Here is a 49,792-nt window from a genome sequence, read left to right on the forward strand (position 1 = left end):
AAGATCATGAACTCCATGTGTGAGCTAAGATATAGTGACTTTACAAATGAATTTTCATTTAAGACCATATAATCAATATATTTTAAATATAGTTACCAACATTTATCTAGGGTTAGATTAAATTAAAAAAATATTGATATGGAATCAGTAAATTTGAAACGATTGATATGGAATCAGTCGTTTTTTATTTACAGACTTGTTATAATAGAGTGAGGAGGGTATTTATGGAAGAATATATTTTAGCAATTGATCAGGGAACGACAAGTACCAGAGCTATTTTATTTGATCAACATGGACATTTATGTCATATGCAACAAAGAGAATTTAAACAATATTTTCCTCATCCAGGATGGGTAGAACATGATGCTAAAGAGATATGGAACTCGGTCGTAGAAGTGGTTCAGGCATTGTTTACGATTGATAATATTCAGTCTTCACAGATCAAAGCTATTGGAATAACCAATCAAAGAGAAACAACGGTCGTATGGGATAAAACAACAGGAGAACCTGTTTATCATGCCATTGTCTGGCAATCACGTCAATCACAGGATATTTGTGATGAATTGATTGAAAAAGGGTATAGTCCTATGATTCAAGAAAAAACGGGATTAATTATTAATCCATATTTTAGTGCCAGCAAAATCAAATGGATATTGGATCATATTGATTATGAACATAAGGATCAGTTACTATTTGGAACGATTGATACATGGCTGATCTGGAAATTGACTGGTGGAAAAGTACATGCGACAGATTATACCAATGCTTCAAGAACAATGTTATATAATATTCATGATTTAAAATGGGATGATGATTTATTAGCGTTATTTGATATTCCTAGAAGTATGTTACCAGAGGTGAAAGAATCTTCATGTATATATGGATACAGTGATGAAACGCAAATGAGTGGATTGCATTTTAGAGCACCTATCTGTGGAGTTGCAGGTGATCAACAGGCATCATTATTTGGGCATACTTGTTTTCAATCAGGAGATATCAAAAATACTTATGGAACAGGATGCTTTATTTTAATGAATACTGGTCATACGCCTGTAACATCAAATAACGGTTTATTGACAACAATTGCATGGGGACTTCATGGAGAAATCACTTATGCTTTAGAAGGGTCTGTTTTCATTGGTGGAAGTGTTATGCAATGGTTAAGAGATGGTCTTCATTTAATACAAAATGTTGGAGAAACAGAAGCTATGGCTCAATCTTTAAAGAATAATGAAGGTGTGTATCTCATCCCAGCATTTGTTGGGTTAGGCACGCCCTATTGGGAAAATGATGTCAGAGGAACAATCTTTGGCTTAACACGAGGAACTTCAAGAAATCATATTGTGCGTGCAGCTTTAGAGTCTATCGCTTTTCAAAGTTGCGATGTGATCGAAGTGATGAAACAGGAAGCACATATTTCTTTAAAAAGTCTATCAGTAGATGGTGGAGCAACAAGTAATGCATTTTTAATGCAGTTTCAAAGTGATATGCTTCATATTGATATATTACAGCCACAAGTTAAAGAAACAACAGCTCTTGGAGCAGCGTATTTAGCTGGTTTAGCTATAGGTTTTTATAAAAGTCAGGATGATATCAAGAAAAATCATCAATTTGCTCAAGTATATCATCCAGTCATGAATCAACAAGAAGCTTTACAATATTATAAGCAGTGGCAAAAAGCAATTGCAGCAACATGTGTATTTAAATAGGAGGGTTTTATGAAAGCAAAAAGAATTGTGGCTTTGACTTTATTAACATGTTTATTGATGGGATGTCAGCAAGCCGATGAAACAGCTAAAAACGATCAGTCAACTGTTGAATTGATTCAAACTGATGATAGCTGGGGAATTGCTTTGTCTTCGACAGATGTCAGCAATACAGGCTTAACATTGATTTGTAGCCAAAATGGTGGAGAGATCACAGGTGAACTTCAAACAGGTGAAAAATACTGGATTGAAGAAAAGGTAGATGGAAAGTGGCAGGAACTTTCAACACCAGAAAAACCTATTTGGCAAGATTTGTCTTATACCATTAAAATGCAAAACTTAACACAATGGGATATTCAATGGAGTGACCTTTATGGGACATTACCACAAGGAGAATATCGTATTGGTAAGGAAATTCAGGATTTTCGTGGTGGCAGTGACTATGATGAAAAAGCTTATTATGCTGAGTTTGTGATTGAATAGAAGTTTACGCTAGACGTAAACTTTTTTCTATGATACAACAATGATACAACTTGTTGATATGGTGATAAGGGGTGATGGTTTTGAAGGTATTAGTAGTAGAGGATGAATTGCCAATTAGAGATTTTATTGGAATGAATCTGACGAGAGCAGGATATCAATGTGAATATGCTCAAAATGGTATGGAAGGGGCTAATATGATTGAGAAAAATCATTATGATTTGATTCTATTGGATATTATGTTACCTTTTATTGACGGATATGAACTCATGCAATATATTGAACCGCAGCACATTCCAACAATTTTTATTAGTGCCAAAGGAACAGTTGAAGATAGAGTGAAAGGATTAAGAATGGGTGCTGATGATTATCTGGTTAAACCATTTTCTATGGATGAATTGTTAGCTAGAGTTGAAAGTGTTTTAAGACGTTATCATCAAAGCATGAATACGATTCAGGTTTTAGATATTACGATTGATGTTCAACAAAGATCAGTTATACAAAATCATCAAAAAGTCGAATTAACACATATGGAATATGAATTACTAATGTTTCTGATTCAAAATAAAAATATCGCCTTGTATCGTGATGTCTTATATCAAAAAGTCTGGAAAGATGACAGAGATCAGACAAGAACGCTAGATTTACATATTCAACGTTTAAGAAAAAAGCTAAATTGGCATGAACATATCAAAACAGTTTATAAAATTGGTTATATGTTAGAGGTTCCAGTATGAAATTTTCTGAAAAAATTATATGGAGCTGCTTTCTTGTTTTGACTTTTGTCTTTTCTTTAGGTTCTATGATTATGATATATCAAAATCATCAGGTCTTATTCAATCATACTGTTGATCAATGTCTTTCAGATTATCATATTCAAATTTATTCTTTGGAATCAAGATTATTTCAGGACGCTCAGCGATATGAAACAGAATATGGAAAAAATGAAGACAAGATGCTAGAAAGAATAGAATATTATTTAAATCAATTTCAAAAAGCTTCACTCCAGCAAATAGAAAACTATACACTTTTATCGGTAGATAATCAAAAATTAGCCAGTAATATGACCACTTTACAACAGAATTATGCTTCCACACAATATGATCAGACATATTTTATTGAGTCTCTGGAAGGGAAACAATATCTATTTGTGACTTCATCTTTTCATGCTGGAAAGGATACGTTTTATTTGTCATCTAGTTATGATATATCATCAGTTTATCAGGAACGTCAGCGTCAGCTGCAAAGTTTTTTAATCATTGCGTTGTTGCTGCTGGGAATGGCATTCTTTATTTTAAGATATGTTTCTCGTTATTTGACAAGGTCTATTTTGAAATTAAATGAAGTGTCTAAGCGTATTGCAGAAGGACAATATGATGAACGTACATGTATTGAAAGTTTAGATGAAATTGGAGAACTTTCACATAACTTTGATCGTATGGCAGAAATGAATGAACAAAAAATACATCAATTAGAACAAAGTGTCATTCAAAAAGAAGAATTTATGGGAAGTTTTTCTCATGAAATTAAAACACCCATGACAACCATTTTAGGATTTGCGGATTTATTAAGAACTTGTGATATGGATGAAGAAACACGTCAAAAAGCTGTTCAGTATATATATCAGGAAGGACAACGCTTGGAACGTTTATCTTATACGTTGATGAAACTCTTATCTTTAAGTGAAGAAAAAATAGATTTAGAAAGAGTATCTATTCATGAGTTTGTTGTAGAACTTCAAAACTATTATCTGCAACAGAAGCTTTCACAAAAGTTAATTTTTCATTATGATTCAGGAGAGGTTTTATCACATCATGAGCTGTTATTTGTTCTTATGCGAAATCTGATTGATAATGCCAGAAAAGCAAGTCAGGATAATCAAAATATTGAAATAAGTATTCATTATCAGGAGCATGGTTTTCTTTTTGTTGTGTGTGATTATGGTAGAGGTATGAGTCAGGAAGCTATTGAAAAAGCGACAGAACCTTTTTATATGGAAGATAAATCACGTTCACGTATGCAAGGAGGAGCAGGACTCGGATTGACGATTGTAAATAGAATTTTAGAATTACATCATAGTCAATTGAAAATAGAATCTCTTTTGCATCAAGGAACAACGATTTCTTTTTGGTTGGAGGAATATCATGAAGTATAAAAAAAGAATTCTTTATATATGTCTTATTGTTTTATGTTTATCTCTGCCATTTTTGGTTATCTATGTGAGTGATTATTATACTTTTCATCAACAGAGGTCAATTGAAAATCAGGCTTTAAGTCAAATTGCTCAGTCACATCCCATCATAGAAGAGCTTTATCAAAGTTACTTTGGCTATGATGCTGAAGATTCATCGCAGGAAGAAACATATGTGATTAGAGAGAAGGATTCATATACGGCTTCACAACAAGAAGATATTGAGAAATATCAAAAGATTTTTACTCAAGAAATTAAAAAGTTGGTTCAATATCATATTTTATCCGAGAGTATTCTTGAAATTGATGATATCAACCAATATCAGGTTGATTTTGGAACTTTTAATATTTCTCAAGAAGGAGTTTTAGTACAGACTTTTAGAATGGGTGAAGACTATAAAGAATTGTCTTTTTTAATGAATTTAAAAACCCAGAAAATCATTTCTGTCTCTTTATGGGATGATCAGTATCAAGCTTTAAGTAAAAAAGATATTCAAACAATGACATGGGGGATGATTCAATATTTAGAATTAGATGATATAGATGATTGGTATTATAATCAAAATGGATATGAATCTCAGTCAGTGAATTTAAGAGTTCATTATGAACAAAATGAATATGAATCTCCAGGTATGAGTATTCAAGTGAATCTCATTGGAAGAATGCGTGGATTAGGAACAGTTTTAGAATAAACTGTTCTTTTTTTACAAGTTAGATACAAGTCTTTGATAGTGTGGTGATGAGGTGATAGAAGTGAAAAAAATGATGATTTGTTTATGTTGTTTATTATTATGGGGATGTCAAGTAGCACCAGAGCAATCCGCTCAAGAATCAGTCACAGCGAAGAATGATTTAATCATTAAGGATGCTCAAGATGGCGATGGCAATGAAGAAGGGTATTACTATATCAAAAATGAAAATGAATTGAATCTGCTTTGTTATTATGATTATCAAAGCAAGCAGGAAATTTATGTGTGTCATCAGGTTGAATGTCAACATCAGGATGAAACTTGTCAGGCTGTACAAGAAGGACTTTCATTTTCAGCAGATGTTGTGGTTTATCAGGATCACTTATATATCTTTGATCTCATCGGTGGAACAACTGTAGATCTATTCAATGAAAGATCGCATTCAGGGCCACAGATTATTCAATTGGATTTAGATGGACAAAATCGTAAAGTTTTATATGAACTGGAAAAAGGTTATGAATTTGAAAGCAGTCATTGTGCCTTTGACAATCAATATTTATATGTGAGTGTACGTCATGATCAGGGATATACAATGGATGATGGAACCAATTTATTTGTTGCTGATAAGGAAACTTTAAAACGTATTGATTTACAGACGGGAGAAAGTGAAGATGTACTTAATACTTTAGATATGACACTGATGGGTGTTCAAGGTCGACAAATGATTTTTGAAAAATTCTGTTATAGCGAAGATCCTTATCCTTATTTAAAAGAAAAGAATTTTAAAAAGTTTGATCAGATTACAATGAATGCCAAGATAGGATATTGTGTTGTTGATATTGATACAAAGGAAAGTCAGAACATATCAAGTGATGTAGAAAATTTTGGAGAATATTGTGATGGTATGATTTATTATACACAAGAACATTCTCTTTATGGTTTAGACTTAAAAACTCAAAAAGTAATAACACTTCAAACATTACCTGAAGTTCAAGATTCAAGTGATTATTATATTTCATATGTGATTGATCATCATTTGATTATTGAACAATATGATGCCAATCAAGAAGCAGTTGTAAAGATGTATTCATTTAATATTGATACAAAAGAGCTTTGTACTTTACATCAGTTTACACGAGATCCTCAAGAAGTTGTACAGATTATCAATCAGACATCAGATCATTTATTAGTTCAATATGATAGAGAAGGGCATGAAGAAAAAACATGGGCAGGAACCATGCAATATGAAGTGGATAAAATTTATGTTGGACTCATTTCGAAAGAAGACTTTTTGAATGATCAGGATCATTATCAGAATATTCAGTTGTTAGGTGATGGATATGTTGAAAATTAAAGATGTCAGTGTCTGTTATGGAAAGTATCATGCTTTAGATCATGTGAGTTTTGAAATGAAAGCAGGTCTTTATGCTCTGTTAGGACCTAATGGTTCAGGAAAATCAACATTAATGAAAGCTATCTGTAAACAATTACCATTAACAAGTGGCTGTATTCAATGGCATGATTATAACATTGAAAATATGAAAGAAGAATATTTTCAAATTTTAGGATATGCACCACAGATTCAAGGGTTATATGAAAATATGACAGGATTACAATTTTTATATTATATGGCTATTTTAAAAGGAATATCAAAAAAGAAGTTAAAAGATGAAGTATTAAGAGTGGCTCAATATGTGCATATGGAAAGTCATTTGAAACAAAAATGTAAAACTTATTCAGGAGGAATGAAACAACGTCTTTTGATAGCACAATCATTATTAGGTCATCCATCTTTACTTTTGTTAGATGAACCGACAGTTGGTTTAGACCCTAAAGAAAGAGTAGCATTAAAGAAAGTTTTAGCCTCATTATCTCAAAATCATATTTTACTAGTGACCACACATGTTGTTTCAGATATTGAGGATATCGCACAAGATATATTGTTTTTAAAAGATGGTCAAATTGTGACTCAGGGATCAAAGGAAGAGCTTCTTGATTGTTATCATGTGACATCTTTGGAAGATGTATATTTGTGCATATTTGGAGATCAGCAATGTTAGCACTTATCAAATATGAAGCTCTCAAGCTTTTACAAAATAAAAAATGTTTACTCATCTTAGTGGTGATGATTATCGTTCACATGCTTTTATTTATTTATCAGCAAAGTCTTTCTTCTATTCCTTCATCCAGTTACCAGCGTCTTCAAGAAACACTGGATTCTATTGATAATGAACAAAGATATACTTATATCCATAATGAATACAAAAAATATCAGGCTTTTGAAATCTTAGAACAATTATCCTATTTGCGTCAAAATGAATCTGAAAATCAAATGATGATTGAAAGTATTTTAAGTGAAAATCCTAACATTGAAAAAGAGTATTTGGCATTATATCGTCAAAATCATCAGCTACATTATACTGATTCTTTAGAGGCTGAAGTTCAATTTCTTAAAGGGATAAATGATGAAATGACATTGCTTCATCAATATCCTCAATATATCCAACAGATTCAAGAAAAAGCGCAGACATTTTCACAAATTTCTATTTTTCAACAGGATTCACAAACACAAAATGATATTCAAAAATCTGCTCAAGATTATCAGGGGCGTGAAGATATTGACATTATCTACGAAAGTGAATATGGAATACAACAATCTCTAACTTTCCCTATGACATCACTTTTTCTATTCATTATGATTTTTCTTCTCTCTTCAACAATCCTGATTGAAGAGAGGGAAAGTGGATGTTTAGGATTTATGAAAACAACTGTGAAAGGTAGTACTCTAAGTATCATTGCTAAAATGGTAGTATTGATTGTCGGTATAGGACTGATTTGTATTTTCATATATAGTAGTTTATTGTTTTATATGGCATATCAATGTGGATTGGGAGATTTATCTAAAAGCATACAGTCATTAGCCAGCTACTATCAATGTCCATTACGTATCAATGTCATTCAATTTATGGCTTTGTTTCTTTCTTTAAAAATCATCTCATTATCTTTTATTGGTTTGTTGATGATGATTTTCTGTCTGACTTTCAAAAATCAGACTATACTTTGGATAACGATGTTTCTCATTGTTTTGATTGAATATGTTTTTTATATTTTTATACCACATACAAGTTCTTTTTCTATCATCAAATATCTGAATATTGTGGCTTTATTACAAACGCATCTTTTCTTTGAAATATATCAGAATATTTCTGTTTTTGGAAAGCTTATGTCTTTATACTCACTTATATGGATCATTGTTTTATGTGCTTTTATGATGAGTGCAGGAATTTGTTATAGGATATTTATTTGTCCAAGAGATTTAACAATCATGACTTCCAAGCATACAACATTTACACCTGTTTTCACGTCTTTAAGACAGTTTGAATTTTATAAAATATTGATTCTTCAAAAAGGATGGTTTGTGATTGTTTTGTGTCTGTTTCTACAGCTCTATAATAATCAGCATACTTCACTTTATACTGATTATGATACAACGCTTTATCTACAGTATTTAACACAAGTAGAAGGACCTTTAACAGAGGAAAAAGAATCCTGGATTTTAAAACAGCAAGCCTATTTTCAAGATTTACATCAACAATTAGATCAAATCAGTCAACAGAATTTTCCTTTACAACAACGTCAAAAACAACAGGAACTTATTGAAAATAAATTAGTGGGAGAAAACGCCTTTTTAAAAATCGTTGAACAGTATGAATGGATTCAGGAACACCCACAGGCACAATTTATCTTTTCTTTACCTTATGAAAATTATCTATTATCTGATACATGGATGATGACACCAATGTTTGTTTTATGTCTGTTTATCATTATATGTCTGTTTCAGGTTATCTCCTATGAATATCAATTTCAGACACATTACATAACTTTATCAACGCTCTATGGCCAAAAGAAAGTCATTATGCAAAAAATAATCTGTAGTCTTGTGATTACGCTTGTTTTATGCCTGTTGATTTTTGGAACAACCTTTTTGATTTTTCAACAAAAATATGGTTTTCATCATTTAGATGCCAGTGCTCTTTCTATACCGGAGCTTGTTTGTTTGCCATCATGGCTTCATTTGGGTGTGTTGATGATTATAGATTTTTTACTGAAAATCATCGCTGCAATTTGTCTGGTTATGATCCTCCTTGCGCTAGGCTTATACTTTAAAAATGCAATGTTGACATTATTGGTGAGTTTATTTGTATTCGTATTACCTTTAAGCCTTGTTATAATGGACATTTCATGGATTAAAGTTTTGAGCCTTTATCCATTATTTTGTAGTGTATATTGTTTTATACAGGAACCAATGATTTTAGCTATGAGTATGATTCTATGGGTAGGTTTAGCTTTATATTCTGCAAAGTATTTAAGGATGCATTATCGTGCTTAAATATTTATATATCACATCTTAAATAAAAAACATGACTTCATTTCAAAGTCATGTTTTCATTTTAGCGGACACCGCCTCCGCCACCACCAGAGAAGCCACCTCCGCCTCCTGTAAATGATGATGAACCGCCACCACCACTTGCAGCTATAGAAGCATCATGTGAAGCTTTCATACTGTTGTGTGAGAACATATGAACCATATGCATTGTATAGATCGTATCTAATTGTGATTGCTCATTGAAGGTTGGACATAATCTTCCTAATTGTTCCTGAACTTTATCGGCAATCTGTAAAATAGAAGCAAAGATGAGATATTCTTCCCATAACTTGACTTCAATCACTTCTTTTTCATCAATCAAGCTCATTTCCTCTAAGAAAGTCTTTAAACCTATGATATGTTCCATTTCTTCTCTGATAGATGCATCATAAGTATCAGTGCTATGTGAGAATCTGATTTTTAAAAATGATGTATATGTTGTTTCTAATGTTAATAAATGTTGTTCTCTTAGCTCATTTTCAATATATTCATCAATGCTTTCAAACCATTCATCAATTTTTTCATAATTTTCTTTGCACCACGATTCAAACTCATCTGTTTCTAAGACCTGATTAGAACCAGCTGCCTGTCTAAAAAATTGAAATAACTTTTTCTCTAATGGATGTGTAATAGGAATATCGTTATCTAAATCTATTGAATAACCATCTTTTTTAAAGAAGAGGAATTGTTTGACTTCTTCTTTTTGAAATTCAATATAGTTTTCTTTAATCCATCTTAATAGAATAGCAGCAATCAGGCCATCACGATCTTGATCAGTAATCAAACCTAATTTTTTAGCATAGTAATAGAATTGAAATAAATCTTTTTGACAAGGAATATCTCTAAACATTGGTGGTTCATGATTCAATGGAATATGATCGTTGAATTGAAAATCAACACGACCTCTTGTATAAGCCACAATCAATACGACGACAACTGCACCAATCAATCCTATCGCTGCAAAGACAATAGCGATAATCATCGCAGTATTATCTTTATACATGAAAGAGTTGTAATAATCTCCCTGATCATAAAATTCGTCTTCATATTCACTGCCATCAATCGCATCTTCTAATATCTTTTGAAAAGATTGATCATTCACATGAGCGTTTGTAAATGTTTCATTATCAATTTGCATCAATAATTGCATCTTAGCACCTTCAGGTACAGCACTTTGTGTTTCCATAATGACATCACCATGATCAAAATAGACAACACCCTGATATCCAAAGGCCCAGATTTTCGCATTGTTTTTGTTGAAATCATGTGAAGATGAAACGGTAATCTTGACATGTTGAGGTTCTAACTCCATTTCTGAAAAGAAAGCATAGTTAAATCCTTGAGTGTCCTGATATTGTTGGACAAAATTGGCTATATCATATTCAAATGTATAAGTTCTTCGTCCATACTCACCAATACCAAAGCAGAGTTCATAGCGATCACCATCTTGAATCATCCCACATTTGCCATCTTTGTCTTCTTTATCAAGATCGACATCCCATTCACCAATATTTTGATAACGCTTGCCTTGATCATCAACAACATTAAAATTCGATATATGAGAATCTCCCATATTATCAAAAACTTTATAAATTTCTGTTCCCTCTTCAATATTGATATCCCAAATTTCCTGCACATGTGCACTTCCATCATTATTTAAAGTTGTATGGATAGAGATGTCATTTAAATGGGTATCAGCTCCATAAACCAAAGAAGATAACGATGGTATGAGAATGAGTAGTAAAGAAAATATCAGACATATTTTCTTTTTCATATTAAAATTTCACCTCAGGAATCTCTTTATCATTTTCATTAATTTCAAAGTAATTAAATCTTTCAAAATGAAATAGACTGGCAATTATGCTAGATGGGAACATCTCTAACTTATTTGTATAACTATAAACGGAATCATTATAGAATTGTCTAGCAAAACTAATCTTATCTTCAGTTTGTGTTAATTCATTTTGTAAACTGACAAAGTTTGTGTTCGCTTTTAAATCAGGATAAGCTTCACTAATAGCCATAATCTTATTTAAGGCCTGTGTCAATTCTCCCGCTGCTTCCATTTGTTCACTTGGAATAGAAGCGTTCATATATGTGTTTCTGGCTTGCATGACACTATCCAAAGTTTCTTTTTCATGTTTAGCATAACCTTTGACAGTTTCAACTAAATTAGGAATCAAATCAGCACGTCTTTTTAAGACAACATCAATTTGTGCCCAATTTGTTTTCACTTTATTTTTTTCTCTCACTAAGGCATTATATGAGACAATCACATATAATACCAAAACAACAATGAGAATACCTACTATTATTAATATCATAATCCTTTCCTCCTATAACAACATTATATACTATTCTTTGATGAAAATTGTAAATTTTTTGTTAAATCATCAGATAAATAGAATTGTTTTATGGAATATTTATTTCAAAAAAAGTAGATAAGTGTTTGATCTTATCTACTTGGTTTTGTCCAGTTTTCTTTTTTTATACCATAAATAATACCAATAGTATCAGCTAAGAACCAGCCAATAGGAATAGCCCACCATATCGCAACAGTACCTAATATTGGAGCGAAGGCATAAGCCAAAGCGACTCTTGTTCCTAAAGAGGCAATTGTTAAAACAACAGAAATGCCAGGCTTTCCAACACCACGATAATAGCCATAGAGTAAAAATAAGCATCCAATTCCTAAATAACACATACCTTCAATCTGTAAGTATTCAACACCTTGACGAATAATTTCAACTTCTTCAGGATGAATGAAAATCAGCATGAGTGTAGGTGCAAAAATATAGACAATTAAAGAAATGAAAATACAGAAGATACCAGAAATCAGGATAGCTGATTTAAGCCCTTTGTGGATACGTTCTGGCAGATTGGCACCTTGATTTTGAGCGATGAAGGTTGAAAAAGCATTGCCAAAATCCTGAACAGGCATATAGGCAAAAGAGTCAATCTTCACAGCTGCCGCAAAAGCAGACATAGTGATGACACCAAAACTATTGACTAATCCCTGAATCATCAAAATACCAAAGTTCATAACAGATTGCTGGATGCATGTTAATAATGAATAATCTTTAATCTTTTTGATAATGTCTTTATCAAAATAGCAGTGTTGTCGTGTTGGTAATAAATCTTTTTGTTTGATGAAAACATAAATCATAATACCAAAACCACTCACCGCTTGCGCAATAATTGTCGCAAGGGCAGCACCACTGACTCTCATATGAAAAGAGACAATGAAATAAACGTCTAAAATAATATTGATGATGGTTGCAATCGCAAGAAAATAAAGAGGCACTTTAGAATTTCCTAATGCTCTTAATAAAGAAGCAAAATAATTATAAAGAAAAGTAAAAAAGAAACCGATAAAGATGATAAATAAGTAATCATAACTTTGTTGATAGATATCTTGGGGAATATTCATAAAATGTAAAATAGGATGAATAAAAATGAGACATAATATTTCTAGAATGACTGTAAAAATCATAATGCCAATAAAAGAAATAAAAAAAGAAGTTTTCATTTTATCTATTTGTTGACCACCATAATACATTGAAAATAAGATTCCACTTCCCATACATAACCCTAGAATGACAGATGTTAAAAAGGTCATTAAAGTAAAAGAGGATCCTACAGCAGCTAAAGCATTGGAACCAAGAAATTGTCCAACAATGAAGGTATCTGCGACATTATAGAACTGTTGAAGAAGATTCCCAATAATCATCGGTATCGCAAAGAAAATTAATGATTTGGTAATAGAACCATGTGTTAACTGATTATTCATAAAAACCCCCTATAAATTATGAAGAATGAGATCAGACATTGTATGGGCATATTCTTCCATAGATTCAAAATTTTCATTTTGAAGCCATTCTCTTAATAATATCATAAAGCCACCAATGAATATATGAAGTCTTCTTTTGGTTTCTGGAGAAAGAGAAAACTCCTGTTGTAATTCTTGAATCATTGCATCTCTCATTTCATTATAAAATTCAAATGTAAAATCCTGATTAGATAAAATACAGTATGTTTCATAGTCATTCTTTAAAATATCTAAAATTTTCATTAATAATGTATTGAGCTGTTCAACTAATGTCAGCTTATGATTTTTACGTGTAAAATATAAAATCTGTTCAATGAATTCACGTTGAAAACTCTCTAGTAAATCCTTTGTATCTAAATAATGGGCATAGAATGTCCCACGACTAATATTGGCTTCATGAATAATATCAGTGACTGTCACTTTGCTGGCAGGTTTTTCTTTTAAAAGATCAATAAAAGCTTTTTTTATTAATAATTTTGAACGTGTTGCGTTACGATATTCAGTTCTCATTCAAATCCCCTCCTTCAATATTGGACAGTTTGAACCAATGTGTCTAATATTGTATAAATCATGAATATGTGTACATTGTATACATATTTTAAATCTATTATAATATATTTAAATAAGAAAAGTATATAAGAATTTCACAATATACTCAAAAAGGAGGAGAGCTTATGATGAATTTTTATCGCTTGAACCATCGTCTACAACAGATGACTTTAAAGATTTTACAGAATCTTTGTCATCGTCATGATATTGTAATTGAAGATGGAGATTTAAAGATTATTTTACATCTCATTCAAGATAATCCTCACACAGTCTTAAATGATGAGTATACACCTATCTTATTGTCAGAAATATCTCAAAAAACAAGTCGTGAAACTTGTTTGAATTTTAAACCACTTTTAGATGAGAATTATTTACTTCAAGAGATAGAATAGCCACCAAACAGGTGGTTTTTTTATTGTTTCATCAATCATAAAATGATAGAATGTCCTGTGGGTGAGAGAATATATGAAAACAATTGCAATTGTCGCAACTGGTGGAACGATTGCTGGGAGAGGACAGATAGGAAAAGCTGTAGCCTACCATGCAGGAGAAATGGATGTTAATGAAATTATTGAATCTATTCCAATGTTAAATCAAGTTGCACATATTAAAGAATATCAATTAATGAATGTAGATAGTAATGAGATGACACCACAAAGATGGATTATGTTGTCACGTCAGATTAATGAACTGGTTGAACGTGATGATATTGATGGTATTGTGGTGACTCATGGAACAGATACTTTAGATGAAACGGCTTATTTTTTGAATTTGACATTACATACATCTAAACCAGTCGTTGTGACAGGGGCTATGCGTCCTGCCACAGCAACCAGTGCTGATGGGCCTTATAATTTATATCAGGCTGTTTGTCTGGCAGCTGATGATGGAGCCTATAATCAGGGTGTCATGGGGCTTTTTTCGAGTACGATATATTCGGGAAGGGATATCCAAAAAGTCAATAATTTTAAGGTGGATGCTTTTGAACAAAAGGCATTTGGATGTTTGGGTTATATGCAAGACCATGAAGTTCATTTCTTTTCAAAAACATTTAAAAAACATACTCTTCAATCTCTTTTTTCTAGCCAAAATTATAATGACTTACCAGCAGTAGGAATTGCTTATTTTTATGCGGGTGCAAGTCATGAAATTCTCTATTCTTTAGCTTTAAATCATCAAGGAATTATATTAACAGGATCAGGAAGTGGGAATTATAGTCAGGACTGGTTACATGCGATTGAAGATTTATCAAAACAGGGCATTATTTTTGTCCGTTGTTCAAGAGTATCACAAGGTATTGTTTTTGATGATGAAGTGTTTGATCCTCATCATTGTTGTATACCTGGAAATACTTTAACACCACAAAAAGCCAGAGTTTTATTAATGCTGGCATTAACATATACACATGATCGTCAAAGAATTAAGGAGTTTTTTAATGAATACTAAACGCAAAGGTATTATTTTTACAATGATTGCCACTATTCTTTTTGGAGTAACACCAGCTATTGGGAAAATGACATATGCAATGGGGAATAATGGTATACAATTGGCTTTTTTAAGGCATTTATTTGTCTTGCCGTTATTTTTATTTATTGTTCTTTATCAGGGAAAATCATTACGATTGAATCGTCAGCAGCTTTTAGATGTTTTCAAAGTAGGCTTTTTTGGAAATACATTGACAATTGTCTTATTGTATTCATCTTATGAATATATAGGAGTAGGAAGTGCAACGGTTCTACACTTTTTATATCCATTGTTTGTATGCTGTATGAATTTTTTGTTTTATCAGCAAAAACTCAACAAGCAACAGATTTTATGTCTTGTTTTAGCCATTCTAGGTATTTTCTGTTTTATGGATTCATCTGCATCTTCTTTATTAGGCGCTTTATTAGCAATTTTATCAGGTGTTTTCTTTGCTTATTATATGGTGGGTATGGATCATTCTTTGATTCGTTATATGAGTCCCTATGTTTTTAATTTTTATCTGGTCGTTATGAATACGATCGTGATACTGATTTTAGCCATGGTATTGGGACGTATCCATATCATGCCAATAGAAGCATATATTTTATCAGCTGTTGTTGCTGTGCTGACATCTTTAATTGGTGTTGTTTTACTACAAAAAGGTATTTATTGTCTAGGGGCATCTTTAACGGCTATTTTATCAACTTTAGAGCCTATCACAAGTATTGTTGTTGGTGTTTTATGGTTGAATGAAGGATTAACATTATTGAAAGTAATAGGATGTATACTTGTTTTATTATCGACTTTTATCTTAGTGAAAAGTCAAAATCAAGAAGGAGAACTTAAATGACATGGGATGAACTGATGGATGATTTATCAAAGCAATCATCATTTTTACTTGCTATTGATGGGATGAGTGGCAGTGGTAAAACAACTTTAGCTCAAAGTTTACAAGAAAAATGGCATGCGCATGTTTTTCATATGGATGATTTCTTTTTGCCATTAGAAATGCGTACACCACAAAGGTTACAGCAACCTGGTGGTAATGTGCATTATGAACGCTTTTTAGAAACGGTCTTAAAACCTTTATCTTTACAACAATCTGTTTTTTATCAGCCTTTTGACTGTCAGACGATGTCACTTCAAACAGTTCAGGAAATACCTTATTCACCCTTTAACATTATTGAGGGGAGCTATGCATTACATCCTTCTTTACAACGTTATTATACGCATGGAATTGTTTTAAAGATTTCGCCACTTACGCAAAAAGAACGTTTATTCAAAAGAAATCCTGAAAAAATAGATCAGTTTATTCATCGCTGGATTCCGATGGAAAATCAATATTTTGATGCTTTTGATATTTTTGAAAAGTACCCTGTTTTAGAACGATGACATATTTGATCACGCTATACATATAATATATGGGTGATATAGTGATTTTAAATGAAGCAGAAATGCAAATAGGATTATCCTTTATTTTACAGTCAGTTTTAAAAAAGTATGATGTTGTTTTACAGGAAATGAATTTGAAAATAAAAGAAGATCATCTCTTGATGACATCAGTTGTTTTGTATAATCAATATCATGTTGATGTTTTGTGTGAGTTCAATTTGAAATATGAAAATCAGCACTTTGTATTTGAAAATATTCAAGGCAAGGTTGAATATTTATTTTTACAGTTTCCTATTATGAGTTTTCTGAAGTCTTTTTTACAAGACTCACATATCATTTGGAAAGATAACCAGATTCAATATGAGATTGATTTACCTATTGAAAGTTTAAATCTAGAAGATGGACAATTACAAGTTATACTAAAAAACAATCAAAGTGTTTCACCTTGATTGTTTTTTAATACTTCATCAATTAATCCATAATCTAATGCATCATAGGCATTCATAAAATAGTCACGATCAGTATCTTTTTTAATACGACGCAAGGGTTGATTGGTCATTTGAGCTAATAAGCGATTGAGCTTTTCTTTTTGTTTTAATATATGACGGGTAGAAATCTCGATATCACTGGCTTGACCTTGTGCTCCACCTAGAGGCTGATGAATCATAATTTCACTATTTTCTAATGCATAGCGTTTTCCTTTTTTTCCAGCAGCTAATAAAAAAGCACCCATACTGGCTGAAAGACCAATACTGATGGTTGAGACATCACATTTTACAAAATTCATCGTATCGAAGATAGCCAAACCAGCGGAAACACTGCCGCCTGGAGAATGAATATACATATCAATATCAGCCTGACTGTCCAATGATTCAAGATAGAGAAGCTGACTGACAATGGAGCTTGCCATCTCATCATTAATTTCACCACAGAGCATAATAATGCGATCTTCTAATAATCTTGAGAAAATATCATAAGCATATTCTTTAGAATTCTTTTTTAATATCACAGTGGGTATAAAATGCATAAGTGTACCTCCATAATTCATTATAGAGAAATTTGTGTTGGATTATTCATAGAAAATTGATTTTTTCTTGCGTTAATATTGAGTTAAGCGAAGTTAAAAAACGAGAAAAGATTTTCATTCTTGTGAAAAAAATTATATAAAGCGCACAACTTTTATTGATTTCTTTGGGTTTGTGGACTATAATATAGACATAAATTATTAGTAAGGAGGATGTCATAAAAATGGCAGTAAAAGTAGCAATTAACGGTTTTGGACGTATTGGACGTCTAGCATTTAGACAAATGTTTGGAGCTGAAGGATATGAAGTTGTTGCAATCAACGACTTAACAGATCCTAAAATGTTAGCACACTTATTAAAATATGATTCAGCTCAAGGTAAATATGCTTTAGCTGATACAGTAGAAGCTAAAGAATCTTCAATCGTAGTAGATGGAAAAGAAATCGAAATCTACAAAGAAGCAGATGCTTCTAAATTACCTTGGGGAGAATTAGGAGTAGATGTAGTATTAGAATGTACAGGTTTCTATACTTCTAAAGCTAAATCTCAAGCTCATATTGATGCAGGAGCTAAAAAAGTTGTTATTTCTGCACCAGCTGGAAATGATTTACCAACTGTTGTATTTGGTGTAAACGAAGGAACATTAACTGCTGATGATACAATTATTTCAGCTGCATCTTGTACAACTAACTGTTTAGCACCTATGGCTAACGCATTAAACAAATTAGCACCAATCAAATCTGGTATCATGTTAACAGTACATGCTTATACTGGTGACCAAATGGTATTAGATGGACCTCATAGAAAAGGTGACTTAAGAAGAGCACGTGCTGCTGCAGTTAATATCGTGCCTAACTCAACTGGAGCTGCAAAAGCTATCGGTTTAGTTATCCCTGAATTAAATGGAAAATTAATCGGTTCTGCTCAACGTGTACCAGTTCCTACTGGATCTACAACTATCTTAACTTCAGTTGTTGAAGGTGAAGTTACTGTAGAACAAGTTAACGAAGCTATGAAAGCAGCTGTAACTCCATCATTTGGATACACTGAAGAACAATTAGTATCTTCAGATATTATTGGAATGACTTATGGTTCATTATTTGATGCAACTCAAACTATGGTTAAAGCATTAGATAACGGAACTACTGAAGTTCAAACTGTTGCTTGGTATGACAACGAAAATTCTTATACTTCTAACATGGTTAGAACTATTAAATATTTCGCTGAATTAACTAAATAATTTAGAAACTTCTTGGGAGTACATTGTATTCCCAAGATTTTTTTATGTCAAAAGACGATTTGATTCTTGTGTCAAATGTATGACAGATATTTTTTATCATATATTTTGAAAGATAAAATGATATATAGTAAGATAATACCTAAAGAAAAGACAAACTATTAAATGTCAATAATTAATTTAAATAATTATTTTTAATAGTGTTTGTCCTGATTGAGAGGAGCAATCCGATGTTCTTTGATGTATTTAGTGGATTTTTGGGTGCACTAAAAACAACTTTTCAAAATATATATTTTGAAAACTCTTACATTTTAGATTTTCTGCTTTTTTAAGCTATTGATTCGGTCGTTTCGTTTTTATAAACAAAGCGATGAATTTCACCATTGACATCAGAATACTGATAAATCTGTTTTCTGGTATTCTTTGGAAAATCTAAAGATATTGAATTGAAGAACGTATTTCGGGTTTCTTCTGGTAATCGCATGATATTTTCATGCATGATTACAAAACTGCTTTCGTTTTTCATGATTGAATAGATATATCTGGCAATACGATTAGCAACTGCAATAACTGCCAGTTTATGACGCTTTTTATTTCCGTTCTTCACTCTTTCAAATAAGTGCTTAAGAACAGGATTGTGTCGTCTGGCAAATTCAGCAATCATGTAAAGAGCGTGTCTCAGATATTTTGATCCTTTCTTGGAAATCTTGCCCATGATTTCCACAGACTTGCCGGAACGCTTGTTTCGTGGCGATGAACCGCTGTAAGAGACATAATGATCAGCATTCTTGAATCTAAAGATGTCTCCGGTTTCAGCGATGATAACAGCAGCGGTCAAAGGACCACAGCCAGTGATGGTCATCAATAGACTGTAGACATTAAAAGTGGCGGCAAGCTTTCTGATATCTTTTTCAATCAGTTTCAATTGTGCACGAATATTGAAGATGCTTTCAACAGTGTTGGAAATAACGCATCTTATATGATCGGATACATGTGGAACCAGTGTATCCTGAGCATAATTGAATAGCTTATCTATCTTATCCAAACTGCAGCGATGTTTGGATGCTTCATAAACGAGAGAAAACACTTCATTTTTGGAAGCATTTATGATATCATGCGAAGTAGGATATTGAGATAAGAGAGCTAGAAAAGCAGCTGATTTAGGTTCAAAAACATACTGAAGTTCAGGGAAATAACAATCACAAAGGGCAATGAGACGGTTAGTTTCCTGAGAATGGAGTTTTTTAATCTGATAATGTCTGTGAACGAGAGCCTTAAGATCTTGATATCCATTTTTGTTTTCAAAGACGGAATCTGAAACATATCTGACATCATCATCAGTTCCAATGATGGTACTGATAGTTTGAGCATCCAAAGGATCAGATTTGGATATATTATGGCTTTCTCTCCATTTATTAACGAAATCAGTATTGAGCTGATGGATTTCTTCATCGCTATTACAGTTTTCTTTAATAAAGCTATAGACATTAGTAGAATAGATACCAGTGACCTCCAAAGCAAAATAAGTGTGAAGACAGTGTGGATCACTGGAATACTTTCTCACAGTATTTAAAAACTCAACAACATCAGATTTAATAAACTTAAAAGATAATTTTTTTCTAAGGAAACGGGGTTTGACTGATCTTAATTCAGGGACAGCCAGAACAGCAGCATCAGCCTTGCCTTTAGAGACATCAATGCCAACAAAAAGATTGTAATCGTTATTTTTCATAAAAAATGACCTTCTTTCTCAAGTATGAAAATGGTTTTGAATTGCACCTCTAAATCAAGACAAACGCAACCTCGCAAATACGGAGACAAGTGAGAAACACTGCTGCAACAAACTCATTCGGGTATAAAGCACGCCTTGAACAGAGGATTAAGTCTTTTTGAAGCGGAACATAACGAGATGGCCGCAGAGGTGAAGAATAAAACCTTGATTCAAAACGAAACTATTATCTTAAAAAGAGAGTGTAGAAGCAAGGAAATTTTTAAACAATTGAGATATCTCAATTGTTTAAAAAAGGAAATCCTTAATTCAAACTTCTATACATATTATACGAGAGGTGTTAAAACATGAATACATCTGTTTTGATTGGTATTATGATACCATTTATTGGGACAACATTAGGTGCAGCCTGTGTTTTCTTTATGAAACAAAAAATGGATAATCGTGTTCAAAAAGTTCTGCTGGGATTTGCTTCTGGAGTGATGATTGCGGCTTCAGTCTGGTCACTTTTGATTCCAGCTTTAGATATGTCAGCAAGTTTAGGAAAATTGTCTTTTATACCTGCGGCAGTTGGTTTTTTATTGGGAATTTTCTTTCTATTATTTTTAGATCATACTATTCCACATATGCATTTGGATCATCAGGTAGAAGGAAGGAAATCGCACTTGCAACGTACAACAATGTTAATTTTAGCAGTCACAATGCATAATTTTCCTGAAGGGATGGCAGTTGGAGTTGTTTTTGCAGGAGCCTTGATGGGGAATAATGATGTTTCTATTGCTGGGGCTATTGCCTTATCATTGGGTATTGCGATACAGAATTTTCCAGAAGGGGCTATTATTTCTATGCCATTAAAAAGTGAAGGAGTGTCTAAAGGAAAAGCTTTTTTGTATGGGATGTTATCTGGGATTGTTGAACCTATGGGTGCTATATTAATGATTGTCCTGTCACAGTTTTTTGTACCGATTTTGCCTTATCTTTTATCGTTTGCCGCTGGCGCAATGGCATATGTCGTTGTAGAAGAGCTGATTCCTGAAGGTTCGCAAGGGACACATTCAAATATTGCGACGATTGGCTTTGCGATTGGTTTTGTCATCATGATGATATTAGATGTAGCATTGGGATAGTGAAGTGTGATATAATGATATAAATTGATATGAGGTGACAAAAATGGACTTGCATGAATCAGGTGAAATGTATTTAGAAACGATATTAATCTTAAAGAATCAAAATGAATATGTTCGTTCTATTGATATTGCACATACTATGGATTTTTCTAAACCAAGTGTATCACGTGCAATTAAACTTTTAAAAGAATCTCAATTGATTGTTGTAGATGATAAGGGATATATTGATTTTACTGATGAAGGACGTCGTATTGCAGAAAAAGTGTATGGTCGTCATCAGATTTTAACAGAGTTCCTTGTTTCTATTGGTGTGAGTGTTAAACAGGCCGAAGAAGATGCTTGTCGTATTGAACATATTATTAGTGACGAAACACAACAATGTATTCAAAACTTTTTAAAGAAGCAGTCTTAGGATTGCTTTTCTTTGTTTGTAGAAAAAAAGGTTTATGAGTTAAAAATAATTGTCATCTATGATAGAATAAAAAAACGAGGTGTATGTATGGACGATTTTCAGTTTGAATATGATCAAAAAAAGAAAACAAGATTAAAAAAAGGACCTATCTATATGATGGCTTGTATTTTATGTCTGGTGATTGGAGGTGTTGGTGGTTATTTTATTCATGACTTCCAGTCCAATCGTTATGGTAATGATAGTGATGTCTATAATGAAATTGCGCAAATTATTGAAAATGATTTTTTAGATACAAGTGATAATGATACAAGTTTACAGGAACGTATGCTAAATGGAATGGTTTTAGCATTAGGAGATCCTTATTCTTCATATTTATCATTGGAACAGTCACAGGAATTAGGAACATCTATTAATGGGACTTTTGAAGGTATTGGGATTACGTTTACAATGGTAGATGATGGTGCTATTGTGTTGGATGTATATCAAAATACGCCAGCTCAAAAAGCAGGTATACAAAAAGGAGATATTATTACGCACATTGAAGGAACTTCAATCGCTGGATATACATCAGATAAAGTTAAAGAAATGATACAGGGTGAAAGTCAGAGTCAAGTTGCTTTACGTCTATTAAGAGATGGAAAAAGTCAAAATCTATCAGCAACACGTCAAAATGTGGATACATCAATTGCTTCTTCTATTATGACTGTAAACCAGCAGAAAGTTGGTTATGTGAGAATTGTGACTTTTGGTGAAAATATTCATGAAGTTATTGAAACGAAGCTGCAAGATATGAAATCACAAAAAATCAACCACATTATTATTGATTTAAGAGATAATAGTGGAGGTTATTTGAATGCCGCCCAAGAGATTCTTGATTTATTTGTACCAGAAGGACAAACATTATTTTCCCTTCAGGATAAAGATGGCAAAACGGAAGAATATAAAGCAACCAGTCGGGAAAAATATGTATTTGAACATGGCTATATTTTAGTGAATCAGCAAACTGCCAGTGCTTCAGAAGTTTTAAGTGCAGGTTTGAAAGAGAATTTAGATTATCAATTGATTGGTGAAACGACTTATGGTAAAGGTGTTGCACAAACACAAGTGACTCTTTCTAATTCATCTGTATTGAAATACACTCATGAAAAATGGTTAACTCCTCATGGAACATGGATCAATGGTACAGGATTAGAACCAGATTATGTCATTGATGAAACCAATATCCATGATTTTCATGTAGGTGAAATGAAACAATCTTATCAATATGATGATGTTGATGATAATATTCAATATATGCAGGAAATGCTGCAAGAATTAGGTTATTCATTAGATCGTCAGGATGGATATTTTTCACATCAGACAACAACAGCTTTAGAAGCATTTGAAAAAGATTATGCTTTAAAACAGGATGGTATTTATTCTCAAAATGATCGTTTAATTCTTTTAAGTGCTTTAACATATCATTTGTATCAAGAAAAAGAGGATGTTTATCTACAAAAAGTGAATCAATTGATTCAATAGGGAGGTGCTAAAATGGAACAATTTAAATTAGTTTCCAAATATTCACCAATGGGTGATCAACCAGCAGCTATTCAACAGCTGGTTGATGGAATACGTGCTGGAAAAAAGGAACAGGTTTTACTGGGAGGAACGGGAACAGGAAAAACATTTACTGTTTCTAATGTTATTGCTCAGGTGAATAAACCAACACTGGTATTAGCCCATAATAAAACTTTAGCTGGACAATTATATTCAGAATTAAAAGAATTTTTTCCTGAAAATCGTGTGGAATATTTTGTTTCTAACTTCGATTTTTATCAGCCGGAAGCTTATATTCCAAAAAGTGATACATACATAGATAAAAATGCAAAAACAAATTATGAAATAGAAATGTTGCGTTCAGCAGCCATGAATTCTTTATTAGAAAGAAGAGATACGATTGTCGTTGCATCAGTGGCTTCTATTTATGGTTTAGGAAATCCTGAACAATATAAAGAAATGATTTTCTCATTACGTGTCGGTCAGGAAATTGATCGTCGCGAACTCTTAACATATCTTGTAGACCGTCAATACCAAAGAAATGATATCGAACAGTCAAAAGGGACATTCAGGGTACGTGGTGATGTCATTGAAATTGTACCTGGACATACAGAAAGCTGGCTGATTCGTATAGAGCTTTTTGGTGATGAAGTGGAAGGAATCAGTGAGGTAGATCCTTTGACTGGTAAAGTCTTGAGTCGTTATAAAACATATACGATTTATCCAGCTTATGGCTATGTTACAAAAAAGGAACAAATGTTACATGCCTGTGATACGATTTCCGAAGAACTTCAAGACCGTTTACAATATTTTAAGGATGCTATGAAACCACTGGAATATGAACGTTTGGATCAGCGTACACGTCACGATATTGAAATGTTAAGAGAAGTAGGGATGTGTCCAGGAATTGAAAATTATTCACGTCATATTGATGGACGAAAAGCAGGACAACGTCCTTATACTTTAATCGATTATTTTCCAGATGACTTTTTAATGATTGTTGATGAAAGTCATGTGATGTTACCACAGGTCAGAGGTATGTTTAATGGGGATCGCAGCCGTAAAGAAACATTGGTTGAATATGGTTTCCGTTTACCAAGTGCCTTGGATAATCGACCATTGCGTTTTGAAGAGTTTGAAAAGATTATTAATCAGGTGATTTATGTTTCGGCAACGCCAGGTGACTATGAATTAGAAAAAACACATGGTGAATATGCAGAACAGATTATTCGTCCAACAGGTTTGTTGGATCCTATTATTGATGTTCGTCCAACAAAAAATCAGATTGATGATCTGATTGATGAAATTCATGAACGTATTGATAAAAAAGAGAGAGTTTTAATTACAACACTTACAAAACGTATGGCTGAAGATCTTAGTGCTTATTTAAAAGAAGTAGGGTTAAAAGTCGCTTATTTACATTCAGATACAAAAACATTAGAACGTACTGAAATTTTAAGAGATTTAAGACTTGGAAAATATGATGTACTGGTGGGAATTAACTTGTTAAGAGAAGGGTTGGATTTACCTGAAGTATCTCTAGTTTGTATTTTAGATGCGGATAAAGAAGGGTTCTTAAGAAGTGAACGCTCATTAATTCAGACGATTGGACGTGCGGCCAGAAATGCGAATGGAAAAGTGATTATGTATGGTGATCATATAACAGAATCTATGCAAAAAGCGATTGATGAAACAAATCGTCGTCGTGAAATTCAAGAAGCCTATAATAAAGAACATCATATTATTCCACAGACTATTCATAAAGAAATTCATGATTTAATTCAAGGTAAAGAAACAATGGAAGAAGCTTCTTCATTATTACAAAAAGGTAAAAAAGCACCTCAAAAAGCAAAGAAGAAACTGATTGCAGATCTAGAAAAAGAAATGAAAGAAGCTGCGAAAGTGCTTGATTTTGAAAGAGCTATGGAATTAAGAGATATTATTATGGAACTTAAAGGTGAAAAGTAATGAAAATAGATGCTTTGGCTCAAGAGATTTTTGATGATATGATCGCTCATGGTGGAAAAGTTTATATTGTCGGTGGATCTGTTCGTGACGAAATCTTAGGACGTTATGATCAGCATGATGTAGATGTAGAAGTATATCATTTAAGTTATGAAAAACTATGTGCTATTTTACAAAAATATGGTCATGTTCATACATTTGGAAAATCTTTTGCGATTGTTCAGTTAGAAGAGCTTCCTCATTATGACTTTGCCTTACCTCGACAGGAAACAAAAACTGGTCACAAGCATCAAGATTTTGAAGTGATGATTGATCCTGATTTACCATTAGAAAAAGCTGTTTTGAGGCGTGATCTGACAATGAATGCACTCATGTATGATTACTTAGAACAACGTGTCATTGATTTATGTGGTGGTTTATCAGATATTGATCAGCATATCATTCGTTGTGTGGATCCTGAACATTTCATGGAAGATCCTTTGCGTGTTTTAAGAGTGGCACGTTTTGTCGCCCAATTTGAATTTCAAGTTGAAGAGAAGACTTTGAATCTATGTCGTTCTATGGCACAGTCACATATGCTGGATCATTTATCATATGAAAGAATTTATCAGGAGTATTGTCAAATCCTGATGGCACCACAACCATCATTAGGATTTATGTTTTTAAAAGATATAGGAGCTTTACCACCTTATTTACAGGCTCTGACAACAACGCATCAGCGTTTAGATTTTCATCCTGAAGACGATGTTTTCACGCACACGATGCTGGTTATAGATGTAGCCAGTCATGTAAAAAAGAAAACCGATCATCCTCTATGGTTTATGTGGGCATGTTTACTGCATGATATAGGGAAACCTTTGGTAACAACCAAAGAAGGACATGCGCCTAAACATAATGAAGCAGGTGTGCAGGTGTTTCAAAATGTTCCAATCATCACATCTAAAAAAGAAAGACAATATATTTCCACAATGATCATGTATCATATGCATTTAATGAATATGTCACGTCATCATGCAAAGGATTTATCTTATTTAAGACTTTTAAAGAAGATTGATGGAAAAGTTTCTATGAATGATTTGATTTATATAAGCTGTTGTGATAAGTTAGGAAGGGGAAAAGTAGCTCAGGAACAATATGATGAGTTTTGGTTATATATTCAGGATAAACAAAAACGTTTAGGTGTTCAAGCGCCATTGCCACTGATTCGTGGTGATGATTTATTAGCAAATGGTTTGACTTCAACACATTTATTTAAGCAGATGTTAGATGAAGCCTATGATTTGCAGTTGCAAGGTTTGAGTAAGGAAAAGATATTAAGGAGTTTGAGGAAGTATGAACAAAGATAAAATTATTATCAAAGGCGCAAGAGTTAATAATTTAAAAAATATAAATGTAGAAATTCCTCGAGATCAGCTTGTCATTATGACAGGATTATCTGGGAGTGGAAAAACATCACTGGCATTTGATACGATTTATGCGGAAGGACAAAGACGCTATGTTGAATCATTAAGTGCTTATGCCAGACAATTTCTAGGTGGTGTGGAAAAGCCTGATGTTGATAGTATTGATGGTTTATCACCAGCGATTGCGATTGATCAAAAGACAACATCAAATAATCCTCGATCAACAGTGGGAACAGTGACTGAAATTTTTGATTATTTAAGATTGTTGTATGCCAGAGTTGGACATGCCTATTGTCCAACCCATCATGTGTTGATTGAATCACAGACAATTAAACAAATGGTTGATACAATTGATCAATATGAAGATGGAACAAAATTACAGGTTCTAGCAAGAATGTGTCGTAATCAAAAAGGGACACATAAGGATTTATTTGAACAATTAGCGAAAGATGGTTTTTTACGTGTCAAAGTGGATGGTGAAATGCGTCTTTTAGATGAAGATATTGTTTTGGATAAAAATAAAAAACATAATATTGATGTTGTAGTGGATAGAATTATTAAAAAGGAAGGATATCGCTCACGTTTAGCGGATTCTTTGGAAACAGGATTAAAATTAACTGGTGGGGAAGTTATTGTTGAAAACTTGAATGAAAAAACAGAAAAGCTTTTTTCTCAACATTTAGCTTGTCCATATTGTGGATTTAGTGTTCCTAAATTAGAACCACGTTTATTTTCTTTTAATAACCCATTGGGTGCCTGTCCAGATTGTAAAGGGATCGGTGTAAAAAATGAAGTTGATAATGATTTATTGATTCCTGACTGGTCATTAAGTATTAATCAGGGAGGAATTCGTTATTTCAAAACATCAGTAGGAACTGATCGTATTGAATGGCAGAGATTTCTTGTTTTATGTCGAGAATATCATATTGACTTAGATAAACCGCTTAAAGATTTTAGTAAGAAAGAATTAGATATTATTTTATATGGTTCTGATAAACCTATTACATATACATTACAGTCAAGTTCAGGAAATGTTTCTCAAACGACAAAACCAATCGAAGGTGTGAAAACACTGATTCAAAGACGTTATGAAGAAACAACTTCTTCATGGTCAAAAGAATGGTATGCTTCATTTATGGCTGAACATACATGTCCAACATGTCAGGGAAAAAGATTGAATGAACAAGTTTTAAGTGTACAGGTGGGTGGATTAAATATCAGTGAATTTACTGATATGTCTATTGAAAAAGCACTTGATTTTGTACAGAATTTAAAACTGAATGAAACAGAAACAAATATTGCACGTCTGATTATTAAGGAAATTAAAGATCGTTTAACATTCTTGAATGATGTAGGATTAGGTTATCTGACATTATCAAGACGTGCTGGTGGTTTGTCTGGAGGAGAAGCACAACGTATCCGTTTAGCAACACAAATTGGTTCACGTTTAACAGGGGTTCTTTATGTATTAGATGAACCATCTATTGGTTTACATCAACGTGATAATGAAAAATTAATTAAAACGTTATGTAATATGCGTGATTTAGGCAATAGTGTGATTGTTGTAGAACATGATGAAGATACGATGCGTGCTTCTGATTATATTATTGATATTGGGCCAGGTGCTGGAGTTCATGGTGGTCAGGTTGTCGCAGCAGGAACACCTGAAGAAGTCATGAATAATCCCCATTCTATCACTGGAAAATATCTTTCAGGAGAATATAAGATTCCAGTTCCATCAAAGCGACGCAAAGGGAATGGACTATATATTGAAGTAAAAGGTGCTAAGGAAAATAACTTAAAAAATATTAATGTTAAATTTCCACTTGGAAAATTTATCTGTGTGACGGGTGTATCAGGAAGTGGAAAATCAACATTGGTGAATGAAATTTTATGTAAAGCCATGCGTGCAAAACTTTATCATTCTAAAGAAAAACCAGGAAAACATAAAGAAATTCTTGGTTTAGAAAATGTAGATAAAGTTATTGAAGTCTCACAAGATCCGATTGGACGTACACCACGTTCTAATCCTGTGACTTATACAGGTGTCTTTGATGATATTCGTGAATTGTTTGCGAAAACACCTGAAGCAAAAATGCGTGGATATGATAAAGGACGTTTTTCATTTAATGTCAAAGGTGGACGTTGTGAAGCGTGTCAAGGTGATGGTGTCAAACGTATCAGTATGCATTTTTTACCTGATGTTTATGTACCTTGTGAAGAATGTGGTGGTAAACGCTACAATGAAGAAACATTACAGGTGACTTATAAAGATAAGACTATCTATGATGTCTTAGAGATGACCATTGAAGATTCTTTAACATTCTTTGATAATTTACCACGTATTCGTTCTAAGCTTCAAACGATTTATGATGTAGGACTTGGTTATATAAAACTTGGTCAAAGCGCCACAACATTATCTGGTGGAGAAGCGCAGCGTGTGAAGCTTGCCAGTGAATTACAAAAGAAAGCAACAGGAAAAACAGTATATATTTTAGATGAACCAACAACTGGTTTACATAGTCATGATGTAGCACGTCTGATTGAAGTTTTAAATCGTATTGTTGAACAGGGTGATACTGTGATTGTGATTGAACATAATCTTGATGTGATTAAAGTTGCGGATCACATTATTGATTTAGGATTGGAAGGTGGCGACAATGGTGGTACAATTGTAGTATCAGGAACGCCAGAAAAAGTCGCAGCATGTCAAAAAAGTCATACAGGACGTTTCTTGAAAATGGTTTTAGAGTAGGAGGAAATACATGGGAAAGTCAGTGAAAATCAAAGATTTATTGAAACCAGCTTTATTTCATCAGATATCAGGTGATGAATCAGCTTTGGAAAGAGAAGTCTTTGTGCCAGAAATGAATCGACCAGGATTTGAATTGGCAGGATTTTTTAAACATACAGATTTTAGAAGAATTATATTATTTGGAGAAAAAGAAATTTCTTTCGTGAAAGAAATGAGTAAAGAATCACAGTTAGCTTGTTTTTCTAAACTGGCTAATGATGAAACACCTTGTATTATTATTGCGAAAGGATATTCATGTCCAGAAATATTAAAAAATATAGCCATCAAAAGAAATTTTCCAATTTTTGAAACAACACAGGCGACAGGACGTGTTTCCATTGATTTAACAGGAACATTGGATGAAGCTTTAGCTGCTGAAACATTGATGCATGGAGTCTTTTTAAATATTTATGGTAAAGGTGTTGTGATTCGTGGTGATAGTGGTATTGGTAAATCAGAGATTGCATTAGAACTAATTAAGCGTGGACATTTTTTGATTGCTGATGATGCTATTGAACTTTACCATATTGGTCAAGGTATTGTGGGACGTGCACCAGAAGTTTTACGCAATTTATTAGAAATCAGAGGTATTGGGGTTATTGATGTTTCTAAGATGTTTGGGGTCGCCTCAGTATTACCAAAAGATCATGTTGATTTAATTATTCAGTTGGAACGTTGGCTTCCATCACGTGAATATACAAGAATTGGTATGGAAGAAGATGACGTTATGGAAGAAATCTTGGGTATCCAAATTCCTAAAATTGTCGTGCCAGTCACTGGTGGAAGAAGTATGTCGGCTATTATAGAAGCAGCTGTGATGAATATGCAACTTAAAGATTCTGGATTTGATTCAAGCAAGGAATTTGTCAATCGTATTCTTGACAATATTAAGAGTAAATCATCATGACATTCTTTGAAGATTTTTCAACTTTTGTCACTATTGGACCAATCCATATTCAGTGGTATGCGGTTTGTATTCTCACAGGTGCATGTATTGCATATTTTTTAGGGCAATACCGTTTTAAACAATTAGGGTATTCCAAAGACATTTTATCTGATTATTTCTTTGCAGTCTTATTGATTGGAATTGTCGGTGCTAGAATCTGGTATGTTATTTTTACCTTTGATGAAATGTATGCTTCTCAACCATTAGAGATTTTTGCTATTTGGCATGGCGGTTTAGCTATTCAAGGTGGAATCTTTGCAGGACTGATTTATAGTTATTATTTCTTTAAAAAGCATGATATTCCATTATTACTGGCTGGTGATGCCATTATGCCTGGCGTATTGATTGCCCAGGCGCTTGGAAGATGGGGAAACTTTTTCAATCATGAAGCATATGGAGGAGAAGTTAGCTTATCATTTTTACAGTCTTTGCATCTTCCACAATTCATTATTGATAATATGTATATGAATGGGGTATATCATCATCCTACATTTTTATATGAATCAATGGGAAATATAATGGCTTTTTTGCTTATTGTGTTTGTGATTAGAAGATTTCAAAAACACCAGGGTGTTCAATTCTTTAGTTATTTCCTATTCTATGGTTTAGTGCGTTTCCCAGTTGAAGGATTACGTACAGATAGTCTTATGTTTGGACCAATTCGTATGGCTCAATTGATTTCAATTGCTTTTATTATAGCTGGTCTTATTGGAATCATTTATGTTCATTTAAAAGGAAAAGAAGTCCATTACATTGATATGAGTTAAATGTGGTATATAGCCACATTTTTTTCTTATGTGTTTTGTTCATGAATATTTCATATAAGGAGCGTATAATGAAAATATGAGGTGATTTTATGCATAACTCTGCAAAGAAAATTATTAAACAATATCATGATAATCAGGACGTTTATCGTTCTTTGAAACATGATATTGAAGATATTTTTACACGTATTATTGATACCCATCATTTTCGTATTTCTAATATGGCGATTAGGATTAAAAGCGAAGGCGCATTAATGAAAAAAATCACATATAAGAATAAATATACGGACATTCGTCAAATTACAGATGTTGTGGCTTGTCGTATTATTACTTTATTTGAAAATGATGTTGATCGTATTTATGATTGTGTAAAAGAAAATTTTGATATTGTAGAATATAATGATAAAAGAAAGAAAAATTATGATGATCGTATTGACTTTGGTTATAATTCTTTGCATCTGTTAATTAAATTTAATGATGAAAGATGTCAATTGATTGAGTATTCTGCGTATAAAGATATTATTTTTGAATTACAGATTCGTACGACATTACAACATTCATGGGCAGAAATAGAACATGGGCTAGGATACAAATCACAGTATGAAATTCCTAAGGATATTCGTAGACGATTAACACGTCTTTCAGCATCATTAGAATTGTTAGATGAAGAATTTGTACAGATTGCAAGAGAAGTCGATGAATATAATAAGGGTATTGTGCATATTGAAAAAGTTTTAAAAACAGATATCAATGCCAATTCATTGGCACAATATGTCAATACATCACCACGCATTAATAATATTTTAGAAAAATTGCATACAGAATTTCAATTTCAGTTTGAAAGAGATTCAGAACTGATTTCACAATCTCGACTGGTTCAAAGATTCCATTATATGGGATATACGTATATTAATGAATTGGATGATTTTGTAGAAAATCATATGAAAGAGATTGAATGGATTTCACGTGAACGTATTGAAAACAATAAAGAAAATCAAAAGATTAATATTTATAATGTTTTGGTTTGGATTTCACTTGTTATGTTAGCAAATGAAGGATCAGCAGATCCAGAAGATATCTTTACCAAAGAAAGTATTGAACGATTACAGACGTTAAAAGGAATTATTGAAGAAAAACAGATGACTGTATCTTAAAAAAATCAGCAGGAATTCATATTTTTTTGTGAAAAAATGTGAAAAAAGTTGACAAGACATGAAAAAGAGTATAGCATAAAGAACGTAAAATAAAAGAATTAGAGGCAGCAGTGTATCAGAGTACCATTTGGAGTTGGCAAACGAAGAAGAATGGGAAAGGTAATCATTGCCGAAAGATAGATATTGGCAAATCTCTATCTTGGGGTTATGGGAAATACTCATAACACTCCTTCATGAAAATGAAGAGGCGCTATTAATATGGTCATTAAAGTCGTGTTAATAGCACGGCTTTTATTTTATATGTATATAGAAAGAGAGGGTTTATATGAAAAAATTAGGAAAAGTTTTAGTGGCTATGGCAATGGCAATGACTTTATTTGGATGTGGTGGTGGTGAACAGGCATCAGCCAATAAAGATCAGTTTGTTGTGGGAATGGAATGTTCTTATGCACCATTTAACTGGCAGACAAGTCAGGAAAGTGATACAACAGTATCATTAGGTAATGCTGGATATGCTGATGGATATGATGTACAGATTGCCAAAAGAATTGCGGATGATTTAGGAAAAGAACTTGTGATTAAGAAAATATCATGGGATGGATTAACAGTGGCTTTGGAATCTGGTGAAATTGATGCCATTATTGCTGGAATGACAGCGAATGAAACAAGAGAAGAAGGTATTGATTTTACAACACCATATTACGATAGCGAAGGTATGATTATGATTGTACGTAAAGATGGTGAAGAAGCAAAGTTTACAGATATTCAACAATTCAGTGGTAAAAATGTTGTTGGGCAAAAAGGAACAAACTATGATGATGTCATTGATCAGATCAAAGGTGTTCATCATGCTACAGCAAAAGCCACTTATCCTGAAATGGTTGTTGCTTTACAACAGGGAGATGTGGATGGAATCACTGCAGAAATGGCTGTTGCTGAAGGTGTTGTTGCAGCCAATAAAGATTTAACAATTGTACATTTTGATGAAGGAAAAGGTTTTGAATGTGATACAACAGTATCTATTGGTTTAAAAGAAGGAACAAGAGATAGTGAATTCTTTAAACAGGTACAGGCATCTTTAGATAAGATTACGGTAGATGAAAGAAAACAACTAATGACTGAAGCTGTTGATAGACAGCCAGCAGGAGAATAATTTATGAGTATTGATTTTGCAAAAGCATGGGAAATATTTGTTGAAAATATGTCTCTGTTCAGTTACGGTATTCAAATTACTTTATTATATGCTGTTGTAGGAACTGTTTGTGGTTTTCTTATAGGGTTAGTTGTAGGTGGTATAAGAGCTATTGAAATCAATGATTATGATTCATCAGTCAGTCGTCTATTCAAACGCTTAGGAAAATGGATTACAGGTTTTTATATCTGGGTTTTTAGAGGAACACCAATGATGGTACAGGCTATGTTTTTATATTATTTATTAAAGCCTGCTTTCAATTGGACTCCTTTAGTTGCTGGATTGTTTATTATCTCTATTAATACAGGAGCATATATGGCTGAAATCATTCGTGCAGGTATTCAATCTGTTGATGCAGGACAGAGTGAAGCTGCAAAGAGTTTAGGAATGACAACAAGTCAGACACTTATATCAGTGATTTTTCCACAAGCTATTAAAAATACATTTCCATCAATTGGGAACCAGTTGATTGTTAATATCAAAGACAGTTCTATGCTGAATGTTATTTCTGTAACAGAATTATATTTTCAGACGACATCTGTGGCAGGATCAAATATGAAATATATTGAATGTTTCTTGGTTGCTGCAATCATTTATTTATTTTTAACAACAATCAGTACCTTTATTTTAAATTATATCGAAAAAAGATTGAATTCTGAAAAACAAAGCAAGGACTTTTGCAGTTAGGAGATATTATGGATACAATTATTCAAGTACAACATTTAAAAAAGAGATTTAAGCAATTAGAAGTTTTGCATGATATCAATTTTGATATACATAAAGGTGAAGTTGTGACAATTATTGGTTCAAGTGGAAGTGGAAAATCAACATTATTACGTTGTATTAACTTATTAGAAAGATTAGATGATGGACATATTTTATATCATGACCAGGATATTTTAGATCGTCACTTTAATGTGAATCAATATCGTTCTAAAGTTGGTATGGTGTTTCAGGGATTTAATCTATTCAACAATTTAACAGTATTAGAAAACTGTATGATTGGACAAATCAAAGTTTTAAAAAGAAATAAAGAAGAAGCAAAACAAATGGCTTTCAAATATTTAGAAAAAGTGGGTATGAGTGCTTTTGCAAATAAAAGCAGTGTACAATTATCAGGTGGGCAAAAACAAAGGGTTGCTATCGCAAGAGCATTATGTATGAGTCCTGAAGTTTTGCTTTTTGATGAACCAACAAGTGCATTAGATCCAGAAATGGTTGGCGATGTTTTGAATATTATGAAAGAACTCGCTGATGAAGGTTTGACAATGATTGTTGTCACTCATGAAATGGAATTTGCGAAAGATGTATCAACACGTGTTGTTTTCATGGATCAAGGTGTGATTGTAGAAGAAGGGACACCAGAACAAATCTTCGAACATCCTCAAGAAGAACGTACACGAACATTTTTAAAACGTTATTTAAAAGCAAATGGATAAAGTATCAGAAATGATACTTTTTTTGTTGACATTGACCTAAGGGGATAGTTTATGATGAAAATGGGAGATGAAATGAGATATGAAAATACAGGAAGTTTGCAGTCAATGTCATGTGACAAAAAAAGCCATTTATTATTATGAAAAACAACAGTTACTTCATGTTTATAAAAATCAAAATGGATATCGTGAGTTCAGTGACGAAGATGTTCAAAGATTAAAAGAAATTATGATGTATCGTAGCTGGTCTATCTCTATTGCAGATATTCGCTGTTTATTGGATTTAGATGCTAATCAGAAAAAAGAATATCTTCAACAGATTTATACACAAAGACAAAAAGAACTTTCTTATCAACAAGAAAGTTTAAAACAGTTATATCATTTTATTGAAAGTGACAATACAGAAGACTCTTTTTCATTGGATGATATATGTCAAATCATGTCTGACAATATTCCTCAGCCATTCTTTGATATGTTCTATGAGCATTTTCTACCTTATCTTCATATTCATATTCGTACACAAAAACAACAGAATGCTTATGATCGTATTATTGATTTTTAGGATCATTTTCATATCAAAATTCCATGGACGTATCGCTTTTTGATGTGGATTTCTAAAACAAATCAAAAGCAGCTCAAACAAGTATGGCATGATGTCAATGTATATAAAAATCAATTGATGAATCAAGAAGATGCATATGAATCCATTAAGCAAATGGTTATCAAAAACTATGAGTTACAACAAAAATGGTGGTATCGTATACTGAGTTATCCAAATCGTCAGATGAAGATCAGATTAAGAGATAGTGGGTATTATGATATTTTGATACCAGCCATGTGTGAACTATCAGATGAGTATCATCAATATTATCAACAACTCATGGATTTCAATCAAAGAGTTTGTCAGGAACTTCATCTTTATTATGATTCTAAGTTTCGGTTAATAAAAAAATAAAGCCGAAACTTTATTTTTTTATAAGACCATCTGCAAATGTAAGAGGTAATCCAAAAACAATACCTGTATTTGGATTATCAATGCCACCAACTGATTCATCAACTGTTTTTCTGACTAAATCTACCTGACCATCTTCTACGATAAAAAAGATAGTGCGACTTTCAGGACGAGGATTTTCTAAAAACAAACGTAATGATCCTAAAAGATAGCTTTCATCAGAATCATCTATTGTCTTTATCATACCAGTAGATTCAATGATTGTTCCACCACGTACCCCGGCTCTTTTTAAGTTTGCAAGCAAATCATCTAAACAGTCAAGTTTATTTAAAACAACGACAATAACTTGCATTTCTATCACCACCTATATCTATTATATCGCTAGTTGAGATAAATATCTAGTTATTCTCATGAAATTGGTTTATAATAAACAATAAGATAAGGGGGTTTTATGATGGAATATCAATTTGCAAAACGTATGTCAAATGTAAAGGCATCTGCAATTAGAGAAATATTAAAGGCAACATCTGATCCAAAGATGATTAGTTTTGCTGGAGGAAATCCATCAGCGGAAGCATTTCCAGTTGAAGAAATTGAAAAAATATCTGCAGATATATTGACTAATGAGCCTATTAGTGTTTTACAGTATGGAATTACTGAAGGAGATCAGGAATTGATTCAGGCAGCGACACACTTTTTTAATCGTCATGAACAGGTTATGAAAGCTGATGATCAAATGATAATTACTTCTGGATCACAACAGATTATGGAATTTGTGGCTAAAATATTATGTAATGAAGGTGACGTTGTGATTTGTGAAAATCCTAGTTTTTTAGGAGCTTTAAATGCATTTAAATCATTAGGTGCTGTTTTAAGAGGTATTGAATATAAAAATGGACAATTAGATTTAGAGGCCTTAAAACAGGCTTTACAAATGGAGCCAAAACCAAAATTTATGTATCTGATACCTAATTTTCAAAATCCAACAGGAATGACAATGTCATTGGAAGTCAGAAAAGAAATTTTAAAATTAGCTAAAGACAATGGTGTTCTTATTTTAGAAGATAATCCTTATGGAGATTTAAGATTTGAAGGTGAAGCTATTCCTTCTATAAAATCATTGGATGAAGATGGATTGGTTATTTATGCAGCAAGTCTTTCTAAAATTATTGCGCCTGGAATGCGTGTGGCTTGTTGTATAGCACCAAAAACGATTATTCAAAAAATGACAGTTGCCAAACAGGCCAGTGATGTTCATTCTAATCTTTGGGCACAAAAAGTAATGGCACGATATCTTCAAAATTATGATATGGATGCACATATTGAACGTATTCGAATGATTTATAAACAAAAATGTCACTTAATGCTTGATGAAATGAAAAAACATTTTCATCCGGATGTTCAATATACAATACCAACAGGTGGAATGTTTATCTGGGTGACATTGCCTGAAAGTGTTGATATGTTGACATTTGTGAAAAAAGCTTTGGAAAAGAATGTGGCAGTTGTACCAGGAAATGCATTCTTAGATGATGATACGAAAGAATGTCATAGTTTTAGAATGAATTATTCAACACCAACCAATGAAAAGATCAAAGAAGGAGTGAAGATTTTAGGTGAAATAACATATGAAATGTTATCTATTTCGTCATAATTTTTAAAGCTGTTTATATATAATGGATAAATGGGAGGAAAAATAGTATGCCGTATATAACATTTACAACAACAAAAACATTAACATTAAATCAAGAAAAAGCATTAAAAGAAAGTGCTGGTCAATTAATTTCTATTTTACCTAATAAAAAAGAAGAAAACTTAATGATTCATATTGAAGATAATCAAGTCATGTATTTTAGAGGACAGGAAATGGAATGTATGAAAATATCTTGTCAGCTTTTTCATACAACAGATTATCAATATAAAAAAGAGTTTGCTGAAAAATTATTAAAAGAAATTGAACGTATAACAAAAATACCTGTGGAACAGCAATATCTTTCAATTCAAGAGTTTGAAAATTGGGGTAAAAATGGAGAATATTTATAGAAGTCAAAATGACTTCTATTTTTTTTAAAAAAAGACTTGCATTACATGAAATGATATGATAATATATTTAGGCAATCAAAAATGCTTGAATAGCTCAGTTGGTAGAGCAATCGGCTGTTAACCGATCGGTCGTAGGTTCGAGTCCTACTTCAAGCGCCATTTTTGTGGCCTGTTGGAGAAACGGTTAACTCACATGCCTTTCACGCATGCATTCACGGGTTCGAATCCCGTACAGGTCACCATATGGAGGTTTAGCTCAGTTGGGAGAGCATCTGCCTTACAAGCAGAGGGTCAGCGGTTCGAGCCCGTTAACCTCCACCATTTTTTTATGCCGGCTTAGCTCAATTGGTAGAGCAACTGACTTGTAATCAGTAGGTTGAGGGTTCAAGTCCTTTAGCCGGCACCATGTTTTTGACCCGCTAGCTCAGTAGGTAGAGCATCTGACTTTTAATCAGAGGGTCAGGCGTTCGAGTCGCCTGCGGGTCACCATTTATATGCGGATGTGGTGAAACTGGCAGACACGCTAGACTTAGGATCTAGTGCTTCGGCGTGCAGGTTCAAGTCCTGTCATCCGCACCAGACAAGCGGGTGTAGTTCAATGGTAGAACTTCAGCCTTCCAAGCTGACTACGTGGGTTCGATTCCCATCACCCGCTCCATTTTATTAATAGAGTAAAAAAACGCTGAGTATATCAACTAAATATCTATTTTGGCAAACTCAATAACAGTGGTTCGGCTATAAGCTATGTTGTAATCAACATAGTTTTTTTGTGCCTAAATTCAAAAGGAGGATTGATATATGGATGTTTCAGTAAAAAAATTTGAAGTTAAAAAGAAACGATACTATTGAAATGTTAAAAAAGAATCTGAAAAGGTATATGTTATTAAAACAATTTCCATTAAATTATTTGGATAGACTCCAGTCTTATAGTAGTTCACTTATAAAAGTTTCTGATAATTCGTCTTATCATTCTAATTAAAACAACTTAAGATGTTAAGAGAACTCAAAAATGATGAAGAAGACAATCTGTTTATAGAAAAGTATGAAAATGATAATTTGAAACCATGAAACATTATTTTTCTCGCATATGAAATATTTATAGACAGTCGTTAAAAAAAACTATAAAATAAAAAGTGTTCAAGGAGAATAAAATCTTGTAAATATGAAAAAATATCATTTATGTATAGATTTAAAACAAAATAGATTTTTAATCAAGAGAAGGTGTAAGAAAAGATGATTATATTTAAATTACTTTTACAATTGATCAGTAATTTTCCTTTATATGTTACTTATGGTTTTAAAAAATATCCGCTGGGGTTAATATGTTTGATTGTAATCAGTCTGAGTATACCTATTCTAAGTTATTGGGATATGAATATTGATTTAAAAAGCCTAAAAAGTGCTTCAAAAAAATATATTTTCTTATTGGTACTATTTTTCTTAGGACAATTTTTTGTTGGTTTATTACTAGGATTAACCGTTTTAGCAGGAGAATTTCTCATTATTTCAAATTCCGATTTAACGAGTCCTTATTTTTATATTGAAATATGTATAATTGCTGTAGTTTATGAATTTCTTCAGTGGAGAAGAATAAAAAATGGTGATTTTTTGCCAGATGACAGTGATACAGATGAATACATATCTGAATTTACATTGCCTTTTAAAATGATTTTGTTAATCATTGTATCATTTATATTTTTAGTTACTGATTTAGAAAATGTTTTACCTCATTGGGGAATGACTCTATTTGGAAATACAATTGGGCAATGGATATATAATGTATTCTTTTCACTTGCGATAAGTTATATGGTTGAAGTGGTTGTAAGTATTGTTCAATATGTCATTGTGAAAACTTTTAAACTTCCGTTTAAAATGATTCGTTCAAAACACTAGTGAAAATTTGAAGATTTAGCTTTAGTATTTTTCAATTATAAAAGAAGAGTGTAAGGAGAATATGTATATGAAAAAGATGATTTTATTAGTTATAATGTCAATGTGTATCTTAACAGGATGTAATAGTAGTGATAATAATGGAAGTGATGATATTATTGGTAAATGGCAAGGAAGCGATATAGAAAGTATTGAATTCAAAGAAGATGGAACTTTTACTATGAGTGATAAAGGTACTGATACGAAAGGTACATATAAAATTGAAGAAAATCAAGTTTCTTTATCTTCTTCAGAAAATGGTGTTATATTTAATCCATCTTATTATTTTGAAATTGAAAATGATAAACTCTTGTTAAAGCGAACAGATCATGATTTTGAGTATCATTTCGCAAGAGAGAAGTAAATATAAAAAAGCGCAATGCTTATGAAAACAGTCCTCATATGGAAATTTTTAATAATGTGATAGATGGCATATGACTGGCTGTTCAGTAACACATAATATGGACGAAACTCCTAATGAATTTATCGGGGGATAAAAGATATAAATAGAACGAGAAAATTGGGTAAGTCTAATGCTTGGAGACAGCTATAGTTTTGTGTTGGCTTATATTTTGGCTATGCAAATTCTTATTATTTTTTTAATTATACTTTTTGATTTTATCACGATTAAAATAAATATGAATGAAATCATTAATGCATCTAAATAATACGAAAAAATGATACAAAATATTTTGTTCATTAAGTTTTATTCAGTAAAATGGGTATTTAAATAAAATAGAATGCAAAATATATATTGGAATCTTTTTATAATGGATCTTATTTTGCTTATAATGCTATTGGATAAAAAGATTGTTTGGAAAAGGGCGTAAAAATGATTCACTGATTAGTAGCACATTTATGAAAAGACGTTTCTTATTTTTGAACGATTCATAGTATTCAGCAATAAAGAAGTCAAGATATTAACAAGTCTCTATCTTTGACTTCTTTTATGTTTCATATTTATAGTTTTTTGAAAAATGAGATTCTTTATGAAGAATGGGAAACGAAATGAAGAAATAACATGATTTGTGTTATTGTTTGCTTTCTTTAGGGTAATTGATAATGATGATAAATATGAAAATGATACTAATGAGTTTTAAACCAACTGATAGACCTAATAGAAAACCATGAATAAAAGATGGTAAAGTAACAAAAGAAACAATCCAAGATATGATTTCTCCTATTATTAAACATATGATCCCAGTTTTTAATTTTTTTAGCATAAAACTTCACTCCATTCTTAATATTTTATCTACTATGATACTAACAGAAAGAGAAGAATCAAATCTATCAAATTTATGTAAAGTTTTTATTGACAAAGAAGAATAATAGTAATATATTTATATATGAAGAGATGTTCATATGTTCAATGAAGGAGTGATGATATGACTATACAGATGGATGATCAAAACGATTTTTTAGCAGTTCATGAAGATGTTGTCAAAAGGGTTAAAGAAAAACAACCTGATGATGAATACTTATATGAATTGGCTGATCTATTTAAGGTATTTGGAGATACAACACGTATTAAGATTTTATATGCTTTATTTGAAAGTGAATTATGTGTGGGAGATATCGCACAGATTTTGGGACTGAGTCAGTCTGCAGTCAGTCATCAGTTGAGAGTTCTCAAAGATAGTAAATTGATTAAATTCAGACGTGAAGGAAAGGTTATTTTTTACTCATTAGATGATGATCATGTTAGAACAATCATGTCTATGGGTATGGAACATGTAGAAGAATAAGAAAGGGGAAAAAGAAGATGAAAAAGACATATAAAGTTGATGTAGATTGTGCAAACTGTGCAGCTAAAATGGAAGAAGCTGTTAAAAAAACAGAAGGTGTGAAAGATGCGACTTTAAGTTTTATGACATTAAAGTTAAAAGTTGAATTTGAAGATGGAGTTAATATTGATGAAGTCATGCAAAAAGCTTATAAGAATTGTAAAGTCGTAGAAGATGACTGTGAAATTTATTTATAGAATAAATTCCCTTAAAAAGGGATATTTATTTAGATAATATATGAATGAGTGAACATATATTAAAATGAATGGGAGTGTTATGATGAATAAAAAACAAAAGAAAGTTCTTTATAGAATTCTGTTATCTTTAGGATTCATGATTGGAATCATGATTTTAACTTCATATGTTTCTTTAAACTTATATATTGAAGTGATTCTTTATTTGATTCCTTATTTCATTATTGGGTATGATATTTTAAGAAAAGCTATCAAAGGAATATTGAAAAGACAGGTTTTTGATGAAAACTTTTTGATGGCTGTTGCGACTGTAGGCGCTATGTGTTTAGGTGAATTTAGAGAAGGTGTCGCTGTCATGCTGTTTTATCAGATTGGCGAATTGTTTCAAAGTGTTGCAGTCGGTAAAAGTCGTCGTAATATTGCCGCATTAATGGATATTCGTCCCGATTATGCTAATATGATGGTAGATGGTAAGCTTCAAAAAGTTGATCCTGATGATGTTGAAATAGGTAGTGAAATCATTGTCAATCCTGGTGAAAAAGTACCTATTGATGGTATTATTGTTGAAGGGAATACAACATTTAATACGAGTGCTTTGACAGGTGAAAGTGTACCTAGAGATGCACATTGCGGCGATGAAGTCATTAGTGGTTTTATTAATATGACTGGTGAAATTAAAGTGAAAACAACAAAGGAATTTGGTGAATCAACAGTTTCAAAAATTCTTGATTTGGTTGAAAATTCAAGTATGAAAAAATCTCGTTCAGAAAACTTTATCACAAAGTTTGCCAGATACTATACACCAGCAGTTTGTTATAGTGCATTGGCATTAGCGATAATTCCACCTGTTGTTTTGATGTTGATGGGGAAAGATGCCTCATGGGGTGATTGGATTATTCGTGCGTTAACATTCCTCGTTATCAGTTGTCCATGTGCTTTGGTTATTTCTATACCACTCAGTTTCTTTGGTGGCATTGGTTGTGCTTCAACAAAAGGAATTTTGGTAAAGGGTTCTAATTATCTCGAAGCTCTTGCCAGTGCCAAATATATTGTTTTTGACAAAACGGGAACACTGACAAAAGGGGTTTTTGAAGTAACGCATATTGATCCAACTGATAATTATGATCAACAACAGTTATTGTATTATGCGGCTCATGTGGAAATGGCTTCAAGTCATCCAATCAGTTTAAGTTTACAAAAGGCTTATGGACAATCATTGGATAGAGATGCTGTGCATAATATTGAAGAAATTGCTGGACATGGTATTCGTGGAACTGTTCATGGACATGATGTTTATGCTGGTAATGAAAAACTGATGAATAAGATAGGTGTAGATATTACGGAAAAACATCCTGAAGGAACAGTTGTGTATATGGCCATAGATAATCAATATGCAGGATGTATTGTGATTTCTGATGTGATTAAAGAAACCTCAAAAGCAGCGATTCAGTCTTTAAAATCACAAAGAATCAAAGAAACGATTATGTTAACGGGAGATACAAAACAGACTGCGACAAAGGTTGCTGAAGAGATTGGTATTGATCGTGTTTATAGTGAACTTTTACCAGCTGATAAGGTTGAAAAAGTTGAAGAAATCCTACAAAACAAAGGTGAAAAAGAAAAAGTGGCTTTTGTTGGTGATGGTATTAATGATGCGCCAGTTTTATCACGTGTCGATATTGGGATTGCGATGGGCGCTTTAGGTAGTGATGCAGCGATTGAAGCAGCTGATATTGTGTTGATGGATGATGATCCGGCTAAGATTTCATTGGCTATGAAAATCTCATTAAAAACATTAAGAATTGTCAAAGAAAATATTGTGTTTGCTTTAGCTGTTAAATTTATCTGTTTAATTTTAGGTGCTTTTGGTATTGCTAATATGTGGCTCGCTATCTTTGCGGATGTTGGGGTGATGGTCATTGCTGTCATTAATGCGACGAGAGCTTTACGAATTCGATAAAAATGGAAGATAACAGAAAGTCCATCTGTTATCTTTTTTTTTAGATTTTGAAGTGATATAATAGTGCCTTGTGAAGAAAGGGTGTATGTGATGAATTATAAATTCATAAGAAATATTATAGGAATTCTTATTGGAAATACGATATATGCTTTAGCTGTTTTATTATTTATTGTTCCTAATGGACTGATTACAGGTGGATCAACAGGATTATCCATTGGTGCACAGCATTTATTAGGAATTCCAATGACTTTATTTTTATCTATTTTTAATATTTTGATGTTTTTACTTGGGTTACTGATTTTAGGTAAAACCTTTGCCTTAACAACATTAATTAGTACTTTTTATTATCCATTGATTTTAAGTGTTTTTGAAAAAACAATAGGTTATACCCAAATGACAACTGATCCATTACTCGCTGCATTGCTTGGTGGAGTGATGATTGGTGTAGCAATTGGACTTGTTATTAAATGTAATGCTTCCACAGGGGGAATGGATATTCCACCATTGATTATTAATAAAAAGACAGGAATACCTGTATCCGTTTCTATGTATGCTTTTGATTTCTTGATTTTATTAATGCAGGTCTTTTATACCAATCGAGAAATGGTTCTTTATGGTATTGTTTTGGTGGCGACATATACCATTGTTTTAGACAAAGTTCTGGTCGTTGGAAAAGCACAGACAGAAGTGATGATTGTGTCTAAGGAATATGAACAAATTAATGATATGATTATTCATGAACTTGATCGTGGAACAACAATGTTAAAATCTATTTCAGGTTATATGAAAAATGAATATCCTGTGATTATGACAGTCATTTCTAACCGTGAATTACCGAAATTAAATTATCTGGTTTTAAATATTGATGAACATGCTTTTATGGTTGTCAGCAAGGTGAACGAGGTGAAAGGAAGAGGATTTACCTTTAAAAAGGAATATATTGAGTCATAATAGTGAAAAAGAAAGACAGATAGGTTATAATAGAAAGGAATGTGGAGGTTATATTATGAGTAGTCAAGACTGTAATAATGATTGTCAATCATGTCAGGAAGATTGTGAAGAAAGAAGTTTTTTAGCTCCAATGAATAAAAATTCAAAAATACATAAAGTGATTGGAGTTGTCAGTGGTAAAGGTGGCGTAGGAAAATCATCTATTACGTCTTTATTGGCTGTTTTAAAACAGCGTGAAGGATATCGCTGTGCTGTATTAGACGGTGATATTACAGGACCATCAATTGCGAAAACATTTGGTGTTGAAGGTACACAGATTTATTCTAATGGAGAAGAAATTATTCCAGCTAAATCTTTAGAAGGTATTGAGATCATGTCAACGAATCTTTTATTAGAAAATGCAGAAGAACCTGTTGTATGGCGAGGACCTATTTTAGCAGGTATGATTAAACAATTCTGGAGTGATGTCAGATGGGGCGAAGTGGATTATATGTTCGTAGATATGCCTCCAGGAACTGGAGATGTCCCTTTGACAATTTTCCAATCTTTACCTTTAGATGGTATTGTGATTGTGACAAGTCCACAGGAACTTGTCAGCATGATTGTTTCTAAAGCTGTTAATATGGCAAAGAAAATGAATGTTCCTATTTTAGGTATTGTGGAAAATATGAGTTATGTGCAATGTCCTGATTGTGGAAAGAAGATTTTTGTCTTTGGAAAAAGCCATCTTCAAGATGTGGCAGATAAATATGATTTAAAGATATTAGGACAATTACCTTTAGATAGTGAATTAACACAACTTTCTGATATGGGAATGATTGAAAACTATTCATCTGATTGGTTAGATGAATTTGAAGAAAAAGTGAAAAACTTTTAAAAAAGGTCTATAACATGTCATAAACTGATTTTTGATGTTTATTGAGGTTATAGACCTCTTTTTGATAAAAAGAAGATGGGATAAAAGTCAGAGAATATGATGAATCATAGAATTTTAAAAAAGATTTTCAAGGATTCATTTTATTGATATAATAAAATTATCAAAATAAATGGAGATGAATAAGATGATACTTACAAAGAAACCTTTAAAAGTTTTATTAATTGGTGGAACAGGTACAATATCTCTGCCTATATGTGAAGCATTAAGTCAAAATCAGGATATTGAATTATACGTTATGAATCGTGGACATAAGTCTTTACCTGAACATGCTCATCAGATAATCTGTGATTTTCATGATACTGCAAAAATGGAAGAAATTTTAAAAGATTATTCTTTTGATATTGTTTGTAACTTCATTATCTATAAGCCAGAAGAAGCTATTAAACAAATTCAGTTATTTAAAGGAAAGATTCAACAATATATCTTTATATCTACAGTTGTGACTTATAATCATGAAACAGCTGTGATGATTCATGAATCACATGAACAAAATAATATCTATTCTGAATATGGAAGAGAGAAAACAAAATGTGAACAAATCTTTATGAAAGCTTATGAAGAATTTGGTTTTCCTATTACGATTGTGCGTCCTTCACAAACTTATGGATATGATCGTATTCCTTTAAGCGTCAAAGGAAAAAGCTGTTGGAGTGTGGTTGATCGTATTTTAAATGATAAGCCAGTCATTGTTCATGGTGATGGTAAGAGCACATGGCATTGTACTCATAATCAGGTAATATTGTTAATATAAAGATAACCAATAATGTTAATTTATAATTTACCAATTCTGGTAATAATTGTTCAACATTATTGAGTTATCTTTTCTTTTTGGTTAACCTTCTCTTTGAAAGGAGGTGAACCAAGTATGATAAAAAATGATATCGATGTAAGTTCAAATTTGATAGGAGAATTAAGATTTATGAAAACTTTACAGATCAAACCAAACTTTAGTGATTTGTCTAGAAAGTACAGTGTTGATCGTCACACCATAAAAAAATATTATGATGCAGATGGAATACCAATGAAAAGTGGACGTCCCAAGAAAAGTAAATGGGACTGCATGTTTGAAGATATCCTTTATATCCTTGACAAGCCAGGTGTTTCCTATAAGGCTGCCTATATGTATTTTCTCAATACTCGAGAAGAGGAACTTCCGGGCGACTACAACAGTTTCAGAAACTACTGTTATAGAAAGCATCTTAAGCCCAAGCAGAAGGAACATAAACCCCATGTGCTCTATGAAGTCGATCCTGGCCGTCAGCTTCAGGCTGATTTCAAAGAAGACCTTTCCATTCATCTCAAGAATGGTGACCTGATTGAATTTAATGTTTTCTCTGCAACTCTGGCCTATTCAAGACAGCATATATTTATCTATTCCCCAACCAAGACAACCGATGACTTCATCAGATGCACTATTGAAGTCTTCAGAAGAATTGGTGGCGTGACAGAGACCCTTCTCACTGACAACATGTCAGCTGTTGTGTCCTGTCATGGTAGAAAAAAGAAAATACATTCTAGAATCTCACAGCTGTTTAATGATCTTGACTGCTCACTCAAGCTATGCAGGACCAGAACTCCCCAAACTAAAGGAAAGGATGAAAACGCAAATAAATTTATGAACTGGCTGCTGCCCTATGATCATGAAATCGAATCGGTTGATCAGCTTATCAGGACGATTGAAGAAACAATCATGAGTCAGTGCAATATGGAAGTCAACAGTGGTACCAACATGCCGCCCGCACTGCTTTTTAGAAAAGAAAAGGAATATCTGAAGCCTTTACCAAATAAAGTCATGCTTTCTTCCTATATGGTAGAACATTATAGAAAGAAGGTTCCCGAATCGTTGCTTATTGTCTATAAAGGAAGCAAATATTCCGTTCCGGCCCGTTGCCTTGATCAATATGTAGATATCTATCCTGTTGAGGGCAACATGATATATATCTATAGAAACAAGGAACTTGTTGCCACTCATACTATATCACAAAATACGGTCAATTATGATGAGAATCATTACAGGGAAGCATTAAAAATGAATCTGTCCCATACAGATGATATAGATGAGATGGCCAAGAAGAACCTGGAAAGACTAGAAAAACTTGGAGGAAACATGAATGAATAAAAAATTAATACTAAGACATAAAATCAATGAAAATCCATACGGTCTGTATAACAGTCAGCTCAAACCAATGAGCAGAGAGGAAACAATTGAATTTTTCAACGAGATAGACCTTACAGACGAAGAGCTTCTGTCATTGAACGACTATATTCTTGAAGATGCAGGGCATAGCTTCTTCGATAATGCATACATGGTATGGAACGAATGTGGTGAGCACATGAATTTCATAGATGGCCTAAGAATGAGCGAAACATGCTGGAATGAAGACACATCAGCAGAAGAAGCCGAGTCACATATCATAACCTATGAAGCTCATTTCGAAGACCAGTCATGGGTGGCAACTATCGACAGAATTCAGCTGTATCATGATTATTCAGATGTTGTTTTTAAGGGAAGAGGAAGTGCCATAAGGGCTTTTGTCGGCAGAGCTGATGAATTATGGATCTGCATGCCTGATCAGCATGTCTGCACAACTCTTGCAAGCTCTGATGACATTTTTTGGAATGGAGAGATGTTATCCTCTCTCATGAAAAACAACATAGATGGTGCAACGCTGGCATATGGCATCAGATGTCTCTGTGAGGAATATTTCATATAGATGGAGGAGTAAATATTATGGATACCAATTATAATAAGCTATTGAACAATCTGACAGATTTAAAGCTTGAAAGAATGAAGGATAATCTGCCACAATATATCGACATGATCAATAGCGGAAATAAAACAATCGTGGATGCATTGTATGAACTGACCGAAAAAGAAAAAAGCTTCAAGAAGGAAAAAGCAATCAAAGCCTGTGTAATGACAGCAGGCTTTCCCTTTCATAAGACCCTGGACGACTATGACTTTAGTTTTCAGCCAGGAATCAATAAAAAGGAGATTGAAGATTACATGACACTGAGATTCATTGATAATAGTGAAAATATATTGTTTATTGGCTCAAGTGGCACTGGAAAATCTCATCTGGCGACATCCATTGGAATAGAGGCGGCCAGGCACAGATATAGTGTCTATTTCATCACATGTCAGAATCTCATAGATGAATTGATGGAAGCCGAAAAAGAAAATCGACTCGAAAAGAGAATGAAGGCCATCAACAGATACAAACTGTTGATAGTGGATGAAATTGGATATATCAATTTTAACAAGGAATCCGCCAATCTGTTTTTTCAGCTGGTATCACAGAGGTATGAAAAAAAATCAACAATTATTACAACGAATAGGAATCTATCCAAATGGACAGAAATATTCAGTGATCCAATCATCGCCAACGCAATACTGGACAGATTGCTTCACCATTGCCATATAGTTAATATTGTAGGTCCATCATATAGAACCAAGGATCTTATGGATATGCTGGAAGACTAGAAATGGACGGAAGTGGTAAACATATGTGAGCAAAACTGGTAACAATAAATTAACATTTCTGGTAATTTTCAAATTAACATTTTTGGTAAAAATTATATTGACAATATTAT

General features: G+C 32.7%; 48 protein-coding genes, 7 tRNA genes and 1 riboswitch. Of the genes, 48 read left to right on the forward strand and 7 right to left on the reverse strand.

The features are described 5' to 3' along the window. Positions 1 to 224 precede the first annotated feature (224 nt). The 8 genes from glpK to B5E87_RS08540 all read left to right on the forward strand — a co-directional run bounded on the left by glpK (position 225) and on the right by B5E87_RS08540 (position 9,455). Positions 225 to 1,709, forward strand: coding sequence for a glycerol kinase GlpK (gene glpK / locus B5E87_RS08505; protein WP_087244507.1), 1,485 nt, complete (start codon positions 225 to 227; stop codon positions 1,707 to 1,709). A 9-nt stretch (positions 1,710 to 1,718) separates the two neighbouring features. Then, complete coding sequence (locus B5E87_RS08510; RefSeq protein WP_087244508.1) at positions 1,719 to 2,189, forward strand: immunoglobulin-like domain-containing protein; 471 nt, start codon at positions 1,719 to 1,721, stop codon at positions 2,187 to 2,189. A gap of 80 nt (positions 2,190 to 2,269) precedes the next feature. Beyond that, on the forward strand, positions 2,270 to 2,923 hold the full coding sequence (locus B5E87_RS08515; RefSeq protein WP_087244552.1) for a response regulator transcription factor: 654 nt from the start codon (positions 2,270 to 2,272) through the stop codon (positions 2,921 to 2,923). After that, a complete protein-coding gene (locus B5E87_RS08520) occupies positions 2,920 to 4,341 on the forward strand; it encodes a sensor histidine kinase (RefSeq protein ID WP_087244509.1) in 1,422 nt (473 codons plus the stop codon). The genes B5E87_RS08515 and B5E87_RS08520 overlap by 4 nt, the downstream gene beginning before the upstream one ends. After that, entirely contained in the window at positions 4,331 to 5,068 is a 738-nt protein-coding gene (locus tag B5E87_RS08525; protein WP_087244510.1) for a hypothetical protein, read from the forward strand. The genes B5E87_RS08520 and B5E87_RS08525 overlap by 11 nt, the downstream gene beginning before the upstream one ends. Before the next feature lie 70 nt (positions 5,069 to 5,138). Beyond that, positions 5,139 to 6,419 carry a hypothetical protein gene (locus tag B5E87_RS08530; protein WP_479684546.1) on the forward strand — a complete coding sequence of 427 codons (1,281 nt, stop codon included), beginning with the start codon at positions 5,139 to 5,141 and terminating at the stop codon, positions 6,417 to 6,419. Beyond that, a complete protein-coding gene (locus B5E87_RS08535; protein ID WP_087244512.1) occupies positions 6,406 to 7,125 on the forward strand; it encodes an ATP-binding cassette domain-containing protein in 720 nt (239 codons plus the stop codon). The genes B5E87_RS08530 and B5E87_RS08535 overlap by 14 nt, the downstream gene beginning before the upstream one ends. Next, the gene (locus tag B5E87_RS08540) at positions 7,119 to 9,455 is read left to right on the forward strand and encodes an ABC transporter permease subunit (protein WP_087244513.1); all 2,337 of its coding nucleotides are present in this window, start codon (positions 7,119 to 7,121) and stop codon (positions 9,453 to 9,455) included. The genes B5E87_RS08535 and B5E87_RS08540 overlap by 7 nt, the downstream gene beginning before the upstream one ends. Before the next feature lie 61 nt (positions 9,456 to 9,516). On the opposite strand, the gene B5E87_RS08545 is transcribed toward B5E87_RS08540, so the two are convergent. The 4 genes from B5E87_RS08545 to B5E87_RS08560 form a co-directional block, all read right to left on the reverse strand. Continuing rightward, a complete protein-coding gene (locus tag B5E87_RS08545; protein WP_087244514.1) occupies positions 9,517 to 11,265 on the reverse strand; it encodes a DUF2207 family protein in 1,749 nt (582 codons plus the stop codon). A gap of 1 nt (position 11,266) precedes the next feature. After that, on the reverse strand, positions 11,267 to 11,815 hold the full coding sequence (locus tag B5E87_RS08550; RefSeq protein ID WP_087244515.1) for a LemA family protein: 549 nt from the start codon (positions 11,813 to 11,815) through the stop codon (positions 11,267 to 11,269). 131 nt (positions 11,816 to 11,946) lie between these two features. Then, positions 11,947 to 13,281, reverse strand: a complete 1,335-nt coding sequence (locus B5E87_RS08555; RefSeq protein ID WP_087244516.1) for an MATE family efflux transporter — start codon at positions 13,279 to 13,281, stop codon at positions 11,947 to 11,949. 9 nt (positions 13,282 to 13,290) lie between these two features. Continuing rightward, entirely contained in the window at positions 13,291 to 13,830 is a 540-nt protein-coding gene (locus tag B5E87_RS08560; RefSeq protein ID WP_087244517.1) for a TetR/AcrR family transcriptional regulator, read from the reverse strand. Positions 13,831 to 13,994: 164 nt separating this feature from the next. Between B5E87_RS08560 and B5E87_RS08565 the strand changes: the two genes are divergently transcribed. The 5 genes from B5E87_RS08565 to B5E87_RS08585 all read left to right on the forward strand — a co-directional run bounded on the left by B5E87_RS08565 (position 13,995) and on the right by B5E87_RS08585 (position 17,174). After that, positions 13,995 to 14,261, forward strand: coding sequence for a DUF2624 family protein (locus B5E87_RS08565; RefSeq protein ID WP_087244518.1), 267 nt, complete (start codon positions 13,995 to 13,997; stop codon positions 14,259 to 14,261). A 73-nt stretch (positions 14,262 to 14,334) separates the two neighbouring features. Continuing rightward, entirely contained in the window at positions 14,335 to 15,315 is a 981-nt protein-coding gene (locus B5E87_RS08570) for an asparaginase (protein WP_087244519.1), read from the forward strand. Beyond that, positions 15,305 to 16,183, forward strand: a complete 879-nt coding sequence (locus B5E87_RS08575; protein ID WP_087244520.1) for a DMT family transporter — start codon at positions 15,305 to 15,307, stop codon at positions 16,181 to 16,183. The genes B5E87_RS08570 and B5E87_RS08575 overlap by 11 nt, the downstream gene beginning before the upstream one ends. After that, positions 16,180 to 16,725: a uridine kinase family protein gene (locus B5E87_RS08580; RefSeq protein ID WP_087244521.1), complete on the forward strand. Its 546-nt coding sequence runs from the start codon at positions 16,180 to 16,182 to the stop codon at positions 16,723 to 16,725. Before B5E87_RS08575 ends, B5E87_RS08580 begins: the two co-directional genes overlap by 4 nt. A 29-nt stretch (positions 16,726 to 16,754) precedes the next feature. Then, positions 16,755 to 17,174 (forward strand): hypothetical protein, encoded by a 420-nt coding sequence (locus B5E87_RS08585; RefSeq protein ID WP_158095583.1) that lies wholly within the window; start codon positions 16,755 to 16,757, stop codon positions 17,172 to 17,174. Here B5E87_RS08585 and B5E87_RS08590 read toward each other — a convergent pair. Beyond that, a complete protein-coding gene (locus tag B5E87_RS08590; RefSeq protein WP_087244523.1) occupies positions 17,156 to 17,752 on the reverse strand; it encodes an ATP-dependent Clp protease proteolytic subunit in 597 nt (198 codons plus the stop codon). The genes B5E87_RS08585 and B5E87_RS08590 overlap by 19 nt on opposite strands. A gap of 221 nt (positions 17,753 to 17,973) precedes the next feature. On the opposite strand from B5E87_RS08590, the gene gap reads away from it, so the two are divergent. Beyond that, positions 17,974 to 18,990 (forward strand): type I glyceraldehyde-3-phosphate dehydrogenase, encoded by a 1,017-nt coding sequence (gene gap / locus B5E87_RS08595; RefSeq protein ID WP_087244524.1) that lies wholly within the window; start codon positions 17,974 to 17,976, stop codon positions 18,988 to 18,990. 325 nt (positions 18,991 to 19,315) lie between these two features. On the opposite strand, the gene B5E87_RS08600 is transcribed toward gap, so the two are convergent. Beyond that, positions 19,316 to 20,719: an IS110 family RNA-guided transposase gene (locus B5E87_RS08600; protein WP_087244525.1), complete on the reverse strand. Its 1,404-nt coding sequence runs from the start codon at positions 20,717 to 20,719 to the stop codon at positions 19,316 to 19,318. A gap of 344 nt (positions 20,720 to 21,063) precedes the next feature. Here B5E87_RS08600 and B5E87_RS08605 point away from each other — a divergent pair, with 344 nt between their 5' ends. The 14 genes from B5E87_RS08605 (at position 21,064) to B5E87_RS08670 (ending at position 36,403) form a co-directional block, all read left to right on the forward strand. Then, positions 21,064 to 21,843 (forward strand): ZIP family metal transporter, encoded by a 780-nt coding sequence (locus tag B5E87_RS08605; RefSeq protein WP_087244526.1) that lies wholly within the window; start codon positions 21,064 to 21,066, stop codon positions 21,841 to 21,843. Positions 21,844 to 21,886: 43 nt separating this feature from the next. Then, positions 21,887 to 22,255 carry a metal-dependent transcriptional regulator gene (locus B5E87_RS08610; protein WP_087244527.1) on the forward strand — a complete coding sequence of 123 codons (369 nt, stop codon included), beginning with the start codon at positions 21,887 to 21,889 and terminating at the stop codon, positions 22,253 to 22,255. Between the two features lie 87 nt (positions 22,256 to 22,342). Further along, positions 22,343 to 23,776: a S41 family peptidase gene (locus B5E87_RS08615; protein ID WP_087244528.1), complete on the forward strand. Its 1,434-nt coding sequence runs from the start codon at positions 22,343 to 22,345 to the stop codon at positions 23,774 to 23,776. A 12-nt stretch (positions 23,777 to 23,788) separates the two neighbouring features. After that, a complete protein-coding gene (gene uvrB, locus B5E87_RS08620) occupies positions 23,789 to 25,762 on the forward strand; it encodes an excinuclease ABC subunit UvrB (protein WP_087244529.1) in 1,974 nt (657 codons plus the stop codon). After that, a complete protein-coding gene (locus B5E87_RS08625; RefSeq protein WP_087244530.1) occupies positions 25,762 to 27,105 on the forward strand; it encodes a CCA tRNA nucleotidyltransferase in 1,344 nt (447 codons plus the stop codon). The genes uvrB and B5E87_RS08625 overlap by 1 nt, the downstream gene beginning before the upstream one ends. Then, positions 27,092 to 29,917, forward strand: a complete 2,826-nt coding sequence (gene uvrA, locus B5E87_RS08630) for an excinuclease ABC subunit UvrA (protein ID WP_087244531.1) — start codon at positions 27,092 to 27,094, stop codon at positions 29,915 to 29,917. Before B5E87_RS08625 ends, uvrA begins: the two co-directional genes overlap by 14 nt. Positions 29,918 to 29,927: 10 nt before the next feature. Beyond that, complete coding sequence (gene hprK / locus B5E87_RS08635) at positions 29,928 to 30,863, forward strand: HPr(Ser) kinase/phosphatase (RefSeq protein WP_087244532.1); 936 nt, start codon at positions 29,928 to 29,930, stop codon at positions 30,861 to 30,863. Next, positions 30,860 to 31,669 (forward strand): prolipoprotein diacylglyceryl transferase, encoded by an 810-nt coding sequence (gene lgt, locus B5E87_RS08640; protein ID WP_087244533.1) that lies wholly within the window; start codon positions 30,860 to 30,862, stop codon positions 31,667 to 31,669. Before hprK ends, lgt begins: the two co-directional genes overlap by 4 nt. Positions 31,670 to 31,758: 89 nt before the next feature. Further along, positions 31,759 to 32,820, forward strand: a complete 1,062-nt coding sequence (locus B5E87_RS08645) for a GTP pyrophosphokinase (RefSeq protein ID WP_087244534.1) — start codon at positions 31,759 to 31,761, stop codon at positions 32,818 to 32,820. A 91-nt stretch (positions 32,821 to 32,911) separates the two neighbouring features. After that, positions 32,912 to 33,081, forward strand: a riboswitch (Lysine riboswitch). A 64-nt stretch (positions 33,082 to 33,145) separates the two neighbouring features. Next, a complete protein-coding gene (locus tag B5E87_RS08650; protein WP_087244535.1) occupies positions 33,146 to 33,973 on the forward strand; it encodes a transporter substrate-binding domain-containing protein in 828 nt (275 codons plus the stop codon). A gap of 3 nt (positions 33,974 to 33,976) precedes the next feature. Then, positions 33,977 to 34,699 carry an amino acid ABC transporter permease gene (locus B5E87_RS08655; protein WP_087244536.1) on the forward strand — a complete coding sequence of 241 codons (723 nt, stop codon included), beginning with the start codon at positions 33,977 to 33,979 and terminating at the stop codon, positions 34,697 to 34,699. Positions 34,700 to 34,707: 8 nt separating this feature from the next. Then, the gene (locus tag B5E87_RS08660; RefSeq protein ID WP_087244537.1) at positions 34,708 to 35,451 is read left to right on the forward strand and encodes an amino acid ABC transporter ATP-binding protein; all 744 of its coding nucleotides are present in this window, start codon (positions 34,708 to 34,710) and stop codon (positions 35,449 to 35,451) included. 79 nt (positions 35,452 to 35,530) lie between these two features. Continuing rightward, positions 35,531 to 36,010 (forward strand): MerR family transcriptional regulator, encoded by a 480-nt coding sequence (locus B5E87_RS08665; RefSeq protein WP_087244538.1) that lies wholly within the window; start codon positions 35,531 to 35,533, stop codon positions 36,008 to 36,010. Positions 36,011 to 36,052: 42 nt separating this feature from the next. Further along, positions 36,053 to 36,403, forward strand: a complete 351-nt coding sequence (locus B5E87_RS08670; RefSeq protein ID WP_087244539.1) for a hypothetical protein — start codon at positions 36,053 to 36,055, stop codon at positions 36,401 to 36,403. Between the two features lie 10 nt (positions 36,404 to 36,413). Here the strand turns inward: B5E87_RS08670 and B5E87_RS08675 are convergent, their stop codons facing one another. Next, on the reverse strand, positions 36,414 to 36,752 hold the full coding sequence (locus tag B5E87_RS08675; protein ID WP_087244540.1) for a hypothetical protein: 339 nt from the start codon (positions 36,750 to 36,752) through the stop codon (positions 36,414 to 36,416). Between the two features lie 102 nt (positions 36,753 to 36,854). Here B5E87_RS08675 and B5E87_RS08680 point away from each other — a divergent pair, with 102 nt between their 5' ends. From B5E87_RS08680 to istB, 20 genes are all read left to right on the forward strand, one after another. Continuing rightward, positions 36,855 to 38,054: an aminotransferase-like domain-containing protein gene (locus tag B5E87_RS08680; protein ID WP_087244541.1), complete on the forward strand. Its 1,200-nt coding sequence runs from the start codon at positions 36,855 to 36,857 to the stop codon at positions 38,052 to 38,054. 47 nt (positions 38,055 to 38,101) lie between these two features. Then, positions 38,102 to 38,443: a hypothetical protein gene (locus B5E87_RS08685; RefSeq protein WP_087244542.1), complete on the forward strand. Its 342-nt coding sequence runs from the start codon at positions 38,102 to 38,104 to the stop codon at positions 38,441 to 38,443. Between the two features lie 83 nt (positions 38,444 to 38,526). Continuing rightward, positions 38,527 to 38,602: transfer RNA gene (locus tag B5E87_RS08690), tRNA-Asn, on the forward strand. Positions 38,603 to 38,609: 7 nt separating this feature from the next. Next, positions 38,610 to 38,685, forward strand: a tRNA-Glu gene (locus tag B5E87_RS08695). Positions 38,686 to 38,688: 3 nt separating this feature from the next. Beyond that, positions 38,689 to 38,764: transfer RNA gene (locus B5E87_RS08700), tRNA-Val, on the forward strand. A 9-nt stretch (positions 38,765 to 38,773) separates the two neighbouring features. Then, positions 38,774 to 38,849, forward strand: a tRNA-Thr gene (locus tag B5E87_RS08705). Between the two features lie 7 nt (positions 38,850 to 38,856). Further along, positions 38,857 to 38,932 (forward strand) — tRNA-Lys (locus tag B5E87_RS08710). 7 nt (positions 38,933 to 38,939) lie between these two features. Continuing rightward, positions 38,940 to 39,022, forward strand: a tRNA-Leu gene (locus B5E87_RS08715). A 5-nt stretch (positions 39,023 to 39,027) separates the two neighbouring features. Next, a tRNA-Gly gene (locus tag B5E87_RS08720) sits at positions 39,028 to 39,101 on the forward strand. A gap of 575 nt (positions 39,102 to 39,676) precedes the next feature. After that, positions 39,677 to 40,336 carry a hypothetical protein gene (locus tag B5E87_RS08725; protein WP_087244543.1) on the forward strand — a complete coding sequence of 220 codons (660 nt, stop codon included), beginning with the start codon at positions 39,677 to 39,679 and terminating at the stop codon, positions 40,334 to 40,336. A 67-nt stretch (positions 40,337 to 40,403) separates the two neighbouring features. Then, the gene (locus B5E87_RS08730) at positions 40,404 to 40,736 is read left to right on the forward strand and encodes a DUF5640 domain-containing protein (RefSeq protein ID WP_087244544.1); all 333 of its coding nucleotides are present in this window, start codon (positions 40,404 to 40,406) and stop codon (positions 40,734 to 40,736) included. Between the two features lie 1,021 nt (positions 40,737 to 41,757). After that, a complete protein-coding gene (locus tag B5E87_RS08740; protein ID WP_206393079.1) occupies positions 41,758 to 42,117 on the forward strand; it encodes an ArsR/SmtB family transcription factor in 360 nt (119 codons plus the stop codon). A gap of 17 nt (positions 42,118 to 42,134) precedes the next feature. Further along, complete coding sequence (locus tag B5E87_RS08745) at positions 42,135 to 42,353, forward strand: cation transporter (protein WP_087244546.1); 219 nt, start codon at positions 42,135 to 42,137, stop codon at positions 42,351 to 42,353. A gap of 82 nt (positions 42,354 to 42,435) precedes the next feature. Next, positions 42,436 to 44,310, forward strand: coding sequence for a heavy metal translocating P-type ATPase (locus B5E87_RS08750; RefSeq protein WP_087244547.1), 1,875 nt, complete (start codon positions 42,436 to 42,438; stop codon positions 44,308 to 44,310). A gap of 90 nt (positions 44,311 to 44,400) precedes the next feature. Then, on the forward strand, positions 44,401 to 45,261 hold the full coding sequence (locus B5E87_RS08755; protein WP_087244554.1) for a YitT family protein: 861 nt from the start codon (positions 44,401 to 44,403) through the stop codon (positions 45,259 to 45,261). Positions 45,262 to 45,316: 55 nt separating this feature from the next. Beyond that, on the forward strand, positions 45,317 to 46,138 hold the full coding sequence (locus B5E87_RS08760; protein WP_087244555.1) for an Mrp/NBP35 family ATP-binding protein: 822 nt from the start codon (positions 45,317 to 45,319) through the stop codon (positions 46,136 to 46,138). 184 nt (positions 46,139 to 46,322) lie between these two features. Next, positions 46,323 to 46,949 (forward strand): NAD-dependent epimerase/dehydratase family protein, encoded by a 627-nt coding sequence (locus B5E87_RS08765; RefSeq protein ID WP_158095584.1) that lies wholly within the window; start codon positions 46,323 to 46,325, stop codon positions 46,947 to 46,949. Positions 46,950 to 47,063: 114 nt separating this feature from the next. Beyond that, positions 47,064 to 48,317, forward strand: a complete 1,254-nt coding sequence (locus B5E87_RS08770) for a Mu transposase domain-containing protein (protein WP_087244549.1) — start codon at positions 47,064 to 47,066, stop codon at positions 48,315 to 48,317. Further along, positions 48,310 to 48,912 (forward strand): DUF6618 family protein, encoded by a 603-nt coding sequence (locus B5E87_RS08775; RefSeq protein WP_087244550.1) that lies wholly within the window; start codon positions 48,310 to 48,312, stop codon positions 48,910 to 48,912. Before B5E87_RS08770 ends, B5E87_RS08775 begins: the two co-directional genes overlap by 8 nt. Positions 48,913 to 48,929: 17 nt before the next feature. After that, positions 48,930 to 49,682 (forward strand): IS21-like element helper ATPase IstB, encoded by a 753-nt coding sequence (istB, locus tag B5E87_RS08780; RefSeq protein ID WP_087244551.1) that lies wholly within the window; start codon positions 48,930 to 48,932, stop codon positions 49,680 to 49,682. The last annotated feature ends 110 nt before the right edge of the window (positions 49,683 to 49,792 follow it).

The sequence above is a fragment of the Massilimicrobiota sp. An142 genome, assembly GCF_002160725.1.
Classification (GTDB): Bacteria; Bacillota_I; Bacilli_A; order Erysipelotrichales; family Coprobacillaceae; genus Allocoprobacillus; species Allocoprobacillus merdigallinarum.

What these genes read in the sequence shown, in the direction of transcription:
- glpK (WP_087244507.1), top strand. Translation starts at nt 225, where the DNA reads ATGGAAGAATATATTTTAGCAATTGATCAGGGAACGACAAGTACCAGA.
- B5E87_RS08510 (WP_087244508.1), top strand. Translation starts at nt 1,719, where the DNA reads ATGAAAGCAAAAAGAATTGTGGCTTTGACTTTATTAACATGTTTATTG.
- B5E87_RS08520 (WP_087244509.1), top strand. Translation starts at nt 2,920, where the DNA reads ATGAAATTTTCTGAAAAAATTATATGGAGCTGCTTTCTTGTTTTGACT.
- B5E87_RS08525 (WP_087244510.1), top strand. Translation starts at nt 4,331, where the DNA reads ATGAAGTATAAAAAAAGAATTCTTTATATATGTCTTATTGTTTTATGT.
- B5E87_RS08530 (WP_479684546.1), top strand. Translation starts at nt 5,139, where the DNA reads ATGATGATTTGTTTATGTTGTTTATTATTATGGGGATGTCAAGTAGCA.
- B5E87_RS08535 (WP_087244512.1), top strand. Translation starts at nt 6,406, where the DNA reads ATGTTGAAAATTAAAGATGTCAGTGTCTGTTATGGAAAGTATCATGCT.
- B5E87_RS08540 (WP_087244513.1), top strand. Translation starts at nt 7,119, where the DNA reads ATGTTAGCACTTATCAAATATGAAGCTCTCAAGCTTTTACAAAATAAA.
- B5E87_RS08545 (WP_087244514.1), bottom strand. Translation starts at nt 11,265, where the DNA reads ATGAAAAAGAAAATATGTCTGATATTTTCTTTACTACTCATTCTCATA.
- B5E87_RS08550 (WP_087244515.1), bottom strand. Translation starts at nt 11,815, where the DNA reads ATGATATTAATAATAGTAGGTATTCTCATTGTTGTTTTGGTATTATAT.
- B5E87_RS08555 (WP_087244516.1), bottom strand. Translation starts at nt 13,281, where the DNA reads ATGAATAATCAGTTAACACATGGTTCTATTACCAAATCATTAATTTTC.
- B5E87_RS08560 (WP_087244517.1), bottom strand. Translation starts at nt 13,830, where the DNA reads ATGAGAACTGAATATCGTAACGCAACACGTTCAAAATTATTAATAAAA.
- B5E87_RS08565 (WP_087244518.1), top strand. Translation starts at nt 13,995, where the DNA reads ATGATGAATTTTTATCGCTTGAACCATCGTCTACAACAGATGACTTTA.
- B5E87_RS08570 (WP_087244519.1), top strand. Translation starts at nt 14,335, where the DNA reads ATGAAAACAATTGCAATTGTCGCAACTGGTGGAACGATTGCTGGGAGA.
- B5E87_RS08575 (WP_087244520.1), top strand. Translation starts at nt 15,305, where the DNA reads ATGAATACTAAACGCAAAGGTATTATTTTTACAATGATTGCCACTATT.
- B5E87_RS08580 (WP_087244521.1), top strand. Translation starts at nt 16,180, where the DNA reads ATGACATGGGATGAACTGATGGATGATTTATCAAAGCAATCATCATTT.
- B5E87_RS08585 (WP_158095583.1), top strand. Translation starts at nt 16,755, where the DNA reads ATGGGTGATATAGTGATTTTAAATGAAGCAGAAATGCAAATAGGATTA.
- B5E87_RS08590 (WP_087244523.1), bottom strand. Translation starts at nt 17,752, where the DNA reads ATGCATTTTATACCCACTGTGATATTAAAAAAGAATTCTAAAGAATAT.
- gap (WP_087244524.1), top strand. Translation starts at nt 17,974, where the DNA reads ATGGCAGTAAAAGTAGCAATTAACGGTTTTGGACGTATTGGACGTCTA.
- B5E87_RS08600 (WP_087244525.1), bottom strand. Translation starts at nt 20,719, where the DNA reads ATGAAAAATAACGATTACAATCTTTTTGTTGGCATTGATGTCTCTAAA.
- B5E87_RS08605 (WP_087244526.1), top strand. Translation starts at nt 21,064, where the DNA reads ATGAATACATCTGTTTTGATTGGTATTATGATACCATTTATTGGGACA.
- B5E87_RS08610 (WP_087244527.1), top strand. Translation starts at nt 21,887, where the DNA reads ATGGACTTGCATGAATCAGGTGAAATGTATTTAGAAACGATATTAATC.
- B5E87_RS08615 (WP_087244528.1), top strand. Translation starts at nt 22,343, where the DNA reads ATGGACGATTTTCAGTTTGAATATGATCAAAAAAAGAAAACAAGATTA.
- uvrB (WP_087244529.1), top strand. Translation starts at nt 23,789, where the DNA reads ATGGAACAATTTAAATTAGTTTCCAAATATTCACCAATGGGTGATCAA.
- B5E87_RS08625 (WP_087244530.1), top strand. Translation starts at nt 25,762, where the DNA reads ATGAAAATAGATGCTTTGGCTCAAGAGATTTTTGATGATATGATCGCT.
- uvrA (WP_087244531.1), top strand. Translation starts at nt 27,092, where the DNA reads ATGAACAAAGATAAAATTATTATCAAAGGCGCAAGAGTTAATAATTTA.
- hprK (WP_087244532.1), top strand. Translation starts at nt 29,928, where the DNA reads ATGGGAAAGTCAGTGAAAATCAAAGATTTATTGAAACCAGCTTTATTT.
- lgt (WP_087244533.1), top strand. Translation starts at nt 30,860, where the DNA reads ATGACATTCTTTGAAGATTTTTCAACTTTTGTCACTATTGGACCAATC.
- B5E87_RS08645 (WP_087244534.1), top strand. Translation starts at nt 31,759, where the DNA reads ATGCATAACTCTGCAAAGAAAATTATTAAACAATATCATGATAATCAG.
- B5E87_RS08650 (WP_087244535.1), top strand. Translation starts at nt 33,146, where the DNA reads ATGAAAAAATTAGGAAAAGTTTTAGTGGCTATGGCAATGGCAATGACT.
- B5E87_RS08655 (WP_087244536.1), top strand. Translation starts at nt 33,977, where the DNA reads ATGAGTATTGATTTTGCAAAAGCATGGGAAATATTTGTTGAAAATATG.
- B5E87_RS08660 (WP_087244537.1), top strand. Translation starts at nt 34,708, where the DNA reads ATGGATACAATTATTCAAGTACAACATTTAAAAAAGAGATTTAAGCAA.
- B5E87_RS08665 (WP_087244538.1), top strand. Translation starts at nt 35,531, where the DNA reads ATGAAAATACAGGAAGTTTGCAGTCAATGTCATGTGACAAAAAAAGCC.
- B5E87_RS08670 (WP_087244539.1), top strand. Translation starts at nt 36,053, where the DNA reads ATGTGGATTTCTAAAACAAATCAAAAGCAGCTCAAACAAGTATGGCAT.
- B5E87_RS08675 (WP_087244540.1), bottom strand. Translation starts at nt 36,752, where the DNA reads ATGCAAGTTATTGTCGTTGTTTTAAATAAACTTGACTGTTTAGATGAT.
- B5E87_RS08680 (WP_087244541.1), top strand. Translation starts at nt 36,855, where the DNA reads ATGGAATATCAATTTGCAAAACGTATGTCAAATGTAAAGGCATCTGCA.
- B5E87_RS08685 (WP_087244542.1), top strand. Translation starts at nt 38,102, where the DNA reads ATGCCGTATATAACATTTACAACAACAAAAACATTAACATTAAATCAA.
- B5E87_RS08725 (WP_087244543.1), top strand. Translation starts at nt 39,677, where the DNA reads ATGATTATATTTAAATTACTTTTACAATTGATCAGTAATTTTCCTTTA.
- B5E87_RS08730 (WP_087244544.1), top strand. Translation starts at nt 40,404, where the DNA reads ATGAAAAAGATGATTTTATTAGTTATAATGTCAATGTGTATCTTAACA.
- B5E87_RS08740 (WP_206393079.1), top strand. Translation starts at nt 41,758, where the DNA reads ATGACTATACAGATGGATGATCAAAACGATTTTTTAGCAGTTCATGAA.
- B5E87_RS08745 (WP_087244546.1), top strand. Translation starts at nt 42,135, where the DNA reads ATGAAAAAGACATATAAAGTTGATGTAGATTGTGCAAACTGTGCAGCT.
- B5E87_RS08750 (WP_087244547.1), top strand. Translation starts at nt 42,436, where the DNA reads ATGAATAAAAAACAAAAGAAAGTTCTTTATAGAATTCTGTTATCTTTA.
- B5E87_RS08755 (WP_087244554.1), top strand. Translation starts at nt 44,401, where the DNA reads ATGAATTATAAATTCATAAGAAATATTATAGGAATTCTTATTGGAAAT.
- B5E87_RS08760 (WP_087244555.1), top strand. Translation starts at nt 45,317, where the DNA reads ATGAGTAGTCAAGACTGTAATAATGATTGTCAATCATGTCAGGAAGAT.
- B5E87_RS08765 (WP_158095584.1), top strand. Translation starts at nt 46,323, where the DNA reads ATGATACTTACAAAGAAACCTTTAAAAGTTTTATTAATTGGTGGAACA.
- B5E87_RS08770 (WP_087244549.1), top strand. Translation starts at nt 47,064, where the DNA reads ATGATAAAAAATGATATCGATGTAAGTTCAAATTTGATAGGAGAATTA.
- B5E87_RS08775 (WP_087244550.1), top strand. Translation starts at nt 48,310, where the DNA reads ATGAATAAAAAATTAATACTAAGACATAAAATCAATGAAAATCCATAC.
- istB (WP_087244551.1), top strand. Translation starts at nt 48,930, where the DNA reads ATGGATACCAATTATAATAAGCTATTGAACAATCTGACAGATTTAAAG.